Origin of the sequence: Bacillus sp. FSL W8-0645, assembly GCF_038007905.1 — a bacterium.
Taxonomy (GTDB): Bacteria; Bacillota; Bacilli; order Bacillales; family Bacillaceae; genus Bacillus; species Bacillus pumilus.
The window spans coordinates 1,786,845-1,844,221 of sequence record NZ_JBBOYC010000001.1 but is presented as its reverse complement, the minus strand read 5'-3'; the positions used below and the strand labels follow the sequence as shown (position 1 = coordinate 1,844,221).

Below are 57,377 nucleotides of genomic sequence, written 5' to 3'. Positions count from 1 at the left end.
AGATGTCCTGATGTTTATCGCTTTTTTAAAGAGGGAAAGTAAAAAAATAAGACTTTTCAAATAACAGAAAACGTGGTAAGATCATGAAAATAAACAGGAAGGGGTGAGATAAATGAAAAAAAATATGCTGCTAAAATTAGCTGTCTTATTCATAGCACTCGCAAGTTTTCATTTGTTCTCAATGCCTCATTCCGTTCAGGTATACCATCATGCAAAGGTGGTTGCCGATCAAGAATCACATGAGATGAAAATCGCTCAGACCATGGGCGATGAAAAGAAACAAAAACATGTGAGCGCAGTATTTGCCGCATTTACAGTACTGCTGATGATTGGCAGTATGACAGCTGGATTTGCACGCATCACTCATACTGATCAATATGACCGGAAAAAGAAGCATTTACTTGCAGTGTTCTATCAATCTTCTTATTTCCGACTATCTCGTGTTTAACCCAACCATCTAAATCAAAACAAAAATTGGGAGGTTTTACACGATGTTATTTTTCTTAAGAGTATTCATTCTAGGTCTATTCTCTGTCACTTCACTTTCTCTTTTCGTCTACCAAGGAATTGAAGTAGTGCACGCCATTACAAACATGTTTGGCAGCCACGAGAGCTAAATGACCCGTATATAAAAGAAACCCCCTGTTTATCGCAGGGGGTTTTCGTTTGCTTATTTATTGTCATCTGGTGCAGGTTGAGGTGTGACAAGGACATGCGTTACTTCTCCCTGCTCTTCCTCATCTACAATAAATGATCCATTGCTATAGCGGTCATTCGCCCTTAAAGTAGAGATATCAAGCGGAATCGTTGAACCCTTATCCGTATCCATTTCAAGTGTATCGTGCAGTGATGCAGCAATGACAGCCACAATACGGTGCGGGTTTTTCTTTAATTCTCTTAACATCAGAACTCCGCGTTTGGCTCTAGATGTTTTATCAAATTCAGAGAGGTTCATTCGCTTCACAGCCCCTCTTTGCGTTGTCAGCACGAGGACATTGTTTTTCGGATCAATGATCTGGCCAGAGACTACTTCGTCCCCATCCTTCAAGTTGATGCCTTTGACACCAGCCGCTCTCGGACCAACAACACTTACTTCTTCTTCATCAAACCACAATCCATAACCATTTTTCGTCGCAATAAACAATTCTTGCTGTCCTGATGTCACATGGACATCCACGAGTTCATCGTTCCCTTTTAGGTTCAAGGCGACAAGCGGTTTCGAATAGCGCTGCGCTTTATATTGCAGAAGCTCTGTTTTCTTCACCATTCCTCCTTTTGTAAAGAACAGAAGATACGACGTTTCATCAAATTCTTTAATTGGAATGGCTTTTTGGATCGATTCATCACGATCAATTGAAATGATATTCGTGATATGCTGCCCCATGTCTTTCCAGCGTATGTCTGGCAGTTGATGCACAGGACAATAAATGTAGCTCCCTTTATTCGTAAACAATAGAAGGACATCTGTTGTGTTCATTTCAAACTGATGAATCAGGCGGTCTGTATCCTTCATGCCAAAGTCCTTACCGTTAGAAGCAGCATAGGAGCGCTGGCTTGTCCGTTTGATGTACCCATCCTTCGTCACCGTGACGTAAACATCCTCTGAGGCGATCATCACTTCAAGGTTAATCTTAATTTCTTCGATTTTTTCCTCAATGACAGATCGTCTCTCATCAGCATATGTCTTTTTGAGCTTTTTCAAGCTGTTTGTTATGACCTTTAGCAGCTTTTTCTCGTTACCTAAAATGTCTTCAAGTTCTGCTATACGCACATCAAGCTCACTTGCTTCGTCTCTTAATTGCGTAATATCCGTATTCGTTAAACGATATAACTGGAGGGAAACAATCGCTTCTGATTGTGCTTCTGTAAAGTCATATTTATCCATCAAGTTATTTTTCGCATCTCTCTTATCATTAGAAGAGCGGATTGTGGCAATGACTTCATCTAAGATGGATAGCGCCTTAATTAATCCGTCTACAATATGGTGGCGTTCCTTCGCTTTTCGAAGCTCATATGCTGAGCGATTCGTCACCACTTCTTTTTGATGGGCAATATATGCATCAAGTATAGTTGTCAGCGTCATTAAGGTTGGTCTACGATTATGTATCGCCACCATATTAAAGTTATACGGGATTTGCAGATCTGAGTTTTTATATAAGAAATTCAAAACACCATTTGCATCTGCTTCTTTTTTCAGCTCTACTACGATTCGAAGCCCAGTCCGGTCAGTCTCGTCTCGAACCTCTGAAATTCCTTCCACTTTTCTTTCAATTCGGAACTCGTCCATCTTTTTGACAAGGTTGGCTTTATTCACTTCATAAGGAATCTCTGTGATCACAATTTGCTGGCGCCCGCCGCGGATGGTTTCAATCTCCGCTTTTCCGCGAATCATGATCTTTCCTTTGCCTGTTTCATAAGCCTTCTTAATGCCGTCTACCCCTTGAATGATACCGCCTGTTGGGAAATCTGGACCTTTGATGACCGTCATTAAATCCTCAACCGTACAATCCGGTTGTTCGATTCGTTTAATGACACCATCAATCACTTCTCCTAGATGATGCGGCGGGATATCAGTGGCATAACCAGCGGAAATCCCTGTTGATCCATTCACGAGAAGGTTTGGAAACATCGCTGGTAAAACAACGGGCTCCTTACTTGTATCATCAAAGTTTGCGACCAACTCGACCGTTTCCTTGTCTAAGTCCTTTAATAGCTCTGAAGCAATCGCAGAAAGCCTTGCTTCCGTATAACGCATGGCAGCAGGCGGATCACCATCGATACTCCCGTTATTTCCATGCATCTCAATGAGCACATTCCGTACTTTCCAATCCTGACTCATTCTCACCATCGCTTCATAAACAGATGAGTCACCGTGCGGATGATAGTTACCAATCACGTTACCGACTGTTTTCGCGGCTTTACGGAAGTTTTTATCTTGCGTGTTTCCTTCTGCGTACATCGCATATAAAATTCTTCGTTGTACAGGCTTTAGTCCATCTCGCGCATCTGGAAGCGCACGATCTTGGATAATATATTTACTATAGCGACCAAACCGGTCTCCGATTACTTCTTCTAATGGTAAATCATGAAATCGTTCTTGTTGTGCCATGTTTAAACCTCCTCAGCTAGCGACAAGTTTTCATTTTCAAGAATGTTACTTTCCTCATCAAGTCCAAAGGCGACATTCTTTTCAATCCATTTACGTCGTGGTTCTACTTTGTCACCCATTAATGTCGTGACGCGGCGTTCCACACGTGCAGCATCGTCGATTTTGACTCTGACAAGTGTTCTCGATTCTGGATTCATTGTCGTTTCCCATAGCTGGTCGGCGTTCATTTCACCTAAACCTTTATAGCGCTGAATCGTGTACCCTTTTCCAACTTTCTTCAGCACGTCATCCATTTCTTCATCAGACCATGCGTACTCAATAACTTCTTTTTTCCCTGAGCCTTTGCTGACTTTATATAAAGGCGGTAGTGCAATAAACACTTTGCCATGCTCAATGAGCGGCTTCATATAACGGTAGAAGAACGTGAGCAGAAGTACTTGAATATGGGCTCCATCTGTGTCAGCATCTGTCATGATCACGATTTTGTCATAATTGATGTCTTCTACATTAAAATCGACACCGACGCCTCCACCGATCGCATGAATAATGGTGTTGATTTCTTCATTTTTGAAAATATCAGCAAGCTTCGCTTTTTCTGTGTTGATGACCTTTCCACGAAGCGGCAGCACTGCTTGGAATTTACGGTCACGTCCTTGTTTTGCTGACCCGCCCGCTGAGTCGCCCTCTACTAGGTACAATTCGTTTCTTGCTGGGTTTCTAGATTGAGCAGGTGTTAATTTACCGCTCAGTGTTGCTTCGGACTTTTTCCGTTTCTTGCCGCTCCTTGCTTCTTCACGTGCTCTTCTAGCAGCTTCTCTTGCCTGCTGCGCTTTAATCGCTTTTCTCACAAGAAGAGTCGCTGTTTCACGGTTTTCTTCAAGGAAATAAGCCAGTTTTTCAGAAATAACAGCATCAACAGCTGAGCGAGCCTCACTTGTCCCAAGCTTTCCTTTTGTCTGGCCTTCAAATTGAAGCAGTTCTTCAGGAATTCTAACAGAAATAATAGCAGACAGCCCTTCGCGAATATCAGTGCCTTCTAAATTTTTGTCTTTTTCTTTTAAAAGGGCTACTTTGCGCGCATATTCATTAAAGGCTCTTGTCATCGCCGTTTTGGCACCAGACTCATGCGTACCGCCATCTTTTGTTCTAACGTTATTGACGAAAGAAAGAATATTTTCCGAGTAGCCGTCATTGAATTGAAATGCAAAGTCTACTTCGATGGATTGATGCTCTCCTTCAAATGAGACCACTTCACTCAGAACATCTTTTTCTTCATTTAAATAAGCAACGAAGGCTTCAATGCCTGTCTCATAATAAAAGGTTTCTTGTACATCATGTCGTTCATCAATCAGCTCTATTTTTAATCCTTTTAATAAAAAGGCAGATTCTCTTAAACGTTCTGATAACGTATCGAAATTATAGGCTGTAACGCTGAACATGGATCGATCTGGTTTAAAATGAATCAGTGTTCCAGTTTTTTTCGTTTTTCCGACTTTTTCAAGTGACGTCACAGGTTTTCCGCCGTTTTCAAACCGCTGATGATATATATAGCCATCACGTTCAATTGTGACAGTGAGCCATTCTGACAGCGCGTTTACAACAGATGCCCCAACTCCGTGAAGCCCACCACTTGTTTTATATCCGCCTTGACCAAATTTTCCGCCTGCGTGAAGGACCGTTAAAATGATCTCAGGTGTCGGTTTTCCAAGCTTATGCATACCAGTAGGCATCCCGCGTCCTTTATCCTGAACGGAAATGCTGTTATCTTTATGTATTTTGACAACGATATGATCTCCATGGCCAGCGAGTACTTCATCGACAGAGTTGTCTACAATCTCATAGACAAGGTGATGGAGACCGCGTGAATCCGTTGACCCAATATACATTCCTGGACGTTTACGGACCGCTTCAAGTCCCTCTAGCACCTGAATAGAATCATCGTTATAATCTACTTGCTGCTTTTTAACCAAATGCTTAATCCCCTTTCACTAACAAACATAACCGGCAAACCATCAAATGATCTCTCTAGAATTTAATGATGATCATGCTGCTCATTACTGTCCACTTTAATAAGCTGCATCATCACCATGCATGTGTGGTTCAACAAAACATGCTCCTTTGCACGGCTATGAGAATGTTCTACATTCTGCAATAAGAACTAGAAGTCCATTATAAACAAGACTGTTTGATAAGCCAAATGCAATCATATGATGATTTTTACAAAACAGAACAAATGTTCTACCTTTATCTTATCGCTCTTTTTCTTGATATGCAAGATCACCGATATGTCCCTGTCGCCTTATTTTATCGCTTTCTTCTAGAATCGCAAATATATTTCTACAACAAAAAAGCAAAAATCCTTGAAAACCAAGGATTTTTGACGATTTAATGAGTTTTTGTCATTGCATGAGCCACCTTGATACATAAATCCATGATGGCGACCTTGCCATTTTCCTCAATCAGCCTTTTCGCTTCTTCATGATAGATGCCTTGCTGCGCCCAAAAAACAGGTGCGTCTATTTCGAGAAATTCTTCAGCCACCTCGGGCAAAAACTCTGAACGTCTAAATACATTGACGATATCAACATGCTCTTTGATCTCTTTTAGTGAAGCGACTGCTTTCACACCAAGTGCTTCATCGATCGTTGGATTCACCGGAATGATCTCATAACCGGCATCCTGCATCGCTTTAGACACCATATAAGACGTTCGGTGCGGCTGATCTGATAAACCAACAACAGCAATTCGTTTACTGCTTTTTAATATACGGCCAATTTCTTGTTTCGAAGGATGATTCATCCAAACACCCCTTTTCCTCTATTTTAGCGAACTTCTGCTTAAAAACAAAGCCGAATCCATCTGCATTTGATTTTTTCAAAAAAAGATCCCCATGTTTTTCATAAGATCATGTTAAAATGTAAGACAAGAGGGAGAATATAAAGGAGTTATGCAGATGTTAATTGCTTTGATGTTTATTTTGGCTTATCTTCTCGGCAGTATTCCATCCGGTCTCATTGTCGGGAAAGCTGCAAAGGGTATTGATATCCGTGAACATGGCAGCGGAAACCTAGGTGCGACGAATGCATTTCGTACGCTTGGCGTGAAAGCAGGGTCTATTGTTATTTCTGCTGATATTTTAAAGGGGACTCTCGCTTCTGCTTTACCGTTTTTCATGCAACTGGACATTCATCCCTTATTAGCAGGGGTTGCTGCTGTTATCGGTCACAGCTTTCCTATCTTTGCAAAATTTAAAGGGGGAAAAGCAGTCGCTACATCTGGCGGCGTGTTATTATTTTATGCCCCATTCTTATTTATCACGATGATCGCTGCTTTTTTCTTATTTTTATACATTAGTAAATATGTTTCATTATCATCTATGCTGACCGGCATCTATACATTCATTTACAGCATATTCACCAAAGACGTATTCTTAATCATTGTTGTTGCCGTTCTTGCTGGTTTTGTGATCTACAGACACATCGCCAACCTCAAACGAATCCTCAACAAAACTGAACCGAAAATCAAATGGCTCTAGCCGTTTCATAAGTTTCATTCTGTGGTAAAAGTAAAGAAAAGCTGTTTTTTGCATCCTGCATTTTAAAAAACAGCATGACTTCAAAAAAGGGGCGATCACATTGAGATTAACGATTAAAGAAGATGCACTCAGTTGGTACAAGGATGAATTAGATTTAGAAAAAGGTGATCAAGTTCGCTTTTTTGTGAGATATGGCGGGTGCAGTAATGTACAAAAAGGCTTTTCTCTCGGCGTCGCAAAAGATGAACCTCAAAATGCCGGCGCAACCGCTGAAATAGAAGGTATTACTTTCTTCGTGGAAGAAAGTGATATTTGGTATTTTGACAACCATGATCTGCATATTGATTATAACGAGTCTGTAAAAGAACCAGAATTTCATTATGAATAAACAAAGAAGATACCTCCTCCCTCGGGTATCTTTTTTGTTTTATCCTTCAATATATAGCCCATATTCCTGAATGTTTCCTAAAGACCGCTCCTTTTGTAGGATTCTTTTTTGCGTTTCACCGATCAAGTCAAAGTGAGGAAACCCTGCACGGTCGTGAATCCATTCTTTTTTGAGCCCATGTTTTTCTCCCCACTCAATTAACTGCTTCATATCCTGACAGGCTGCTTTAGTGACGGTGTTGGCATGCGGGAAACGGTCATCAAGCCAATAATGGGTTAAAAAAGCCATTTCTCCTTGCTGAACAGCTGATTTCCACGCATTTAAATCGCTTCTTTTAATACCAAACGCCATGAATTAGACCTGCTTTTTCGACTGTTCATATACTTTGTGCCAGGCAGGAAATGCTTTTCTAAATTGAATCGGTCTAAATGTGTCTTTGTCTACACAAATATGCGAGGTTGTCCCTGTAATCGCTGTTTGTCCATCAGGCTTTTGAATTTCGTAGCCATACACCGTTTTGAGTCCATTGTATTCTTCAATCCAAGTATGAACTGTCGCTGTTTCACCGTACAAGAGTGGTTTTTTATATTTCACCTGCAAATCTATAACGGGTGCAAGAGCACCGTCTGCTTCTAGTTGTGCATAGGAAAATCCTAATTCTTTAATCAGTGCTGTTCTGCCGACTTCCATCCAGATTAAATAATTGGCATGATACACAATGCCCATTTGGTCTGTTTCTGCATAACGGACTTCTATTTCTTTTTTAGATACATACACGTTTTCATCGCTCTCCTATCAAAACCTAAGATCTCTGCCATTTTACCACAATCGAAATGGTTCTTCTAAAAGGAGGCAATAAAATAAACCAGGGATCCCTGGTTTATTCAGTATAGCCATTTTTTCTTGCTGCTTCTTCGTCCTTAATCTCAGAACGCATGGCATCAATGCTCATTTTTCGATTTTCATTTTTTTGCTTGATCATCTGTTTTTCTTGATCTGTCGAAAGGGCCATCGCTGCTTCAGATTCATCGATATTGTCAAGGGTGTTTTCGATCATATCTTGTAGCTTTTCAACATTATCAGAACGATCATCTGGATTGGATTGATATGACTTTTCATTCATCTTAATACCCTCCTTATTCGCCCTTCGTCTGGATCACATCAGGCTGTTCATTTGATTTATTATGCATCTTTTTACCTTTATTGCGTTTGTATGCTACAGGTTTTGTCCCTAAATGGTCTGGTGTAAACTGCGCTTGTTTATCATGCTCTCTACCCATCATTCATCCCTCCCTCTTCTTTAGGATGAACGAAAAAGGATAATTCATAACTTATTTCTGTCTAAATCGCTCTTCCAACTTTTCTTCAAGCTGGTTTAAAAATTCCTCATTGCTTAATAATTCTTTTTTATTTTCAAGTACAAGCTCTTCAAATGTACGTCGTTTTCTTCTTCTCATTGTACTCACCTCCAGTGTTGTATTTCATTTTCGCCAAAACATTTAGAAAATAAGCAAAAAAGCTGAATCATTATAGATCCAGCTCTTGCTCAATTTCTTTTTTTGTCAGCATTTGATGCTTCACAGACATGATGCGTCCTTTTTCATCTAATATGTATGTCGTGGGGTATGAAAGCACCTGATATCGTGCTTGAATGCCTTTTTGATCCAATAAAATAGGAAAGGTCAGCTTTAATTCATCTGCAAATGCTGCAACATGATCTACACTTTTTTCTGTGGTCGTCAAATTAACAGCAAGTACTTCGACCTGATCATATTCACTTCTAATCGCATCTAGATCTGGCATTTCTGTCCTACATGGCTTACACCATGTCGCCCAAAAATTAACGAGCACCTTTTTCCCTTGGTAATCAGATAACGAGGCCGTTTGACCGTCTAGGGTCTTAAGCTCAAAATCAGGGGCCTGATCCCCTTTTTCAAGACCGATTGCGGGCTCTTTTGGTTCAAGTAAATTCCACACAAGTAAACCAATCAACACAAGTAAAACAGCGCTTGCCATTCCTTTTTTCCACATGATGGATCCTCCACTATTTTAAAAAAGAAGAGAAAGCTGTCTAGGCGCCTTCTCTTCTTTGCTGTATGAGTATTAGTTGCTTGCCAATTTTTCACGAAGTACCATTTGAAGGATACCACCATGACGATAGTAGTCAATTTCGACTTCACTGTCAAAGCGAACAACCACTTCAAATGTTTTCTCATTGCCATCTGTATCAATTGCTTTCACAGTGACAAGATCACGTGGACGAACTGTTTCATCAACTTCAACTTCAAATGTTTCTGTTCCTGTTAGTCCATAAGTTTCTGCACTTTCTCCGTCTTTAAACTGTAACGGAAGTACACCCATGAAGACAAGGTTACTTCTGTGGATACGCTCAAAGCTTTCAGCTAGAACGAATTTAATTCCAAGAAGGTTTGTTCCTTTTGCAGCCCAGTCACGTGAAGAACCCATACCGTAGTCTTTACCTGCTAAGATCGCAAGACCTGTTCCATCTTCTTTATAACGCATGCATGCATCATAAATGGATGTTACTTCACCAGTTGGCCAGTACGTTGTATATCCGCCTTCTGTTCCTGGTGCGATTTGGTTCTTAATACGGATGTTTGCAAAAGTACCTCTCATCATGACATGGTGGTTACCACGGCGAGATCCGTATGAGTTAAAGTCTCTAGGCGATACGCCTCTTTCTTGCAAGTATTTACCCGCAGGTGTGTCTTTACCAATCGCTCCAGCAGGAGAAATATGGTCCGTTGTGACAGAATCACCGAACTTCGCCACTACGCGCAAGCCTTTAAGCGGTTCAACTTTACCAGGTTCAACTGATAGGTTTTCAAAGAATGGCGGGTTATCAATGTATGTGGAATTTTCATCCCATTTGTACAATGCATCGTCCGTCGTTTTAATTTCATTCCAGCGGTCATTGCTGTCAAATACAGTTTCATACTCTGAACGGAAGAGTTCAGGTGTCACTGTGCTTTTCACGACACTGTTGATTTCGTCCATTGATGGCCAAATGTCATTGAAATAAACGTTCTCACCGTTTTTATCCACACCGATAGGGTCTTTTGTTAAATCAATATTCACCGTACCAGCAAGTGCATACGCCACAACTAATGGTGGAGATGCAAGGTAGTTTCCTTTCACAAGCGGATGGATACGTCCTTCAAAGTTACGGTTACCTGATAAAACAGAAGTGATCAGCAGATCATTTTCAGAGACAGCATCCTCAATTTCTTGCGCAAGCGGTCCTGAGTTACCGATACATGTTGTACAGCCATACCCAACGATGTTAAATCCAAGGTCTCTTAAGTATGGAAGAAGTCCTGAGTTCACGAGGTATCCTGTAACAACCTTAGAACCTGGTGCTAGTGACGTTTTCACGTAGTTTGGCACCTTCATACCAAGCTCACTTGCTTTCTTCGCAACAAGACCTGCTCCAATTAAGACATATGGGTTCGATGTATTCGTACAGCTCGTAATCGCTGCAATCGCAATCGCACCTGTCTTCATCACAGCTTTTTCACCATTTGCTAGATCAAATTCAATTTGTTTATCCAGCTCTGATTTTTCTAATCCAAACCCTTGGTTACCAGCTGGGCTTTCAATGTGCTGATGGAACGTCTCTTTCATATCTGAAAGTGGAATCAAATCTTGTGGACGCTTTGGACCAGATAAGTTTGATTCAATTTTAGAAAGATCAATTTCCACAACATCCGTAAAAATTGGGTCCTCTACATCTGGCGTATAGAATAAGCCATTTGCGCGAGAATATTCTTCAACGATATTAATTTGCTCTTCATCACGTCCAGTAAGGCGAAGGTAAGCAAGAGCTTCCTCATCTACTGGGAAGAATCCGCAAGTAGCCCCGTATTCAGGCGCCATGTTCGCAATCGTTGCACGATCTGCTAACGGCAGCTGTGCAACTCCAGGTCCGAAGAATTCAACGAATTTGTTCACTACGCCTTTTTCACGCAGAACTTGTGTCACTTTTAATGCAAGGTCAGTTGCAGTCGTTCCGTTTGGAAGCTCTCCAACTAATTTAGCACCAATGACTTCTGGTACTGGGAAGTATGAAGGCTGACCGAGCATACCAGCTTCCGCTTCAATACCGCCAACGCCCCATCCAAGTACGCCGATCCCGTTGATCATGGTTGTATGAGAGTCAGTACCAACCAATGTATCTGGGTAAGTGATGATCTCGCCATCTTCTTCAATCGCATGAACAACACTTGCAAGATACTCTAAGTTTACTTGGTGAACAATTCCTGTTGCAGGCGGAACAGCTTGATAGTTATTAAACGCTTTCTTTGCCCAGCTAAGAAAGTTATAACGCTCTGCGTTACGTTCGAATTCTAAATCCATGTTAATGTTTAATGCATCTTCAGTTCCAGCTTTATCAACTTGTACTGAGTGGTCAATGACAAGGTCAACTGGAATTTCAGGGTTGATTTTATCCGGATCCCCGCCTACATCTGCCATTGCTTTTCTTAAAGAAGCAAGGTCAACGACGGCTGGTACACCCGTGAAGTCTTGTAAAATAACACGAGAAGGTTTAAATGGAACATCAATTTCTTTGACCTCGGCAGTTCCCCATTTTGCCAAGTTTTCAACGTGTTCCTTTTTGATCACTCTACCGTCTACTTGGCGAAGCACTGATTCTAAAAGTACCTTAATGGAATAAGGCAGCTTAGAAACATTTCCGATTCCTTGTTTCTCTAGTGCTTCTAACGAATAATAGTGATACGTTTTCCCATTTGTCGAAAACGTTTTTCTAGATTGAAAAGCGTCTTGTTTAGCGACTTGCTGCTGTTTCGACATATCCAAAATCCCCCTTTTGATGATCAAGATCAATTTCAATTCTCAGAAAAATCGTCGTATTTCACCACAATTTTCTCACAATTTCATCTTAAAACAAATTCATACATAAGTAAATAACAATGCTTTTATTAAATTCAATAAGTTTATCTTATCACTAGGAAATGATTACTCTTCATAATCCAAGCAGGGCAGGTTCATACTACAATTGAGGTGATAGAACATGACAAAACGTAAAGCAAATCATGTGATTGACGGCATGAACGCAGCCAAAAGCCAAGGGAATGGTGCAGGCTACATTGAAGATGACCAACTCGTTTTAACAGAAGAACAAAGACAAAACAATAAAAAACGTAAAAAAAACCAATAAGAAAGGAGCAAGCATCATGACGAATAAAAACTCAGGGAAAGACACCCGTCAAAACTCGCCTAAGGAGCATCAAGGCGGACAGCCTGAGCCATTATCAGGCAGTAAAAAAGTGAAAAACCGCAACCATACAAGACAAAAGCACAATTCTCATCACGATATGTAAACATTCTCCTCTCATTCCGTGGCAAAGCGGGATGTTTTAGGTCTTTCACACATTTCAGTTCTCAACATATCATTTATTATGAGATGTGATGGAGGAGTGTTTATGGAGAATGAAAAGCAATCGAATTCCTCTGATTTTCTAGAAATAGATGATTGGCTTAATGTTTTAATGGATGATCCATTTGCCTGGTATGATGAACACCTCCCAATTGACCTTTATGAAACAAGCCGTGATTATATTATTGAGATTGATGTCTCCACCCTGTCGATCGCTGATGTAAAGCTGACCTTCGCTGGACATGAACTCACTCTCGCTTACACAGTACAAAAGCCAAATGATAAAGGCGAACAGCCAATTGAAAAAAGTGTCATGCTCCCTTTTTACTTGAACGACAAAGAGATTGAAACAGAATACGAAAACCGAATCATTTCGATAAGAATTAAAAAAAGTTCCGACCATCCAAGCGGAGCATTTTCCTTTCAAATCCCGCACTTCAAACATTAAGAGCCCACCTTCATTTGGTGGGCTCTCTTCCGTTCGTGTCAAGTCAATACCTTTTGCGAACCACCATGGCCAAATAGTAGAGTCGCTATATGATAAGGTATTCTTTTTCTACTAGATGGTTTGGGTCTTTCTAGTAAATGGGCAGTTATGAATGAAAAAAGGCGTTCATAGAGAAAAGAGACATACATTTTTGTTATTTTCTTCTATCATGTCTTCATGTAAAATAAGATAGAGAGACGAGAGGTATAAGGAGTGAGAACATGTTAAGCGGCTGGTTTTTGTGGTTCATTTTATTTTGGGGCACGGTGATGATCGGATTACTCGCAATCGGTGGCTTTTTTATGTTTCGCAAATTTTTAAAACGATTGCCGAAGGAAGATGGGAAATCAGAGCTTGATTGGCAGGATGAATATATTCAAAAGAGCCTCCACCTATGGCGGGAAGAAGACAAACAGCTTTTAAATGATCTTGTATTACCTGTTCCAGAGCTGTTTAGAGATGTCGCCAAAGAAAAAATCGCAGGAAAAATTGGCGAGCTGGCTTTAAAAGAACAAGCTGCCAGCATTAATTTAGACTTAATCATTCGCGGCTATATTATCGCTACACCAAAGCGTGATCATAAGTTTTTATTGAAGCGCCTTCAAGAAAAAAACATCGATCATACGCCATATGAAGCATTATTAAAATAACCTCCTTATAAAAAGGAGGTTTCAGCATGTAGACAAACCCTCGCATTCGTTGTCAGTCCTGCGTGCTGGTGCTCACGAATGTTCAATTCGCTCCGCAAAAGTAGCTGCCCTTCCTAGACTTCAAAGGTTTTCTATCACGCTGAAAAGAAGACAAAGTGCTAAAATAAACATCATTTTAGCACTTTGTCAACAATCTATAACCTCCTTATAAAAAGGAGGTTTAATTCATTTGAACCTGTTGTGGATCTAATTGCTTAGATATCTTTCTAAACGACAAATACATAGCAACGCGCCAAGGTACAATCATGCCAAAAGCAAGTATCCAAAACATTCCGCTTAGAGAGCCATAATCAATAGAAGAACTCAGGATCGTCTTCATCCCGATACGAAGAACAAGAAGTCCAATGAGAATAAACACAAATGCTTTTGACCGCTTTAAGTAAATCTCGTTCCCTCTAATTTCAAACTTTGATGTTTTGATTAAAAAGATGGAGAAAAACATCCCCACTGTGATCGCTTCAAGAAATTCAGCTCCAGTTACCTGAAACATTGGAACAAAAAACATCAGTGCACCAGTGCTCATAAAAATAGGAGGTAATATAATTTTTTTTGCGGTTGCCGGTTTCGCAGATGACTTAATGCGAATAAACATGACGGCTACCGCCATACATATTGCAATTATAGAAGAGATTAAGACCATCATATCAAATCATTCCTTTATTCTTTAAGGTCAGCCTATGTATAATATACTCCAATTGACGAAAAAAAACCATTCGCCGCGACTGTAGAAAACGATTTCAAAAGCCTGTAAATCCGCCAAACAATGATGAGAACATGATGATAATCCATGTGAGAAGATCAAAGAACAGCAATAGCCCTACCACAATCATAATGATCCCGCCTATTTTCATGATAAGCTGCTGACGCTTTCTGATCCACGCCATTTTCGTAATGAAAAAGGAGAGAACAAAAAATGGAACGCCAAATCCAAATACATACGCAATCATATAAGGCACAGCCGACTCTGGATTGTTACTAGCAAGTGCGATAACGGCAGATAAAATAGGTCCTGTACAAGGTGTCCAACCAGCGGCAAAGCCCATTCCAATGAGAATCGATCCAAAAAAACCAGCAGGACGATTTTTAAACTGCATTCTCTTTTCGCCCATGAGGAAAGAAGGCTGAAATACACCAAGAGTCATAAAACCAAAGAAAATAATGAGGATAGCTCCAACCTGGCGAATCGCTTGATGGTAATCATCAAAAAACTTCCCAACAAACGATGTCCCAAAGCCTATCGCAATAAAGATAATAGAGAAACCAATTAAAAAGAATAAGGTATGAAGCAGACTTCTTCTTCTCAGCATCACCTTCTCAGATTTCACTTCATCCATACTAACGCCCGTAATATAAGATAAAAACGCTGGATAAAGCGGCAGACAGCACGGTGAGATAAAAGAAAGAAACCCTGCTCCAAAGGCTAAAAAGTAATTCAAATCTGTCAAAAGAACACCCCCTTCTTACAATATACAATAAGAGATGACAAAATCATTTCATTTTTTTACATCCTCTCAATAAAGATGGTCTATTCTCTTAAAACCTTATATAATTTAATTTGACATCGAGATAACGAATCCTTTAAATTTGAAAATAAACCTGAAAATGGATATAATAGAACCGATTCTTTTTATCAAGATTTGCATGAAAGGAACATGACTTTGGTAAAAACATCATTATTAACTCAAATCGAAGAAAAAAGAGAAGAGCTGATGAAAGTTGTGATGCACAATGGGATGACATCAACAGTGACCATCGAACATAGCCAGCAGCTAGATCATCTCCTCTTACAATATCAACGACACTTACACTCAAACTCAGCCAACTAATCATATCTCATGATATTTATCATGCTGCACGATTTTTAGAACAGTTGATATGTGTGACCATAAACGAAACAAAAACCTCTGATAACAGGGGTTTTTGTTTTTTAGCAGGAAGCTGAAGCCAAAATAAAAACCACCTTCCCTGCTTCATTTAGGCAAGTACAGTGGTTTTAAAGCGTCTGATGAAGGTGAATTCATAAAGAAAGGACAACGCTTGTCCACTCTTTATAACCATGTTCCATCTATGATCATAATATCGTACGTATTATTTCGCTTGGTTGTTCATGGCTTTCATCATTTGATTGATTTTCTTCTGGGACGGTTTCATGCCCATTTGCATCATCATCATTCGAAGCATTTGTTCATTAATTGGTGGATTCTTTTTCAAGTAGCTCATCATATACTTACGAGCAATAAAGAATCCGAGTGCAACTCCTGCAAGCAGTGCAACAACGCCTACAAGGATGACAACCCATAAATCCATAATTCTTCCTCCTTCATGTTGTCTCGTATAAAGTGTACTAAACAAAAGGCTATTATACAACATTTCACGTTCAATTTTATTTTTTTAAACAAAATTCCTCACTTTTACCGGATTGAGCCACCCGTGCTTCTTTGAACCGAAGTCCATTGCAAGGAAGCAAGGACTAATTTTTCTCAGCACTTCAAAAAACACTGCTTCTGCTTCATAACTGCCGGTAGCAGACATTTGGATATAACGATCTTTTATGATAAATGCAGCCGTTCCTTTTCCATCAGGTAAGGAAGCGCTGTATATCGAGCCAATTTGTGTATAGTGAACGTTCGTTAAGTTGTTCATTAATCGCTGATGCATATGAAAAGCAGGGATTCGTTTTGTCACGTAATCCACTTGTTTCACAAGCATCACCAATTCATCTTCCGTGCGGTTCGTCCAGTGTAACGACTCAAACAAATGAAACAAAATTGATTCTCTGCCAAAATAATGATGCGCAAATTCATCCTCAATCCAATAAATATAATAATGGCGTTCCATGTCTATCCCTTCCTTTCACATTTCGTCAATCTCGTATATTGCTTGTATTATACAAAAATGTGAAAGAAAGAATTGTCTATATATGAAGCAAGAAGAAACTAGTTTTGTCAAAAAAACGAGAAAAAAGAAAAAAGTTTGCAGAGCGGATGAAAATGCTCTGCAAACAGATGAAAAAAAGCATGATGCTTGGAGACTGGTTATTTGTTCAGCTTCGCTTTCACGCGGCTGACGACATTGCTGACCGTAAAGCCGTATTTCTCAATAATGGTTTCACCAGGTGCAGAAGCGCCAAATTTATCAATGGCAATTACATCACCATCAAGACCAGTGTAACGCTCCCAGCCAAGTGAAGCCCCCATTTCAATCGCAATACGAGCCCGCACTGCTGTAGGAAGGACTGATTCTTTGTATTCGTCTGACTGCTGATCGAAACGATCCCATGCAGGAAGACTGACAACAGACGCGCGAATCCCTTCTTTCTCAAGTGCTTTTTGCGCTTCAATCGCTAAACCGACTTCAGATCCAGATGCGAGTAGAAGTGCTTCTGGCTGTGCATCAGCAGCTTCAACGACGACGTATCCACCCTTTTCTACTCCCTCATATGCCTTCTCAGGTGCTTGGTCAATCGTTGGAAGGTTTTGACGAGTCAGAACTAGTGCTGTCGGTTTATCCGTTGAAGATACAGCAAGTTTCCACGCTGCAGCTGTTTCGTTTCCATCCGCAGGGCGAATGACAGAAAGGTTCGGCATCGCACGTAATGAAGCAAGCTGTTCAACCGGCTCATGCGTCGGACCATCTTCACCAACAGCGATACTGTCATGAGTAAAGACATAAGTGACCGGAAGTCCCATTAAGGCAGCAAGACGAATCGCTGGTCTTAAATAATCTGAGAAAACAAAGAACGTTCCGCCGAATACACGAAGGCCGCCGTGAAGCGCCATACCGTTTAATGCGGCACCCATTGCAAATTCTCTGACGCCGAACCAAATGTTCTTGCCGGCATAATGATCTTTACCAAAATCGTCTGTGTTTTTAATCGTTGTTTTGTTTGAACCTGCAAGGTCAGCAGATCCGCCAATGAAGAAAGGTACTTGCTTCGCAATGCCATTTAATACTTCGCCTGAAGAAGCGCGGGAGGCAAGACTTGAACCTGCTTCATAAACAGGAACCTCTTGATCCCAATTCTCAGGAAGCTTTCCTTCAATCGCAAGCTTCAATTGAGCTGCAAGCTCAGGGTATTCTTTTTCATATTGCGCAAATTGTTCATTCCAAGCTGCTTCTTTTTTCTGACCAGCGTCTTTTACAGCTTCTTTGAAATGATCGTACACTTCAGAAGGTACATGGAAATCTTCTTCAAACGTCCAAGAGTAAGCTTCCTTCGTCAGCTTGGCTTCATCGCTGCCAAGTGGTGCACCATGCACACCAGACGTTCCTGCACGGTTTGGCGATCCGAAACCGATTGTTGTTTTCACTTCAATCAGTGTAGGTCTGTCTGTGCTTTGTTTTGCCTTTTCGATAGCAGCCGTCACTTCTTCAATGTTATTGCCGTCTTTCACATAAAGAACTTCCCAGTTCATCGCTTCAAAACGATTCTTCACATTTTCAGAGAATGAACGATCTAGGTCGCCATCTAAAGAAATATCATTTGAATCATAAAGAACAATTAAACGGCCTAAGCCTAAATGACCAGCAAGTGAAGCAGCTTCAGAGGAAATTCCCTCCATTAAGTCTCCATCTCCGCAAATGCTGTATGTATAGTGATCTACAACATTAAAGTTGTCTTTGTTATACGTTTCCGCAAGATGTCTTTCTGCAAGTGCCATACCAACTGCCATGGCAATCCCCTGCCCTAAAGGACCTGTTGTAGCATCTACACCCTCTGTATGTCCAAATTCAGGATGTCCAGGTGTTTTGCTACCCCATTGGCGGAATTGTTTTAGATCATCGATGCTCAGGTTGTATCCGCTTAAATGAAGCATGCTATATAGAAGCATAGAACCATGTCCCGCAGATAATACAAAACGGTCTCTGTTAAACCAATTTGGGTTTTGCGGACTTACGTTTAAGTGATTCGTCCATAAAGCGTATGCCATTGGTGCAGCACCCATCGGCATTCCAGGGTGACCGGAATTCGCTTTTTCAATTGCGTCTATGGAGAGAGTACGTATTGTTGCAATAGATTTCAATTCAATCGTTTCCATATAAATCCCCTTCCGTATCTTGTGTACACCATTATCATAAATCTACTGTCCTTTTTTCACAACTATTTCACGCTGAAAAAGAAGGATTTTGTCACATTTAGTTTATCGATCACTTAAAAAGTTATGCAAATATGAAAAAAGATGAGAATATTCTTCCCATCTTTTCAAAATTCAAGAAATCATAAGCTTAATGAAGGTTTTGATCTCTTTCTCTTTTTAATTTTTCTGGTGTGACATCGTTTCCTTCAGGGTCAACGATTTTCACGGTTTTAAGTGTATTTTTCATAGAAGAACGAAAAGCTTTTAAATACTCTTCTCTTAATTGCTTTTGTTCTGTTTTTTCAGCGTCTGACAAACCGGTCTCTTTCGACTTTTTTGAAAGCTCATTGATTCTTGCAAGCTGTTCTTTAGAAATCATGACAAACTCCTTTAAAGCATTTTCTCTACATACTACTAAATATCAATCATTTTGACAACAAATCAAGCTTTAGATAGTCAGACCTTTTTCATATTCTTGATACCTTCTATGGACCGTTGCTTTTGAAATGTCAAAACCTAGTGCCTGAAGAGTTGCTGCGATTTCTGCGAAGGTCATGTTATTTTTTCTTAATCGAACAATTTCTGAAATCGGCACTTCAATACGCTCACGGCCAGGCGCATGATCCTGCTGTTTTAAATTCAGTTCGGGCTGATACCCGCGTTCTACGGCTCTTCTCATTCCCCGCTTAATTTTCAGGTTATGAATTTTTCGTTGATACTCTTCAACGACTCCTACGATCTCAATCACCATTTCATCTGCTTCTGAAAGCTCAAGCTCGCCTCTATGAAACGTACTGTACACCTTCACATTCTCTTTAAAAAGACAATGAAGAAGCGCAATTTTTGCTTGTCCTCTTCCGAGACGTGTTTCATCCTGGATAAGAACAGCATCAATTGACTCTTCTTTTAGTGTAGCTAGCATATCAAACACACCATCGCGATCTAGATCATACCCGCTTGCTTTTTCTTTAATGACTTTAACCACATTCATCTTGTGCATAGCAGCTAAAGCTAGTAATTCTTCTTCTTGTCTCTTCAGCGAGGTTTCCTGCTCTTCTTTGACAGTGCTTACTCTCGCATAGATGATTGCATTCATGTCTTCAATCGACCTTTCTACTGTACTGTTGCAAGTTGATATACGACTGGATGCTCTTTTTTGACTGGTATGACAAGGATGTCACCAGGCTGGATTTCTGTTGAAGCAAGATCATTGTGCTGAGTGACCCAGTCAATAAACGCATTTTTATCGATTGATTTGCTGTCGTTTACTTGATCAGCTAACCCCCAAAGAGTATCACCTGATTGAACTTCTATTTTAACATATTGATTTGGTTCATTATGACTTGTGAATGCAATAAGTGAGAGAAATATGCCAACGATGAATGAGAATACCCCAATAAAAATAATAGATTCTTTTAACCTCATAATGTCATCTCTCCTAATAGAATGTGTGTTCGTTCTTTCTGTCACTTATTATAAATACGAACAAACGTTTCTGTCAAACGTTTTTTTCGAACCTATGTTTGTACTGTTAGGAAAAACATGCTATAATTTCTTTAAAATTGACGTTTTGAGGTGCAAAAGATGACGAAGCTATCAAAAAGACAACTCGATATCCTGACATTCATCAAAGAAGAAGTAAAAAGTAAGGGCTATCCCCCATCCGTTCGTGAAATTGGAGAAGCTGTCGGTCTAGCATCCAGTTCAACAGTTCATGGACATTTAGCTAGACTAGAAACGAAGGGCTTAATTAGAAGAGACCCGACAAAACCTAGAGCGATCGAAGTACTAGATGAAGAGGAAATGAATATTCCAAAGAGTGCTGTAATGAACGTACCAGTCATCGGAAAAGTAACAGCAGGCCTGCCTATTACGGCTGTTGAGAATGTTGAAGAATACTTCCCTCTTCCAGAGACTTTTGCAGCACCAGATGAACAAGTATTTATGCTTGAAATTATGGGAGAAAGTATGATTGACGCAGGAATTTTGGACAATGACTATGTCATTGTGCGTCAGCAAAGCACTGCTAACAATGGAGATATTGTCGTCGCCATGACAGAGGAAGATGAAGCGACAGTGAAACGTTTCTATAAAGAAGATACACACTTTAGATTACAGCCAGAAAACCCATCTATGGAACCGATTATTTTACAGAATGTAAGTATACTAGGTAAAGTGATTGGCGTATTTAGAAATATTCACTAAAAAAAGCCGGTATTTCATCAGTTAATGATGAGAACCGGCTTTTTTTTATGAACAAGAATAGGCAAGAATACTCGAGCTTGGGAAGGAACCAAAGGTAAAGTTCGGCCAAATAAAGCCAGTTGTTCTCCCGAAAGGCTGTGAGGATAGGACATACATTAAAAATACTTGACCGTTTCTCATAAACACAATCGTCCACCTTCTATTACATCCCGCGGCAAATTGAACCGATTGCTGACCTCCACCTGTTTGCCCTGAAATAAGTGACTGCATGCTTTGAGGCTGTGATAATGCTTGCTGATATTGCGAAATGATATGCTGTGGTGGGGCTGGCGGGGCTGATCCACTAGATCCGGGCCCAGTGCCTCCTCCTCCGATTGGAAACCCTGGAAATCCTCCACCTTGAGAAGGGAGCGACGGCCAACCTTGCATCTGCCTATCATATGAGTACCCATTCCACATACCTTCATACGGATAATACATATTCAACACCACTTTCTTAGACATTCATCACGATAGTATATGTCATAAATGAAAAAGCGTGTTGAACGTCCAAACAGAAACTTTTCCAAAAAACGTTTTGTTCTTCTTTAGAACGGTTAAATAGTAGATATAAAGAAAAAATAAAAAAATGAAAACTTTTTGCCACCCTCAAACGTTATATATATAGAAAGAAAAGAAATAAAAAACATTTAGATTTAACACTTGTAATATCGATGTAATTATTGTAACATTTGTAACATAAGAAGTTTTCATTGAGAAAAGGAGGCAATCGCCTTGAAAAAATTATTCGTTTTATTAACTGCTATTATGCTTATGATCTCATTACAATCTACAACATTGGCCGCTTCTAAAAAACCAGCCGCTTTGACAAATAAAGAAGCGTTACATATTGCCCTTGATGCACGGGAACACTTTTGGAGTGCGATGTCAGGCTACAAAATTAATGAACATTCTGATTACAAATTAAAATCATTTAGCTATAAAGACATGACTTACAACTATCTTTCTAAAACATTTGATACAAAGAAAAAACTAAACAGCTACCTATCTCAAGTTTTCACAAAAGAAGCCATCAATCAAGGTTTAAAAGACTACCAGTTCATTGTTCATAAAGGCAAAATGGCTGTTCCAGTCGGCGACGGAGACAATATGCTTAATTGGGATAAAGCGACATCTAAACTTGTCTCTAAAAAACAAACAGTCCGCACATATGAATTCACTGTCCCAACACTTGATGGACGCAAAGTACAAAGAACGGTTACGTTCGAAAAAGGACAAAAAGATTGGAAAATCACAAAAATTGACGCTGTTATCTAAATAAAAAACCAGGCCATTCAATCGGCCTGGTTTTTATATTGAAGTAAATTCAGTCATGCGGTCTAGGGCGTGAGCAAGTGATGATGCCGTGCGAAATTCATTAAAAGGAAGCCCGAGCTGCACAGCGGTTTGGGCAATTTCTGGTCTGATCCCTGAAATGGTCGTCTCTACTCCAATTAACCGAAGTGATGTGACAAGATCAAAGATTTGATGAGCCACCATTGTATCAATAATGACAACGCCCGATAAATCAATACATAAATGCTGTACACCTTTTTGTGAGCACTGTTTCAACGTATTTTCTAAAATAATCTTCGCTCTCGCTGTATCAATATCACCTACTAACGGCAATAACGCAATATGACTTTTTAAAACAATGACAGGTGAGCTCAGCTCGTAAATCATGTCTCTTTGTGCCACGAGCTTCCTCGTTGTATTTTTCACATATTGTTGGATGAACATATGAATTGAAATATTAAACGCCTCTGAAATTAAATCATACCAATAAAAGATGCGGTCAATATCAATTTCATCTTGACGCTGCTTAATAAATTCTTTTAAGTAATGAAGGACTACTCTTTGATTGGACATGTATTCTCTCACAACGTAATCTAATGGTGTGTTTAAGTGCTTCGGGTCACTGGCTAAGTCTTCAGACCACTTTTTAAACTCAGTATGTAAATACGTCTTGTCTTCAATAAGAGCACGTATAAAATGCTGGTAATAATCCTGATTTTGCCGTTTTAGCTCTGATATGATGCTTGAATCTGTTGAACGATAGATTGATTCTGGATCATCATCTTCAATTGAATCATACCAAGTTTCAGTCAGTTTCTCTGCATGTTGCATGAAATAATCGTATAATGCACGGTTCTTATCCATAAGCATATGTCCCTTCACATTTTTCTTCTTGTCTGTCTTTGTACCTTATAGGATCCATTGTACCACTGGATCTTTTGTCCCTGCTAGCTCCAATACGCTCTGATCATCATCAAAAAAGGCACCTACTCACAGGCGCCTCTCTTTTAGTTTTATTTCACAATAAATAAAATTCTTTTCCCATCAGGATACCCGCTCATCTGGTGTCCGGTCCATGAGCCCGCTCCCCTATTATCAGACGGGCTGACATATTGAACACTCGCCCCTTTTCCTCCTTCAAGACAAACTGCCATCGGCCACTCATCTCGGTCGAATCCGGGTTTAGTCGGAATGTCTTTTAATGATTCTTGCCTGCGGGCATCTGCTCCATTTCGGTCTATCGTACACACATCGGAATGCCCTTTTCGAATGGCTTCTTGAATATGACTGCCTGTTTCAGGGTATCGTTCCTTTGGAAATTGAATGACATGATCATATCGATCCGCACCTTTTGCCGCATGTTCCTCCCCAAATCCACCTAACAGCGTGACCATCCATATCACAAAGCATAAGGCGACAGTAGTAATCCAGCCTCTTCTCATCTTCAAAAGTGTGAGACCTCCTCATTTTTCTCAAGCAAAATCTTGACTTAAAGGAAATGTGTCATTTTAATGTATGAGTCGTTCACGAATGACATGTGAAAAAAATGAAGAGGCTGAGAAGTCAATGGATCTTTCAAGCATAGACAGATAGACACTTAAAAAGCTTGTCCCCTATGAAGGAAACAAGCTTTATGATCTAGCTTTTATTGCGCTTTTGCATAGTTGATAAATTCAACAAAGGCAGCTGTCGCTTTTGGACCGCCATTAATCGTTCCATTTGAATACCCTGCGTTATGAACCCCAACGATTTGCTGATTTTGATCTAGCATCGCTGAGCCTGAATTTCCGCTAAATGTATCAATCGTATAGTATGCGAGATTCGTATCTTCTCTTGTCACAGGACCTGACATCTCCCACTGCGACACCTTGCCAGTCGATCTCATTTTATCACCTGGATATCCAGAAATTTTAATCGTTGTTCCAGTTAAGTTTGTCACCTGACGGATGGAACGGTAACCGACTGTATTGCCAATGTTCGTATCTGTTTTGATCACGGCAAAATCATATTGGCTCGCACCTGTATTGATATATCCGCTTGGTACATAGAACTCTGTCATATTTGCTGACCCATTTACCGCAGTGCTATCATTCATCCCTGGATACACCGATCCTTTTGCACTATAACTTCTTGATGCTGTATTGTACACGCAGTGTCCGTTTGTCAAAATTTTGTTAGGGGCAATGAGTGTCCCCGTACAGCTTGAGCCGCCAAATGTAATATAAGCAATTGAATTATATGGTGCTACTCTTGTGTTTGCTACTTTTGTTCTACCATCGTTTCCAATGACGACTTTAGTTTGAAAGTCTTTTAAATATTTTGATAGTGGTTTTACTTTTTCGCCAACAGTTGAAGATAGATCATCCACTTTGTCAAAGGATGAGGGGGATTTCGTATCATTGTGGAAATCACTTGAAGAGATCACCTTTCCATCAGAAGTCACCATGTCATAATCAGACGTTAGTACTGAATCCGATGCGGCGTGGGCAAAACTAGGCACACTTAAAGCACCAAAAACGAGTAGAGAAGGGAGTAACATTTTCACCTTTTTCATCATATTCCTCCTTTATGTCCTATATCAAAAATGATACGATTGTTTCATATTGGAGTAAATGAGAGAATATTCTTATTTTTTCAAAATATTTCATTTTTAAATTAGGTGTTTTGTATCTTTCCAACTTTCATTCTATCGATCTCACCTCTCTTGATGAAACAGAAAAAACCGCCTAATTGGCGGTCTCAGCGTGTAGACAAACCTTCGCATTCGTTGTCAGGTCTGCGCTCCGGTGCTCACGAATGTCAAATTCGCTCCGCTCCGATGCTCGTCCTTCCTAGACTTCAAAGGTTTTCTATCACGCTGAAAAGAAGACAAAGGGCTAAAATAAAGATCATTTTAGCCCTTTGTCAACAATCTGAAACCGCCTAATTGGCGGTCTTTCCTTTTGTTAGCTCCACACATCTTTTACATATCTATTGTCATTTGCAAGAGTGGTTAGCCAATTTTCAGCTGCTTCCTTCGTGCATTGTTTCTCGTGTTGATAGAGGTCGATCAGTGTAGCCTCTACATCAGGTGCCATGACTTTTCCGTCCCCGCACACGTAAAGATACGCACCTTCATCGAGTAATTTGATTAGCATACCGCCGTCTTCTTTTAACAAATGCTGGACATATATTTTTTGGTCTTTGTGACGAGAATAAGCCCGGTGGATGTGAACGACTCCTTTTTGCGCTGCAAGCTGCATTTCTTCAAAATACAGATCATCTTCATGAGGGTGACGGCAGCCAAAATACAGGTGAGCTTCCCCTAGTGGTTTGCCTTCCTTCTGCCATACTTCTCTTGCCTGAACAAACCCTCTAAATGGAGCGATTCCTGTACCCGGTCCGATCATGATAATCGGTACTTCAGATGAAGGCGGCAGCTGGAATCCTGCCTGCGCTTCGTGGAGGAAGCAGGCGACTTCTTCACCTTCCTTCAGACCACATAAATAGTTTGATGCGACTCCGGCATATTCTCCGCGGCCGCTCCACGCTTTCCCTTTCACAACCGCCACTGTGATACTGACTCTTTTTTCATCGACCTTTGGTGAGCTAGAAATAGAATAATAGCGCGGCTTCAAACCTGGTAAAAGTGCTAAAAAGTGCACAAATGGCAGCTCACATGCTTCATATTGATCTAGTAAGTCAAGCATGGTTACTCGTTTCTTTAAAATAGCTTCTTGATACGCTTCACCAGCCATTTCCTCAAGCTCCACGCGGTGAGGCGGACAAACTGTATATGCGGCGAGCTCTCTTAGCTGCGTACGTGTTGCAGGCTCTTGAAGCTCAACATGTGACGCAAGTAATTCTCTCATTTGAATCGGCTGATCTAAAGGTAAATGATTTGCTTCTTTCTCAGAAGAAAGCTTGATGTGCTGCTTAGGATCTAGATTGAAGCGATTGATCACCCGCTGCACGAGTGCATCACAATTTTTCGGAACAATTCCGATATGATCCCCTTCTTTGTATTTTTTCCCTTCAGGCAATTGCAGTTCAATATGTCTTGTTTGCCGCTCACTTTTCTCAGATTGTAATTCCTCATTTTTCAGTACAACAGCTGAAAAGGCACCATATGTTTTCGCCACAGGACGTTCTACTAGCTCATTTGTATAAGCAACTGATAGTTTTGAGTTTTCCTTACCTTTTTCTTGGAAGGTGAGCTTAAATTCTTTTGCGAGCTGCTTGAAGACCGTTTTCTGGAATGTTTCTTTATCCTCATCCATATCTCCGCCTGCATCACCTTCTCCTAAATCAGCTACACGCTTCGCACCTTTTCTTTCAAGTGCTTCATCAATGAGACGAGGAATACGCTGGTACGTACTCGCCCAATTTCGATCTCCGCATCCAAACACAGCAAATGTCACGTTTGTTAAATCCTGCTCTTTCTCCTGCGTGACCCAATCCACAAATTTTTTCGCATGGTCAGGCGGATGTCCATTATATGAAGCGGTCACGATGAAGACTACACCCTTATCTGGTAATTGGCGTGTATAGTCATCAAGCGGAGCAGTGGTCACATCAAACCCTTTTGCTTTTCCTTCTTCAGCCAATTCGTTTGCGATTTGCTGCGCCGTGCCAAGATTTGATCCATATAAAACAAGCAGTGGTGTACCATGACTCTTCACTTTAGACTCATCAGTTGTGGTGCTTTTTTTCGTCTCTTCTTTCGGTGGTACCATAAAGAGTTGCTGCTTCCTTGGCCGCACTTTGATTTTAAAATCGTTTGGCTTAATCGTTAAAGATTCTTTTAAATCAAGTTCGTATGATGTGTGATCAATCAATTCCAGGTTGTGCAAGACCATTGCTAGCACCATTGTGGCTTCATGAAGAGCAAATTGCATACCAATACATGCACGCTGTCCATTCCCAAAAGGCTTGTAGGCATGCTGCGGGATCTTTTCAGGGTGTAGAAACCGCTCTGGTTTAAATTCTTCCGCATCCTCTCCCCATACCGCTTGATCACGATGTAACTTAGGTAGCAGCACGGAGACACTTTGGTTCTTTTCAATCGAATATTTCCCTCCGATGACGGTGTCCTCTTTCGCATAAAGAGAAAACGTAGGCGCTGTTGGCCAGAGGCGAAGAGATTCATTTAAAACCATACGAGTGTAATTTAGTTTTTGTACCTGCTTAAATGTTGGCAGTCCGCCTTGCAGCACATCATCTGCTTCTTGGACGGCTTTCTTTAATTTTTCTGGATTCTTTAATAAGAAATAAATCGCAAAGGATAGCAGCCCGCTTGTTGTTTCGTGCCCAGCTATCAAGAAGGTAATGATTTGATAGCGAATATTTTCATCTGCCAGGCGCTCTCCTGTTTCAGGGTCCTTTGCATGCAGCATGAGGGACAGTAAATCATTGCCCGTTTTATCTTGTTTTTTCCGTTCTTGAATAATGTCATCTACTAATTGCTTCATAAAATCGACATTTTCTTCAAATTTTTTTCTTCTTTTGATCATTAGCTTATCTGCAACCGGCAACCGGCTCGCCTGATCCATCGCTTCGTTTAAACCATTCAGCATACTTTCGATGAATGGATGCTGATTTTCTTTATAAAAACTGTTAAACCTGAAATCAAAACCACAAAGTCCGATCGTATCTAAAGTAAGCTTTGTCATATCCTCTGCTACTTCAATTTCTTCATCACGGCCTGTTCTTTGCCATTTTTGTACAAGCTGTGTGGCAATATCGAGCATCATCTCATGATAGCCCTTCATGGCCTGCTGACTAAACGCCGGCATCAAGATGTGGTGAGCCTTTCTCCAGTTCGGTTCTTCTGTCCAGCTCGTAAATAACCCATCCCCTGCAAATGCTCTTACTTTATTGAGACTAGTCCCAATGTATTTATCAAAACGGCTCTCATCACATATTTCTTGGACAAGTTCATGATTAGAAACAAAAATACTTGTTGCTTTTGAAAATTCAAACTGAAAGATCGGTCCTAATTCATCTGCTAGCCTCCAAAAGGTTTGAGAAAGCTCCCCCTTTTTGATATGGGGAATATTTTTAAAAGGTCCGTATGTTTTTGGTTTTGGAATGATTGATGTTTGTTGCATGTGCCCACTCCCTTTATATCATTAAGAAGCAACGCTAATGGCGCGCCATAAACATTGCTCAATGTCCTCTAGAAATTCAATCGTTGGCTCTATTTCTTCTGCAAGAATTTGTTTATGCAGCTGTACAAAGGCACCAAATACAATCGATAGAATGGTTCTACCTGAAAGATTTGGATGAATCCCATCCTTTTTCCCTTCTTCAAAGATAAGGAATAGTTCATGTAACAAATGCTGCATTTTCTCTTTGCTCGTCTCGTCTAAGTAATGGGATCGCTTATCAATTTCTAAAAAATATAGCCCGCTTGGATTCTCCTTTGTAAATAAAACCAAGCAATAAAATACATGCTTAAAGTACGCCCGAATACTCGCCTTTGGATCTGGACTGTTTGTGTTCATTTTTTCGATAAATGAAGAAAGGCTGCGCTGGTACAAAATATTGACGAGTGCCTCTTTACTGTCGAAATAACGGTAAATGGTTCCCGCTCCGACGTTTGCTCTTTTTGAAATCATCGGCATCGTGGTCCCATCAAAGCCCCGTTCAATAAATAAGTCCAGCGAAGCCTTCATAATCTGTTCTTGTTTATCAGTCACTGCTGGCACTTCATCCCCTCCTCACCATAGGAATGAACATTCATTCCGCAAACGGTATATTATATTAATATTTTAATTTCTTCTATATACACTTAAACACATTTATTTTTTTCCGTCATCACATTTTCTGAAAATAATAATAATTGAGAAATGATGCCTAGTCAGACAGAAGCCAAAGGACTTATAAATATTGTCAGATATGTGTCAGGCGGGTGACATCAGCACTACATCTTCATTCTTGATCAATCGGAGAGTGAATGTGGTCGTCATATGTATCAATATATAAACTGCCATTACTTGAACGGACTGCGTATACAATGTCCTTTAAGGAGAGCTGCCTTTTCTTAAGCTCTTCATCTATCCACTCCACAGTTAATTGATTTTCTTGAATGTTTTTCAAAATGAGCTTTCCGTCCATGATCACTTCGATAGGCATGTAGCCCTCTGCCTTCATATACAATTGAAGATCCTTCCGAGTGACATTTTCAAACGAAGGATATTTTTTCACTGACATATGTCCATCTGTTTCAATCATGGCAAATTCAACTTCGCTAATATCAAAAATGTCTTTTTCTCTCAGCTGCTGATTTAAATAATCAAGTGTATACCTCATTCCCTTCATATTCTCTTCAAGAATTTTGCCATTTTGTATGACAAGGGTTGGTTTACCGGCCATAAATCCTCTCAATTTTCGGCTCCTTAAAGCTATCAGCGCGAAATCACATAAATGATCATGACAAGCGTGACAAAGGAAATCGTCGTGTGATGAAACGGAAGCGTTGTATTAAACGCGAGACTCGCCGCAATTGAACCTAAGCTAATAGCTGCTATAAAATCAAAAATATTCATTTGCGCTATGGTTTGCTTTCCAAGAAGACGTGCTCCGCCAAATAAAATCGCAAAAGCAAACATCGTCCGTAAAATGACTTCAATATAGTCAGGCATGTAAGGGTCCACCTTTCAATTGCATCAAAAAAAGCCTTTTCTTTAGAAAAGACTCCTTTTTAGACTATGCATTTATTCCATCATTATTCAACTCGGCAGCATCGCTTTGCTCAAATTGTGAGCGCAGCTCAATAATGGAGCTATTTCTGACAGCATTGGCATCTTGCTCAAGAAGCCACGTATAAAATCTAGCTTGCTCCGCTGTTTGTAATGCCTGCATATATTTTTGCGTGGAATGCTTCTCTGCAACGCGCTGTTTGATCGCGCGCATCTGCTTCCAGAATTGATAATAAGGAAGCTTGAGCTTAGTCATAAAGCCGCGATCATCCTCAATGACATATCCCTCTTCTTTGATCGAGTCGTCATGAGAAACGGCCTGATACCATTTATAAAAAGACGTCCAATTATGGAACACAGCCACTTCCTGCTTGCTGGATATTCCAAGCTGTTCGCTTACTCTTTTCACTTCAGTAAATGGTGCCTTTTCATAGCTTAGCTGACGCTTCACTATATCGAGCAAAATGAGTTGATCATGATCATATGTGATAATATGCGGGTCTTTCTCTGGCAAAATGACTTCAAACACAAGAGATGCATTGTGGTCACGTACGTATGATTTGATGTAGTCGACCTGCACGTCTCCGAAGGTCTGATAGAATAACTCTTCGACCCAGGAAGCATGCTGATTTTGCTTCACATGAGATGTATACGATTTGGACGTAAACACCAATTCATCTTCCATTTCGTTATACCCAACCGTCCCTAAATATCCATTTGCTTTATCATAGACGGTGACAGGAAATTGAAGGTGGTTCACTAAATGATGCATTTTTGTCTCCGGACGCTCATCAATGTTAAAAAATTTGTTGTAGCTTCTTGAAACAATCTGCTTTGACACCATATTGACAAACAAACCTCTTGCCTTCACATTCACATCATCCCACTGCCGTTCACTAAACGCTTTTTTCGTAAAATTAAAAGATGAAATGTGGTGCGGAAGCTTTAATTCCTGTACATATTCATGTTGATCTAAGTGAGCTAAAAAGTCATCTAGTGAGATATCTGGTTGAATAGCGGCTGATGGTTTTTTCTCAGAAGCTCTATAGATTGGGTTGTCAATTTCATGAGTCTCAATCCCGTCAGCTGTGATTTTCATCACCCTCAGCTGTCCCCCGAATTCAACCTGGCCTTCTAGATTATAAGACCTTTCCGCTGCTTGAGTAGGCAGCCTGTATAAATTGCGATGCCCGTGAATTTGAATGACATCTAATCCAGCAGTATTTTGAACAAACAAGTGATCAATGTCATCTGAATATTCACCTACACCGTGAATGAGCTGCTGTGTTGAGACATGCAGAAGCTCTTCTGGCAAATGAGCAAGCCCCCCGTGGGTAACAAGAAATGTCTTGTCATGGTACGTAAAATAAGTAAGCTGATGAAATGTTCTGACAAACTTCCGTACTTCTTTTAAATCAAAGTCTGCTGCTTCGATTTCAGGTGCAGTATGCCGGTTAAACATATTGCTTCTTACTTTTTCACCATGTGCAAACCGGTATAAATGCTGATCATGATTACCCTCAATCACGATGACATTCCGGCATTCTCTATGTGCGAGCATCCATTCTAATACTTCCTTGTTTTCTATACCTCTATCAAGTAAATCACCTGCAAAGATATAAAGTTCATTTTCTTTAATATCTCCTTGCAAATAGGTGGTCAGAGCGGTATGACAGCCGTGAATATCTCCAAAAACATGAATGGCCTCATATTGATCGAAGGATCGAGGCTGATAGGTCATCACTTGTGGATATTCCTCAGGCTGCAAGACAGTCACCCATGACGGGACCTTTTCTGTTTTTAGCCGCTCATTCATTTGATATAAAACAGACTCCCGCACAACTTTGTGAGCTTCCCGTGAGCGATTTTGCAATAGAGCTGTTTCAAGCGGCACCTGCGTGAAATCGACGACATACACCCTATAACGATACGATGTGGCCAGCGATTTATATTGAGATATCGATTTGCTTGAAATATGTGTCGCATCAATCACAGTAAAGTCTCCGCGTTCCATACGTGCTGTAAGCAATTCAAATAATAAAGACCAGACTTTGTGGTCATGTTTGCTTGAAATTTCTGGTTTCCCATTGACAGATAACTGCGGAGGCTGGGTCAAAAGACGAATCTGATCCGCTGATAACGTGTAAGGCTCTAAGCCTTGGGCTTTGATCCAAGTTGATTTCCCTACCCCTGGGAGACCTCGTAAAAGGACTAAAGTTCTCATATTGGTTCTCCTTTAATAAGTGATATTTTACCTATTATAGATAAATGATGGATAAATCTCAATCTTTTATCGATTATGGTAATATATAGATAGAAAGGGAGGTTTTACGTATGCCTAATGGGGAGAATATGGCATTTAACATGGGTGATCTTCTATTTCAGGTGTTCTCTCTTCTATTCATTGCTGCTATCGTGACGATCATTGTCATTGCTTTTCGAATGATCAGAAGAAAACGAATGGAATTGAAGAAGGTTGAGGAAAGATTGAACAAAGTGATTGAAAAAAACGATTTAAAAGAGTAAAAATCCGGAATTTAACCGGATTTTTTTTGTTTCATCACAATCCCTTGCCGCTGCTGCATCAAAAAGAAAAAGACGCCTAAAAGGACAAGAAAACCGCCACACATTTGGAGCAGCGTGACTTTTTCTCCAAGCAGCCATACAGCAAGAATCGTGGCTCCAACAGGTTCGCCAAGGATACTCATTGAAATGGTTGTGGCATTGACATAGGTTAAAAGCCAATTATTAATGACATGAGACATGGTGGGGATGATCGCAAGCAATAAAAAGATTCCCCACTCTTTACCTGGATAGCCTGTAAAAGGAGTTTGCTGAATCCAATTGAATAAAATTAAAAAAAGACTGGCAAAACCAAACACACAAAAACTATAAATCCAATGAGATATCTTTCTGACAGCCTGTTGACCTATTAATAAATAACAAACAACCGCGATTACACTTAAAAAGGATAAAATATCTCCTAGGATGGCTTCCTGGCTATGACCTATGTCTCCCCACCCAATCATAAGTGCACCAACAATTGCGGCACACATCGTTAAAAGTGCAGGCAGCGTCGTTCGTTCACGGAAAATGAGAAAGCCACCTAATAAGGAGACCATCGGCTGAAGAGCGATGATAATAGTAGAGCTTGCCACAGTCGTCAGCTTTAGTGAGCCAAACCACAACACAAAATGGAGTCCTAAAAAGAAACCTGACATACATAAGAAAAACCAGTCTCTTCGCTGAATCGAGAGAAATTCTTTTTTTCGAGGCAGCATAAAAACCGCGGCAAAGATCATTCGATACATGCTTAAAATAGCAGCAGGTGCATTTGACCATTTCACAATAATAGCAGAAAACGAAATGGCAATAATTGAAATCACAAGAGGTAGTGCAATTGATTTCTTTTGAGCAGTTGACTTCATGTCCATAAGCAGCTTCCTTTACATCAGCAGTAGATGAGAAGTTCATCTTGTATGTCGTCATCTTACTATGTCCAATCCGCTAGAGGCAAGATGATTTTAAAACTTGTGTGAGCTTTTTTGCATGAAAAAAAGGCTTTCATCTCGAAAGCCCTACTCATCATCTATCAATAGATAAACGGCCCGAACTGGACCATGAACACCTACCACTAAATTCATCTCAATATCCGCAGAGTTACTCGGACCTGATATGAAATGAATCGCACCTTTCGCCTGCTCTCCCTCTTCTACCGAGCGATTAAGAGCCGAAACAGCCTGAATCATCCGCGGAACCACCGTGCTTTTTTCGATACACACGATATACATCATCGGTAAAAAATGGAGCGCTCTTCCTTGGCCCTGATGGGATGAAAGGACAACTGTCCCTGATTCTGCTAAAGTGTAATCACTGAATACAACCGAATACGCTGCTTGTTCTGCCAGCCTGATATTTTCTTCCCTTGAAGCCTCAGCATTCCAGCTGGTGACTGCGAATCCTTCGTGCTGCAAGCTGTCAAACATCGGATAAAATCCATATTGTTCAAAACGATGATCGCCCGATGTCATCACAGAACCCTCTCCATACTCTGTCATCAATGATCGTAATACAGAGGGCGCTTCCTGTGGTGTTGTTTCGACCACTCTTGTGTGAATTCGTTGACATTGCTTCTTCAGTTGCTCGACTAGCTCTTCTTTAGACAAAAGTCCGTTTGTTTCCCACTGAACTTGATGCTTCCAAGCTGGACGCTGAATAGATGCAGACGGGGAGGAATCCTTCCCTAATTGCTTACGGATATGAGCTAAAAACGACTCTCGGTGAGAAATGGTTCCCTTCATCACTGCTCCTCCTTCTGTCTCTTTTTAAACCAATCCCTGAATCTTTCTTTACTTGGAGCTGGCAGGTCACGAATATCTGTCCAATTCTTTAAAGGACCTATTCCTTTTGAAATCTGTCCGTTTGAAGCCATACGATTCATCAATACAGGAGCTGCTTTTGTTCCGAATTGATACATCCCGGGAGTCGATGCGCCCATTCCGAACATTTTCATCGCCATCATTTCAGCTTTAGGCGCTCGCCCCTCTTTTTCAACGATGACTTGTCGATGTTTTATTAATAACTCGTGAAGCGGGATCTTTACTGGACAAGCATCTGTGCAGGCCGCGCAAAGACTAGATGCAAAGGGGAGCTCTTGGTAGTCATCATAGCCGCCGAGAAGCGGCGAAAGAACAGCGCCAATTGGCCCCGGGTAAATCGATCCGTATGAATGTCCGCCCACATGCCGGTAAACTGGGCACACATTGATGCAGGCTGCGCACCGGATACATTGGAGAACAGGCTGAAAGGCAGTACCTAATATATTGGACCGCCCGTTGTCCACAATGACCAAGTGAAATTCTTCTGGTCCATCCACTTCTTCTTCTCCTTTTGGTCCGACGACAGAAATGTAACTCGTTAATTTCTGACCGACTGCACTTCTGCACAAAAGACCAACAAGGACATCCAGCTCCTCCATCGTTGGAACAATCCGTTCCATGCCCATAACGGCGATATGTGTCTTCGGTATAGCCGTAACAAGATCGGCATTCCCTTCATTTGTCACAAGGCAAATGGAACCTGTATTGGCGACAGCAAAATTACAGCCGGTGACACCAATATCTGCTTCGAGGAACTTTTCACGTAAGATGGCTCTCACAAAACTCGTCATATCTTCAGGTGTCTCTGACATCTCATATCCGAGCTTTTCGTGAAAGACTTCTCGTATTTGTTCTTTCGTCATATGAAGAGCAGGTGCCACAATATGTGAAGGAGGTTCATGATCATTTACTTGCAGAATATACTCACCAAGATCGCTTTCCACCACGTCACAGCCGATCTCTTCAAGCGCTTGATTCATTTCAATTTCTTCTGTGACCATTGATTTTGATTTAACGATCTTTTTGGCCGCCTTTTTCTGTGCCACATGTTGAATATACGCCGATGCTTCTTCCTTTGTTTTTGCAAAAAAGACATGTCCCCCGCGTGCACTAACGCTTTCACTTAGTTGGTATAAGTAGTCATCGAGATGCTTCAGCGTATGCTGCCTGATTTCCTCGCCAAGTTCTCGCCACTTTTCCCAGTTGCCAAGCTCTTCGCTCGCAGATAGCCGCCTTTCATACAGGCGTTCCTGCGCTGAGGAAACAGCCCCTCTCATGACCGTATCTTCTAATCCTTCCCCGATTCGTTCTTTAAAGGCCTTCTCTCCAATTTTCATACTCATGTGCCGTTCCCCCTCTTAAAGTCAGCGGCTATTTAATACCTCTGCGATATGCATCACTTGAATGGGTTTATCAAGACGATTCAGTCTCCCGCCAATATTGAGCAGGCAGCCGCAGTCAGCACCAATGATGTATTCGGCGTCTGTCTCCTCTATGCTTTGGACTTTCTCATCGACCATTTGTTCAGAAATAGGTGTCATTTTTATTGAAAAGGTTCCTCCAAATCCGCAGCAATTTTCTGCGCGCGGCAATGGTGTCATCGTCAAATCTTTGACATTTGACAACAGTGTGAAAGGGGCTTCCTTAATTCGCAGCAGTCTCGTCATATGACAGGATGTGTGATAGGTTACGTTTCCTTTCAGGCTCGCCCCTACATCTGTGACGTGTAATATATCAACAATAAACTCTGTTAATTCATATGTTTTCTCAGCAAGTGCCTCAGCTTTTGCTGACCACACTGGATCTTCTTTTAAAAGTTGAGGATATTCTAAAAACATCGCCTTACAAGAACCTGACGGCGTCACGACATATTCAGCTGATTCAAAGGCTTTGATCATGTTTTTTGCTGCTTTAATGGTTTCTTTTGCATAGCCGCTGTTAAAGGCTGGCTGTCCGCAGCACACTTGTGCCTCTGGAAATTCCACTTCTACACCGAGCCTTTCTAATACTTCCACTGTGGCCTTTCCTACATTTGGCTGGATGGTGTCAATTAAACAGGTAACGAATAAATGGACTTTCATCGGCGAACTTCCTTTCTTTGCTGCAATTTGATTCATCAATTTGGTCATCTGATGACGAAATAACAGACCTTATTTTCATTTTAATCCCAAATTTCTGAAATTTCAACGAAGTGATTTGTCTAAATTTGGACATTATGGCTCGTGTGGATGAATGAAAAAAACGCCCTTTTGATAGGACGTTTGAGAAAATTTATTTTGAAATCATTTCATGAATTCTTTCTTTGATAGGTGTTAAGGGGCGGCCTAATAAGGTTTCGAAATCATCGCTTTCAATGGCTAAGGCACCATCGCGAATTCCGCTTTGAATGGCTTTGACAAATGGCACAGCTTCTTTTGGTACACCATTAGAAGCTAAAAATTCCCCAAATGTGTCGACATCAATTTGCTCCACTTTGATCTCTTTTCCGCTCACTTCACTGACAATGCGAGCAAGTTCAGTATGCGTCCGAAGAGGTCCTGACAGTTCATATTTCTCCTTGTCATGTTTAGAAAGTGTTAACGCATTTGCGGCCGCTTCTGCGTAGTCATTTCTTGTTGCCCAGCCAACCTTGCCATCACCAATTGGACTTAAATATGGTGCGCCGCTAACGGCTGCTAGTATCGTATCTTTTTCATTTTCTACATACCAATTGTTTCTTAGAAACACATGAGGAATGCCAGAGGCCACAATGGCTTCTTCAGTTTTTGCGTGGTCATGTGCAAGGACAAGCTGACTCTCTCTTGCATTCACAACGCTAGTATAAGCAATAAAAGATACACCAGCTGCTTTCGCCACTTGGATGGCAGCCGTATGTTGCTGCACGCGGTCACCATCCGCAGTTGAAATGATCAAAAGGCGGTCAATGCCTTGAAAGGCTGCCTTAAGGGTGTCTGGCTGAGTAAAGTCTCCGTGGCGTACATCCACCCCAGCTTCCTTCAAATGTGCTGCCTTTTGCGGATTTCGAACACTCACCGCAATTTGTTCAGCTGGTACCTTTTTAAGTAAATGCTGGACGATGAGCGATCCAAGCTGTCCTGTTGCGCCTGTTACTAATAACTTCATAATGTTTGACCTCCTCATTTTGTGATTCACGGTGATGTTTTGGTACACCTTTACGTATCCGTTTATTCGTTATAACCATTTCGATTACAACAATTGGTGTAAAAAAAGCACAAGTTCAGCCTGAGCTTCTTTTATTCTGACTCTGTCAACAATTGCTGGATGGTCACTTGTTTGAGGTGATTTTCAAGCGCCGCTTGAGCTTCTTTTAGTTCACTTCTCAGTCTTGTATCCATCGCTTGACCAATCGGACATGCGATGACTGGCTGATGGAAGTTAAACAATTCTTCATCCTCGCTTACATCGACAGCGCGGTACACATCTAACAGCGTGATGTCCTCTGCCGGTATTTTTAAATAAGCACCGCCTACTCCGCGGCGTATCTCAATGAGACCCGCCCGTTTGAGCATTGCCATCATTTTTCGAACAATGGCTGGATTTGAATTCACACTTTCTGCAATAAAATCCCCTGTACACTCTTTTTGAACACCTGCAATAAATGACAAAATATGAACAGCAATCGGATACCTGCTGCTAATTTGTTTCACAATCTTTCACCACCGTTGTAATCAATATAGTTACAATGAGTGGTTTTGTCAATCAATAAACGGATTTTTCTTTCGATCCCAGTCCTCATATGTCATGATATCGTAGTCTTCTCCTGTATCAAGCTCTAGCGGTGCAATGCATTCAAGCAGATTTCCATCTGGGTCAAGAAAATAGATCGCTGCATGAAATTGCGGCGGGTTATCTAGAACTAAAGGCTGCTTCTCTTCTGAAAAGCCGAACATTGGGTGAATGCCGATGCCTTTTTCAACCAGCCAATCCTTGATTTGTTCGATACTAGACGTTGTAATTTGAAAAGCAACGTGCCGGGTCGAAGGATGGTACGGGAAGTCATTGATATCTACTTTCCACAAGCCAAGCCAGCTCTTACCTTTCTCAATCCATAAAAAAGCAACTCGTTCATTTTCGTGAGCAAGTGTCAATTCCAATTTTTCATAAAACGCAATAGACGCCTTCAAGTCACTCACAGGTAAATGGGCTTCATACAAACCTTTTATCATCATCAAAATCACTCCTTTTCTACCTTCTATTCTGCGGGATTTAATGAAATTACACCTCAGCAAAATGATGTATTTTCTCCCCTTCATTGGTTTGAGAAGAATGAGATGTTTGATCCATTGCAGATGGGGGAAGGTGTTCAAATAAAAGAAAGGAGCGTTTCATATGCCTTGGACGATGAATGATTATCCGGCTTCATTTCAATCGTTAGATCACATCATTCGAAAAAAAGCGCTTGAGATTGCGAACAAAATGATACAGGAAGGCTATGACGAAAGTAGAGCCATACCAATTGCGATCAGTCAAGCGAAAGAATGGAAAAAGAACGCAACGGAGAAAGAGATCGAGAATTTCTCAGCTCATGGTTCTGTCACGCCATCTAAAGACAGCAGCTCCGCAAGACCAGAGCTCATGGATCATGCGCAGCATGTCGTCAAACATGAAGAAGGCTGGGCGGTTCAAACAGAGAAAGCAAAACGAGTAAGTGAGATCAAAGAAACGAAACAAGAAGCAATTGACCGGGCAAAGGAGATTGCATCTAATAAAGGGACTTCTGTTGTTATCCATAGAAAAGATGGGAACATTCAGGACGTGTTAAAACCGCAATAAGATCGCCCGTAAGCAGTCTCAGCGTGTAGGCAAACCCTCGCATTCGTTGTCAGGTCTGCGCTCCGGTGCTCGTTCTTCCTAGACTTCAAAGGTTTTCTATCACGCTGAAAAGAAGAAAGAGCCCGCTCGAAAGCGGTCTTTTCTTATGCATTCTTTTCTTTTTTAGCTGGTGCTTTTCTTTTTTTAGGTGCTGCCTTTTTCGCTTTGGCTGGTTTTGATCGGTCGATTGAAGCCTGAAGAGCCGCCATTAAATCGGTCACATTGGATGCAGGATCTTTTTTACCTGTCGTTTCTGGCTGAACTGTATGTTCTCCAGATATTTTATCTCCAATTAAATTCATCAGCTGTTCTCTGTATTCATCCTGATAGGCAGCTGGATCAAAAGTTGTGGTTAATTGCTCGATTAAAAGAAGCGCTGTATCTAACTCCTTTTTCACAATGTTTTCCTCTTGGGGGATATTCGGTACATCTGATACCTGTCTAATTTCATCAGGGAAATGAATGGTTTCCATCAGCAAAATATGTTCATAGCACCTAACAATTGCTAATTGCTCCTTTGAGCGAATCATAATCTTTGCCACACCAATTTTCCCCGATTCCTCTAAAGCTTTTCTTAATAATGAATAAGCCTTCGCTCCGCCGGTATCTGGTGATAAAAAGTAACTTCTTTCATAATAGATTGGATCAATCTCTTCTATTTTCACAAAATCAATGATTTCCACGGCTTTTTCTTCATTTTCTTTTCGCAGTTTTTCAAGCTCTTCCTCGTCTAATTCAATGAATTTATTTTTCGCATACTCGTACGCTTTTACAATTTGTTCTGGTGCCACCTCTTCCCCGCAGTTGGTACAAACCTTTTTATAGTTAATGGGCGTGTGACACTCTTTATGCAGCTGCCTTAATTTAATGTCTTTGTTCTCTGTAGCGGTAAACAGCTTCACTGGAATATTGACTAGTCCAAAGCTAATGCCGCCTTTCCAAACTGTATGCATCGCGTCGCCTCCGTTCTTTTCTCCTTACTATGCAATGTTTTCGTTAGACTTATGTATGTGAATGAAAATTTCATCCCACTCTAAGAACACATCATATGAGGAAGTGACAGCACAAATGAAACCTATGCGATTAACGGCTGCACATGATGTTCCTACCGGTGCAGACTGGGTGTATGAATTAAAATATGACGGCTTTCGAGTCATTCTGACGTGGGATCAAAACAAAATTCATTTAGAAAGCAGAGCCGGAAAACGATTAAACGAACAGTTTCCTGAGGTGATTGAACAGTGCGAACAATTAAGGGATCAGTTTGCTCTTTTTTTACCTCTGACGTTTGACGGGGAATTGGTCTTTTTACTGGATGAACAGCAAAGCGATTTTGCGAGGGTTCAGCAAAGAGGCAGGCTGAAAAACAAAGAGGCTATAAAGCTGCAGGCTGAGCGGTTTCCATGTCATTTGATCGCATTTGATCTATTAAGATGCAAAGGGCAATCTCTAATTGATTTACCGTTGATGGAAAGGAAAAAACAGTTACAGCAAGTTTTCCAAGCAGCAAAACTTCCGCCATCTGTACAGCTTGAGCACCCTTCCCTTCTTCAACTCATTCATACAGACACAAATCCTGAACATATGAAAAAGCTGATGACGACGTATTTAGCAGAAGGACTCGTTGCGAAAAAAGGGTCGAGTAAATGGCACGACAATACCCGGTCAAAAGAATGGTTGAAAATCAAAAACTGGCGATATGTCTCTGTCATAGTGACTCATTTTGATAAAGAAAATGGCTACTTTCAAGGCTGTATTTATCAAGATCGTCAACTCACCGAGGTTGTCCAATTCAAGCATGGATTTTCTAAAGAAGAAGAACAAACGCTTCGTAGGCTCTTTCAAACAAAAGGCAAGAAGGCAGGGGCATCAAGATATGAAATCCCTCCTTCTATCGTCGCGAGCATTGCTTGTATCTCCTTTGATGGGTCCGCCTTAAGAGAGCCGCGTTTTTCTTCCTTTTTACTAGATACTGATCCAGCGACGTGTACGTTTCAGCAAATGCTCAAACAGCTATATCCGCTCCCTGCTGTGATTGACATCACTCATCCTGAAAAACCGATTGTGCCAGCTCTTCATCTGAACAAGGCAGATTACTTACTTTATTTGAGACAAGCAGCTCCCTATCTCTTGCCCTTTTTACGTGAAAGACGGCTGACTTTAATTCGGTTTCCTCATGGCGCCGGGGATGAATTCTTTTATCAAAAGTCGACACCTGATTATGCGCCAGATTATGTGTTGACCGATCAAGCTGATGATATTGCTTACACGGTCTGTAATGACCCTCAGACGCTTCTTTGGCTTGGCAACCAGCTTGCAATGGAATTTCATATTCCCTTTGAAACAAGGGATACGAACCGGCCGGTCGAAATCGTCTTTGATTTAGACCCGCCGTCTGTTAACGAGTTTCATCTAGCGATAGAAGCTGCCAAGCGAATCAAAACGCTTTTAGACGGCCTCTTTCTCACAGCCTTTATTAAAACAAGCGGTGGTAAAGGACTACAAGTGTATATTCCATTAAAGAAAAATGCCTTCACATACGAAGAAACGAGAACATTTACCGCGTTTATATGCCAATTTTTATGTGAACAAGCACCTGAGCTATTTACTCTGGAACGTCTTAAGAAAAAACGCGGCAATCGCTTGTATTTAGACTATATTCAGCACGATGCTGGAAAAACAATCATTGCGCCCTATTCACCAAGAGGAAATGAGCTTGGACTTGTAGCGACACCGCTTGAATGGGACGAACTTCATCAAGATGGACTTCACCCTTCTTTGTTTACCATGCCAACTGTGATAGAGCGTCTAAAGGAAAAAGGCGATCCATTCCGCCGCATGAGGCACCTTGTAAATGATGACACTTTCAGACAAATTTTGCACCGGCTTGAGGACATTATCCCGGCACATAAGATGGACATACGCGGTCATTAAGCGTTACACTTATTCATTAGAGAGTAAGAAAGGGATGACCATTTTGACCGCACATTCATTTCGAAATATAGCACTTATTTTCTTGTGCCTTGCAGCAGGTATTGTGGATGTGATTGGCTATTTGAGCTTAGGCCATGTATTTACAGCCAATATGACAGGTAATATTGTGCTGCTTGGCATTGCAGCAGGAAGCTCCTTACAGCTTACTGCCCTTCATTCCATCACCGCACTGAGTGGATTTGTTTTAGGGGTTTTACTTGCTGTTGTGATAGGCGGAAAGAATGAGAAAACGTTTTGGCCAAAAGCCGTTACACGTATCTTTATCATAGAAGTCCTGATACTGCTTCTATTTGCTCTCATGACCATTTTTCCTTATACACAAGGTGCTTATTTTATGCTGATTATCCTTTTAAGTATGGCCATGGGCCTACAGACAGCGGCCGCCCGCAAATTAAATGTGGCTGGCATTTCCACAACGGTTCTAACGAATACACTCGCCAACCTATTTGAGGATTTGGCTCAGCGCATTTCACATCGGGAAAAAAGAACAGCTCCCATTCAGCATGTCAGTTTCATGCGAATAGGCTCTATTGTCTTTTACTGCCTAGGTGCTGCTTTAGCGGCATACACTGATGCATACGATCCGTTTATCATCATTTGGCTGCCTATCTCTATCCTGGGAGTCATTGTGATAACTGCTGCATTTAAGCACTTTCATCAATTGAAATAGCCAATCGTTAGATGGCTATTTCAATCACTGTAATGAAACACTAATAACTTCTTACATAAAAACCAGGAGGACGCCCCATAATGAACGTGGAGCCATACGGATATCCAGAAAAAGTCCCGAATCCACCGTATCCAGGGAAACCGCCTAAACCAGAGAACACACCAGGGCTCACATAATACCCGCCAAAGCCGATATGAGGGCCCACTGCTCCTCCACTAAAACCGCCGCCGTGAAAGCCTCCATACACCCGTGGATCCATACAATCACCTACCTTCTAGATACACTTCATCTCATCATATGCATGACAAACGGAGCGGTGTTCACACTTTTTCTTTCAATTCTATGTACAATAGACCAATCTGATAAAATTTGAATGAAAAGTCCTGCAAAAAATTAAATTAAGCAAAGAAAGGTGACCTTTTTAACTTGTTGCTCTGCCCTATGTTTATTTAGAATAATGGGGCAGGTAACAAATTTGCACACCCCCTTTGTTGCGAATTCTTCTTATTAAACGCTCTTGTAGCGTTTAATAAGAAGAGCCTATTTAAACAAAAAACCCTTGCTGACGATCATCAACAAGGGCGAGATATGGATTAGTGATTAACCACCAATGATTTTTTCTGCTACTTCGAATGAACCCGCAACGTTTTGAGTTAGAACAGACGCAGCGATAGCTAAACCTACAACGAATAATACTTTTAATCCTGTTTTCATCTTAAATCAACCCCATTCTTTTCATATGTAAATCCGCTTCTAAACTTTTGTTCAAGTAAAAAACAGACTTCTCAAAAAGTGCTTGCTTTTCACAATATTTTGCCGCAAAATGTGAAAGCTCTTTTACTTCATGATATTCATTCTTCTCTTCTAACTTTCTTAATTTCTCATCAATTTGCTGAAATCTTTGTGGCGCATTTGTTAAGTAAAGATCATGTACGATGCCTATTTTGAGCTGAAACACTTCATGAGAAGCATCTTTTATTTTGGCATATGCAGCCTCTATATATTGGCTTGCACGCTGCTTTTCACCAATCACACAGAGTTCCCGGCTGATCAGATACGTAGAATGGAAAAAGAAATCTGAATCATAATACTCTTGATGGGACAGCGCTTTTTCAAGATGACGTATTGATTCTTTCGGTTTGTTCCAAAATGAATATAAAATAGCCACATTGTGGTGATGCTGAGCCAGCATAAAGTCATCCTGCTCGCTTGTCAAAACCTCTTCCGCCAGACGATAATTCTCAAGTGCCTCTTCGTACCGGCCGATCTCTGTTAGATTCGCTGCAACGAGAGAGTATGAAAGTGCCGTTCTTCTTTCATACTGTTTGTGACGTTTATAGACGTGGAGGGCTCTGCGAATATAGCTTAATGAGAGCATAATATGACTAAGACGATAGTAAAGCCAAGCCACCTTAAAATCAAAATCAGCTCGTTCTATCTCACTTGGAATTTTATCTAAGAGCTTTTCAGCACTTTGATACATTTGCAATGCTACCTCATAATTTCCTTGGTGCTGCTCATACACACCCTCATAAAAATCGAAATAATAGGCAAGGCGGTTAGATAAGTCATCCTCTTTTTTCCCGTGAAGACCTTCTATACTTTTCGTTGAAACACTGCCCTTTTGACCTCTTAAATTGTACATGAGAATGTGATGCCTCTTTTCAAGAAGAGAATAGTACATAAGGATGTCCGCATCGTCAATTTCCTCTACTGCTTGTTTCGCTTTAGCAAATAGCCGTTCTGCCTCATCTGCATGATCTTTTTTGATTTCCATGTTCCAGTCATTTAATAGTGATGCCAATTCCGCAACAGGAACTTTGCTCATTCTACACCCCCAATCACCTTCAGCTACATGACATGATTTCACTAAATATGGAACTTCTATTAGCAATTGCTAATTAGTCCATTTGAGATCATTTTAATATGAATCACTTGAATCTTCAATAACCGTTTCCTTTGAAAAAATGAAAAAAGCCCTTTTTGGGGGCTTTTTTCATTATTCTAATCGTATGATGGTAAGTGCCGCTCCAACAGACCCTCCCCCAAGTAACACCACTGTTGCGACTAAACCGAAAATTTGGAGAGAAATTTGGTTACCTGCTGCAAGTGTTGTAATGAGTGATACGTTGTAGGTAGATGCCGATAAAGCGGGTGTTAATATAGAACCAGGAATGGCAGATCCGCTGTTAACCAGCCTTGTTCCAGCAAGCAGCGCTACACTTGTGTTCACTTGATATGTGATGAAATAGCGACCCGAGACTGGCACTGTAAAAATCGTATTTCCACTACTAGCTGTAAAACCATCTAAACTCTGATTATTAGGCAAAGAAACCGCTGCCCCGCCTAAGACAACAAGCACTGTACTTCCCGACGTATTAGACGCGTACATTGAGTTAGCGGTTACAATTGGGCCGGTTGGGCCGGTTGATCCGGTCAGGCCGGTTACTCCCGTTGGACCTGTTACTCCGGTCGGGCCTGTTACACCCGTTGGGCCCGTTGATCCGGTTGCGCCGGTTACTCCAGTTGGGCCTGATGAACCTGTTACTCCGGTCGGGCCTGTTACACCCGTTGGACCCGTTGACCCGGTCAGGCCGGTTACGCCCGTTGGACCCGTTGACCCGGTTACTCCAGTTGAGCCCGTTGGACCTGTTGATCCGGTCAGGCCGGTTACGCCCGTTGGACCCGTTGACCCGGTTGCGCCGGTTACTCCAGTTGAGCCCGTTGATCCGGTCGGGCCGGTTACGCCCGTTGGACCCGTTGACCCGGTTGCGCCGGTTACTCCAGTTGAGCCCGTTGGACCTGTTGATCCGGTCAGGCCGGTTACACCTGTTGGGCCCGTTGACCCGGTTGCGCCGGTTACTCCAGTTGAGCCCGTTGGACCTGTTGATCCGGTTACGCCCGTTGGACCCGTTGACCCGGTTGCGCCGGTTACTCCAGTTGAGCCCGTTGGACCTGTTGATCCGGTTGCGCCGGTTACTCCAGTTGAGCCCGTTGATCCGGTCGGGCCGGTCGGACCCATTATTCCTCCACACATATTAAGCTGGGCACACATGCCTCTCACTTCTTTCAAACTGTGGAATCTTCAAGACATACACACTAATACTGATAATTGAGAGAAAAAGAAACGACAATACTTCCAGTCGAGGTCCCACCAGTAGCTACAATCCCAATGGAGTTAAGATCACTTAGCGTAATGGATCGACTCTCTCCTGGGGGTACAGTGAAATCTGGAACAGCCGCACCGTTGACCTCTAATGTCACAGTTGGAGCTACAGCCACGATTCCGTTGTTTTCCACCATAATGGTCCCGTTTATGACAAATGGTGTTCCATCCGTCCAGACGATAACTGGATCCGCTGCTGCTGCTAAATCGACTGTGAAGCATACCGCATCATTCACAAAACCTGTTTGCTCATTACTACACCCGCCTAAAATAGCCATTTTAACCCTCCTTTAACCTATTCTTGATAGACTATGATCTAGTGATCTACGAAGATTGTGCGATTACCCCAGACTCAAAGCCTTATTTTTTTCCTTTGTACCATGTTCAATTGAATATCTAAGCGTGCTTGCACCTTTTCAGCGGTTTGATGATTTAAAATCAACATCATATCTTTTACAGTAATCGATCGACTTTCTCCTTTTTGAACACATATATCATGACATGCTTTTTTCGTTTGAATCGTGATAGAAACTGGCACATCTTGATCATCACGATGATGCAAAACCACTGTTGCTGCATTTGGTAATTTTGTTCCATTCCGCCAGATTTCAACCGCACTGGGCGATGTTGAAAAATCAAGAAGGAGGTGGTGAGGCTCTATGTTCTTTAAAATGAACGCATCATAGACTGGCAATTCTGTTTCAATCATTCCGCATAAAAAAGAAAGATCAACAAGGATCTTTGAACTGGATCGATATAAAACTTTCTGACAGCACGTCGATCGCATGCAGCACGGAACAAGAAGCTCTAACACCACACAATTCTGTTCTTCATTGATGGAAATCAAAGAAAAATAGCAAGTCTTAAACACACTTCTTTCAAAGAACACCCATGAGTAGAAAGGTTCCCCATCTTCCATGATGAGCAAAAAAGGAGAACTTATTGAACGTTTGTGAGTAAAGCCTTCATTTTTTGTTTGATTATTGATCTCTTTCAGTTTACTCATCAACAGGTTTGTCACTTTCCATCAGCCCAATTCAATGCTGTATACAAATCCATATGGTCTTTTATCATATGTGTCTTTGACTATTTTGTGCAATTCGCCTAAAGATTAGGGACTGGAAAAGTCACCAGGGAACTAACCGCAAAATGTACTGAACGAAAAGTTACTTAGAAGTTGTCATTTTCCTATTGAATCTTGGGATATTACGCCGGTTTTCTGTCATGCTCCGCCAAAAACGATGCCAGCTATTCCTAAATAAAAAGCCAAATTAATACGCCTATAAAGGAGTTAAAAGGTTATTCATAAATTGTGAAAATGATCACCTTATAAAAATAGGTAAATTTAAGGTATTTTTACAAATTTCGACACAAAATACTCTTTCTCTTTGATACTATTGAATCAACCTATTTACAAATAATAGGTAAATTACTATTAAGGAGTTGTTTTGTTTGAAAAAATCAACATTAAAAAAAGCTGTATTATCTATCGCCTTTTCAGCAACCATGTTATTTTCTATGAATACTGCAAGTGCTGCTCCGTTAGAGTGGGTCAGAGATGCTTATCCTGATCAGTGGGACTACGTATTAATTAAACAAAATGGGGTCAGTTACACTCAAGTTTGGACAAGTAGCAACAGTTATTTCCTTGTGAAATGCGAAGTATTATCTAACGGAAAATGCTTTGTTTCAAAATAAAACTTTCACAAAACGACTTCCAATTTCGGGGTCGTTTTTTACTATAAACGGGAGCTTTATATAAAACCTCATTGAGAGCGTAAGATAGGTTTAGGTAAGGCTTTTTTAAACATGTATACAATCTTTCACTCATACTGATTTCATTTTTTATCTTTTAATGGTTAGTTTGAAGATCATCTCTTCCTTTTTATTTTTCTTTACAATACCCCTATTAGCATTTTACTATATATCATATGATCAATTAACTTCCGCGCCTCAGTAGCTCTAGAAGGGAAGAGCGCCGTAAAACAAATTGTAGCTGGCGGGTCGCAAGGCAAGGGTTTCAGAAGCACCGAAAAGCACACTAGCTGAGACAGGCGAAATTCCTGTTGGTGAAATTCCGTAGGGAAGCGTGTTGCCCCTAGCCTATGCTTACGAAAGGAGTGCGGGTTCGAATCCCGTCTGAGGCTTATGAGGTCGATGAAATTGGAGGATAAAACATCATGCATGTGTTTGAAGAATATGTTGGCAATATCGGTAATCCAGAGCTGAAGCAGCGCACGCAAGACATTTTACAATGGATATTAGACACATTCCCTCAATTAGAGCCAAAAATTGCTTGGAATCAGCCCATGTTCACAGACCATGGCACATTTATTATTGGGTTTAGCGTGGCAAAACATCACATTTCTGTCGCACCAGAAGGTAAAGGAATTGATCACTTTTCAGCTGACATTGTACAAGCGGGTTACGATCATGGAAAAAAGATGTTTCGCATGAAGGAAAGCTTGCCAGTTGATTATCCTCTCCTAAAGAAAATCATCGAATTTAATATCGAAGACAAGGCGGATTGTTCAACGTTTTGGCGAAAATAAAAAGTACCCCGATCTGAGCCATTAACAGATCGGGGCATTTTGCTGCAACATGTTATTTTGTTCTCTTCCTTACAATTTTCTGCTCAAGCCACTCATAACATGACAAAATGGTATTCACGCTCCTTTGGCATATCGGCAAATAGACAACAGCGACCGCTGTTAAACTCGCTATGACAGCCCCTGCTAAGACATCAAATGGATAATGGACACCTACCCAAATCCTTGAAAAACCAACAGCGCACGCTATGATCAGCCAATAAACATGGCGTTTGTGAAAAAGCCAAAAGATCAGACATACAGAAAAAATAAAGATGGTATGATCACTCGGAAAAGAGTTATTCACTTCCTTTTGAATCAAAAGATTGACATGACTCATTTCGGCAAAGGGCTGCTGGTTGTAATAAAAAATTCCTGCGATTTTCCCCATTAACTCTGCCAATATGAAAGTAAGTCCGGCAGATACAACCATCCCCCTATTGGTTCTACTTCGATTTTGAAACCATATGAACAGACACGTGAGCGCTGCTAACAGCACAGTATATTCAGCTAGTCCAATGAATATCGGATTCAAATAACCATGATCGATACTGAGCTGATTCACCCACCTAAATAAATCTTCATTATATCCCTGCATCTCATTTCATTCCTTTTCCTCGATTTATGACAAGGATAATTGAAATAAGATGACTCTTCCATCGATTGAACGAACAAACCATGGAACCATATGACATGTTTGTCACTTTGCTGTCACTGACATCATTTACTTACTGCTCTATAGAGAATGACGCTGCTCCCATTCCTTTTTTAGTAAAGCATATTGGTACGTGTTTTCATATTTAGGGGTGCCATCCTCATATGTAGTAAATGAAATAAACTCAAGAAAAAGGCCTTCTCTCCGCATGCCTAATCGCTCACATAATGCCTGCGAACGGACATTATCATCTTCTACATAGGCATAAAGCCGCCTTGCTCCCTTTTCTACAAATAAATAGGACAAAAATGCTTCAGCACTCTCTCGTGCATACCCCTTCCCTTCATATGCAGCATTGAAATTCCAGCCGATTGAATACGTATCAGGCTCCTCTTTTAAATGAAACAACTCACCGATAATCTGTTGGTTTTCTTTCAAACAAACCGCTACATATGAATGGTCTTTTTTTCTCTTTTGCACTATAGCCAAAGCTTCTTCTAATGAAGAAATTCGATCAGCGAGAAAACAATTTACTCTTGGATTAGACAAGTACTCAAGCATCCCTGCCGCATCTTCATTGCAAAACGGTCTAAGAATTAAACGATTCGTTTCTAATTGATTCATAAATAACTCCTCTTTGCATCATTTCGTATTTTCTAGTCTCTCCATATTTTAGATGACATGAGCAAGTTTTGACAATCAAGTTGTTGTAAACTGTCTTCAATAAATGAAACTCATAAAAAGCATTTTGCTATTAAATCATTTGATTAAAACTGATAAAATAGAACATAAGTTTCTATTTTATGAAAAAGGGGTTACACGATATGATCAAAACAGTGGATGGCAACATTTTAGAGGCAAGTGAAGACATCATCTGTCACCAGGTGAACTGTAAAGGGGTCATGGGTGCTGGATTAGCCAAACAAATCAAAAGCAAATATCCCAATGTGCACAAAGAGTATAAACAATTATGTACAGAACATGGAGATGACTTGTTAAGCTCCGTTCAACTCATCAAAACAACTGACGGAAAAACTATTGCCAACTTATTTGCCCACGCTGGGTATGGAAGAAAAAGAATGCAAACGGATTACGATGCTTTACGCAGCTGCTTACAAAGCCTAAAAGACACTTTGACCCATTCAAATGAAAAGAAAAACCAAACTTCCATCGCCATTCCTTACGGGATCGGCTGCGGACTGGCGGGCGGCGATTGGGCGATTGTTGAAGAGATGATGGAAGAAGTAATGGGTGATTGTGAAGTGACGGTTTATCGGTTTAAATAATGGAAATGAGGTTTTTATGAAACATATATGACAAAAACCCTCCTTAATTTGGAGGGTTTTGTGCGTTAGTTGTTGTCTTTATTTTTTAAATAATTTAATACAGCTTCTTTATCTTCCTCATCTTCAGGGAGATATCCCAAATTTTCATATTCCCAAATAGCCATTCGTTGATAGGTATTGTAATGAGAGTTCAATACATCATCATAATTAAAATCAATGGCAAATTGATTCCTATTCTTGATTTTCAGCGTTAAATTTGTCCAAGCTTTTTGCTCGTTAATTTTAAATTCATCTCTGAGTTTCTTAAAAGAATCCTGTAAATTAATTAATAAGTCATCATATATATTTTCACTGACCTCAAATATATCAGGAATATCATGAGAATAAATATATTCTTGTTGTTTGTTTGTATTAAAGAAAAAATAAACTTCACGAGAGTCATCCAGAATTTCCGCATATAGCAAAACATTCTCCCAATCAACAGGTATTATTTCATTTATTGTATTCAAAATTTCTTGATAAACTTCATTCGATGGTTCCATATCCATTGAATTAACCTCCTGACTTATTTTCAATCGATACCTTTTTAACTCTCCGATCTCCAATTTTATACTTAATTTTAAATAAAGTTGGTCGCATAGAATCTCCTTCATATCTAATGCTTTCTATAGAAACTGACACTGTCTCAGGTGGATCTTTCCTCAAGGCTGCCAACCATTCCTGCTCCATCTGATACCATTTCCCACCACTACGATTAATCTGTGAATTCATCGGAAGCAGGTTATCAATATCACCTGAACCTTTAAAAATTGACGCAATTAAATGCCCACCATCATCATCCAATAATCGATCTGGCTTACCTGAATTAGATTGAGCGTATTGGTTTCTTTTGACCTCTCCGTATTTTAAATCACTTGCTTCGACTTTGACAATCCTTCCGTAGTGGTCGGTTGTGTAGGTGTACCCTTGCTTTGTTGAATAAACGACATTTGGTTTTAATACTTTTTTACGTTTCCATCTTACATAGTGATCTCCGTAACTGACAACAGCCGGTGGTGATTTAGGTGCTGGTAATCGTCTGCCTGTCTGAGAGATTCCGTATCCTGAGTTGTTGTCTAGACGCTTTGCCATGGAGAGGAGTTTATTTTTGAGATTTTCGCCGTCAAAAACGTTATATGGTAGCTTCGGTCCACCAGCCATTTGAAACTTTGGTGAGTACGGCAATAGATTCGGAATAAAGACTCTGTCTAATGATTTTGCTCCTTGTTCAAGCCCTTTCTTCACTGTTGTTTTCGCCGCTGTTGTTCCTGTTTTTGTAATGGCTCCTGCCCCTTTAGAACCAAAGACGATTTCGGCTAGAGAACCAGTCGCATAGGCGAACCAGTGTGAACGAGAATACGCATCACCATCTATGACTTCTTTTTGGAATGAGTCTGAAATCGATTTTCCAATCGCTTTCGATGTTTCAATTGGATGAGAAACAGCCGTAACGACCGATTCAACGGCACCCCCAGGGTCTGTTACAAGATCGTAAATGCCAACTACTGTATCTTTGGCCACATCATATAGACCAACAGCAGCACCTTTTACACTATCAACGAATACCTCTGATGCTTCTTCCTGCGCTTTGATTTGGAGCAGCTGGCTGTAATACATTTTTTGATCGTAAGAAAGATTTTCATATCCAATTTCATCTACAATCTCAAAGTATTTCGCTTCTGATATACACGAAGGATCATTGAGCTTTTCTTTCAATTCTTTGATTCTTCGTTTCTCTTTTTCTTCTTTTTTCACTTTTAAATATGCTTTCACCTGTGCATCGATTTTATCATGATTCTTGTACACATCTGTCTCATGAAATGCCTTTGCATCATAATACATGGGCTGAGCGTTCTTACCTTGTCCTGTAGCAGCCATCATTTTTGAATAAAAAGTTGCAAGATGTTTTTCAATCGCTTCTGACTTTGCGTATTCTGTTTTTAGATCATGGTCTATTTTATGTAATGCCTCAATCGCATCTTTTCTTTCTTCGTTCGCATCATCTAAATGCTCATCTACCTCTTTGCTGGAAAACGTCTGCAATTCAATTAGATCACTGACATCGTCAAAAATAGCCGTAAGGGCTTCTTTTTGTTCCTTAACCATATCTTTATTGTTCTGAATGCCTTGCTTCAATTGAGCGTCTAAGAAGTGCTCATCAATAAATGTACTCCCGCCTAATGATTCATCATCCAGCTTTCCTTTCACTCCATCTAAAAAAGCCTTTTGCATATCGATAAAATCAAGATAAGTGTCTGCGTATAGTGCAAGATCATTATAAAAAGCTTTGATATTATCTGCACCTTTTCCAGTAAACTCATCACCTAATCCCGATACACCTTTTAATGCTTTTTTCACAAGTTTCATCTCTTCTTGAAGCTTATGATAGGCCTTTGACCTCTGTTCGACAGCTGATAGTAAAGATGGAGCATCTAATATTTTCATATAAAAAAGACTCCTTTTATGGAATATTCTTTTACTAGAATACCATAAGGATCCTGACACTTTAATCCACTTTATTGTTTTTTAACCAATTACAACAGTAGGGAAAACATAATTAATGTTAAACCATGTACCGACAACACATTTTTGTATATCCTTGAATCATTCAATAAAGCAACGGGGAAAAGAAAAAGGATTGTAGATTCAAGGATTTTAGAAAAATAATGTTCAAATAAAAAAGAAGCCCCCTAGGGACTGACCCCCGTTTTTGAGACAGGGATCAAAACACCTTTATACAGCCAATTGCCGATAGTTTATCGGTGATTGGTTGTTTAGTTTCGTTTGAATACGAATGTTGTTATAATAATAAATGTATTCTTTGACAGTGCGTTCTACGATGCTGGTCGTAGTGCGGTCAATCCTGTTAAGATAGAACGTTTCAGACTTTAGTGAGGAATGAAACGATTCGATGGAGGCATTATCAGCGGGCGTCCCTTTACGGGACATGCTCATGGTAATGCCTTTTATATGAACAGCTTTCTGATACTCGTAAGATGTATACACAGAACCTTGATCGCTATGTAACACGCAATTCTCAGGCAGTGCTGGGAGCTGATTAAGTGTGTTTAAGATAAAGTCTGTGTCCTGCTTATCACCAATCGTAAAAGCAATCACTTCTCCATTATATAAATCCAATATACTGGAAAGGTACAATTGTTTCTGTCCATAAGGCAAATACGTGATGTCCGTTACTAGTTTTTCAAGAGGGCGATCAGACTGAAAGTTCCGATCCAGTATATTACCGGCCACGGCATAGGGCTGCCCATTCTTCTTACGCTTTTTCATTTTAACCCGGCATTGCCACTGGTTTTTCTGCATGATACGTTGAACAGTTTTATGGTTAATACGCATTCTCCTTTTTAGTATGGCTGTGATTTTTCGGTATCCATATCGATACTTGTTCTCTCGGCACAACGTGCCGATCTGTTTCTCTAGTTGTCTTTTAGAATGATTCTGAGTCAGATTCTTTTTCCATCTATAATACGAAGCGCGTGAGACGCCTAAATGGACACAGATGTCCTGTACCGTCATCGTTTTGTGAAATTCTTCTACCAGTTTGATTGACGTTTCCTTATCAACTTCCTTTCCAATTCGTTGTACTTTTTTAACACTTCATTCTGTTGACTCAAATAGCGATTTTCTGCCTGCAGTCTCTCTAATTCGGAAGAGTACTCGGGACCCTTTCCGTAGGTATATTGTTTTCCAACAGGCTGTTCGAACCGGTGTGTATCCCCAGCCTTATGCCACCTCACCCATGTCTGAACCTGCGTCTTATTCTTGATATTCAATTTCTGCATGATCTCTTTCATAGGTACGCCTGCCAATCTCATTTCTACAGCCTTCTGTTTGACTTCAACCGGATAACTCACTCTTGTCCCCATAGAAAAAACACCTCCATGTTTTATTTCGGATCACAACGATCCATTTTCAAACTTGAAGGTGTTTTTTATTTGTCTCATCTTATGGGGTCAGTTCCCTAAAAAGGGCTTTTTTCTAATGGAATTTATCATAACCGATACTTGATGTGTGTCCTCTGATAGCTTCTTCATGGTTTTGTGAAAAGACGAAATAACCAAGCGTGCTCAAAGTGCCAATAATGATGAGGGTTGCAACTACTGACTTAAATTTCATAAAGGCAATCGCTCCTTTTTATTAATTGTTGGAAGTAAAGAACCTTCTCATAGAAGTTCGACGCCTTGTCTTTATCTCCTACTGTTTTATACCTTCTAGCTGCATCTTTCGATAATTCTTCAAGAATTGCATACATTCCTCTTTCGGTTAAATATTCGGTATCACTCAACACTTTATCATAATCTTTCTTCACATAAAGCGCCTTGTAAAAAGTGAATACTTTAAGCATCACGTCATCATTTAATTTTTCAGCCAATTCTATGCCCTGGTTGAGAGCGTATATGCCTAGATCGTTTTCATGAGATTGAAAATATGACCTTACAAGCATACTTAAAGGATCAAGTATTCTGTTAAAATGCTCATATCCTCGTTCTTTAAAAGCGTTGATCGAGTCATTTATATATTTTATTGCAGCAGCTATTTCATCATTGTGGAAATAGCTTAATCCTAAGTTATACAGCGCTGATCCTTCTAATCTTTTGGTGTCGCTATCCGTTGCTTTTTCTAGTGCGTGTTCAAAATGAGGCTTTGCTTTTTCGGGGCAGCCCATATCTATATAGTTTAATCCAATGACAAAGGAACACTGTATCTGTCTAACAGTATAAGTATCTTTTTCACGATAACATTCTATTGCTTGGGCTATATGGTGCATGGACATGTGGTTTTGTTTCATGTGGTAATAGATTTCAGCCATCTTGTAATTAAATTCGGCACGTTCAATATCATCACTTACAAGAGATAGCTTTTTTTCTGCTCGTTTGTAGAATGTAATGGCGTTGAGGTATTCATAGTTTTCAAATTCGTACATGCCGTAGAAAAAGTTAAAATAATAATCAAGCAAGCCTGTTAATTTCTCTTGATCCTTTTTAATCTTCATTGCTAAATCCCTAAAATTGGCACGCTCTTTTCCATTTTCCAATGGATTCAAATAATCCAACATTAATTTATGTCGGAATTCCATAAGAGAGTAATATAATAATAAATCCTGGTTTTCCTCCATATTATCGAGCAAAGATTTTATTTCTTCCTTATACGCTTCGGCATCCGGCACGTTAAATCTTTGAATATGGTAATACCATTCATTGATTTTCAACCCGACATGAGAAGAAAGCACTTTCTCCATAAGACCCTACCCCTTCCTTACTATTCCCTATAATGACATATATTATCATTTTAGAAATAATTCCACACCGAAAAGAAACCGCAAAAGTTAGGGCGTTTTGATATAGTAAAGCCTTATTGGGGAGCAATTTTGAATAGCTAATATAAAAAAGAGCCGAATTAATATGAACGGCTCTTTTAAAGTAATCAACTATTAGATGTTTTGGTGTTCTTTCTTTTAATAAAGTAAACTACTGCTGTGATAATGACTACAGGTATCACAACAAATAGACCGGCAGTGATAATTGTATTCCAAGGCATATTTACTATCTCCTTTCATTAAGGATTAATGCCATCTAGTCCAAGTTTTAGAAGCTACATCATAGGCATTTCCTGACTTTGTTTTCACAGCTGCCTTTGTCCACATAGTAGTGTAGACAGGCAAAACGGAATTGTAACGATGCGTTTTATCCATTGCATATGTTTTGGCATTGGCAACTTTTTTATTACTGACTTTTCCACCATATACTTTACCAACAGATGGCCACCCTCCGTTCCATCCTACGACACCGAATGAATCATGGTAAGTAAGTAGGGTGATCTGCTTGAGCTTCCCACTGTTTCGTGTTGCTTTAATATTTCCACGAAACGATGATGTTCCTGCAACGAACGCAATATTTTGATACATTGTGCCTTTTAAAGTTACTTTTGTTCCATATTTCTTTCTTGAGGTACTAAAACTTCTTGATGATTTACCAGCTAGAGTTGAAAGCTCTCCGTTTTGATCTTGACGTTCAACAATTGATTCAGTTAGTAAAAATAAGGTATCTTCTTTTGATAAAACATCACCTTCAGCATAACCCTCACTAATCGCTGTCTTTCGATCAATGATCTCTTCTTCACTTAAAGCCTTGTAGTTTTCTATGTCTTCATTTGTTACAATATCCGTTGCTTTTTCAAACGTTAAATCCTGATCGTTAGTTTCTTCTGCGGTTGCTACAATGGGTGTGATCGCAAACAATAATAAGACAGCAACAAAGACTTTCAATCTTGTTATAAATCTCTTCATTTTGTTTCCCCTTTGAATTGTATTATTAAAAAATTACGACCCGGACTCGTAATTTGATAATCAACACTTTAACGATCTTGTAGGTCTATATTCTACATTTATATATTATTATAGAATATTATGGTATAAAAGACAATATATTCATTAGGTCGAATTAATCAAAAGGGATTTAAACAAATGAATTTTCAACTTTTTCCGGCAAACATACACCCCCTATCACTATTCATTTTATTTGATTATCTCAGGCAAAGAGAACATTTTAAATATTTTTGTTAAAAAAAGTAATTACACTAGGATATTCCTTATTAAACCTTATTTTAACAATAAAAATCTTGAATTTATATAGGTATATGTATGTTTTTAATTGGTGAAAATGCTTTAGATATTTAACAATATTTTAGAAAGTTTACTTGTTCGATGTTACTAATCAACAAACAAAAAAATTCCCCATCTTAAAAAGGACAGTGGTTTTACTTATTTCAATGCTTTTTGAAGACCTGCTTTTGTCTTCGGTC

Annotated in this window: 63 protein-coding genes and 2 pseudogenes (1 of these 65 only partly in view); 18 read left to right on the top strand and 47 right to left on the bottom strand. The window is 40.3% G+C overall.

The genetic code is table 11. From position 1 onward, the window contains the following. The first annotated feature begins 112 nt into the window (after window positions 1–112). Window positions 113–448, top strand: coding sequence for a hypothetical protein (locus NST39_RS09275; protein WP_003210975.1), 336 nt, complete (start codon window positions 113–115; stop codon window positions 446–448). A 43-nt stretch (window positions 449–491) separates the two neighbouring features. Then, window positions 492–617, top strand: coding sequence for a hypothetical protein (locus NST39_RS09270; protein ID WP_003210976.1), 126 nt, complete (start codon window positions 492–494; stop codon window positions 615–617). Between the two features lie 53 nt (window positions 618–670). Here the strand turns inward: NST39_RS09270 and parC are convergent, their stop codons facing one another. The 3 genes from parC to NST39_RS09255 form a co-directional block, all read right to left on the bottom strand. Next, window positions 671–3,109 carry a DNA topoisomerase IV subunit A gene (gene parC, locus NST39_RS09265; protein WP_341028045.1) on the bottom strand — a complete coding sequence of 813 codons (2,439 nt, stop codon included), beginning with the start codon at window positions 3,107–3,109 and terminating at the stop codon, window positions 671–673. Between the two features lie 2 nt (window positions 3,110–3,111). Beyond that, a complete protein-coding gene (gene parE, locus NST39_RS09260) occupies window positions 3,112–5,079 on the bottom strand; it encodes a DNA topoisomerase IV subunit B (protein ID WP_044141396.1) in 1,968 nt (655 codons plus the stop codon). Between the two features lie 415 nt (window positions 5,080–5,494). Then, window positions 5,495–5,908 carry a CoA-binding protein gene (locus tag NST39_RS09255; RefSeq protein ID WP_065097374.1) on the bottom strand — a complete coding sequence of 138 codons (414 nt, stop codon included), beginning with the start codon at window positions 5,906–5,908 and terminating at the stop codon, window positions 5,495–5,497. 154 nt (window positions 5,909–6,062) lie between these two features. Between NST39_RS09255 and plsY the strand changes: the two genes are divergently transcribed. Both plsY and NST39_RS09245 read left to right on the top strand, forming a co-directional pair. Beyond that, complete coding sequence (gene plsY, locus NST39_RS09250) at window positions 6,063–6,644, top strand: glycerol-3-phosphate 1-O-acyltransferase PlsY (protein WP_058015656.1); 582 nt, start codon at window positions 6,063–6,065, stop codon at window positions 6,642–6,644. Window positions 6,645–6,744: 100 nt separating this feature from the next. After that, a complete protein-coding gene (locus tag NST39_RS09245; protein ID WP_341028043.1) occupies window positions 6,745–7,032 on the top strand; it encodes a HesB/YadR/YfhF family protein in 288 nt (95 codons plus the stop codon). Window positions 7,033–7,071: 39 nt separating this feature from the next. On the opposite strand, the gene NST39_RS09240 is transcribed toward NST39_RS09245, so the two are convergent. The 7 genes from NST39_RS09240 to acnA form a co-directional block, all read right to left on the bottom strand. Beyond that, window positions 7,072–7,383, bottom strand: coding sequence for a hypothetical protein (locus tag NST39_RS09240; protein WP_065097372.1), 312 nt, complete (start codon window positions 7,381–7,383; stop codon window positions 7,072–7,074). Window positions 7,384–7,386: 3 nt separating this feature from the next. Next, complete coding sequence (locus NST39_RS09235) at window positions 7,387–7,809, bottom strand: acyl-CoA thioesterase (protein WP_003211985.1); 423 nt, start codon at window positions 7,807–7,809, stop codon at window positions 7,387–7,389. A gap of 103 nt (window positions 7,810–7,912) precedes the next feature. Next, complete coding sequence (tlp, locus tag NST39_RS09230) at window positions 7,913–8,155, bottom strand: small acid-soluble spore protein Tlp (protein WP_012010110.1); 243 nt, start codon at window positions 8,153–8,155, stop codon at window positions 7,913–7,915. Window positions 8,156–8,168: 13 nt separating this feature from the next. After that, a complete protein-coding gene (locus NST39_RS09225) occupies window positions 8,169–8,312 on the bottom strand; it encodes an acid-soluble spore protein N (protein WP_008357830.1) in 144 nt (47 codons plus the stop codon). Window positions 8,313–8,363: 51 nt separating this feature from the next. Next, window positions 8,364–8,489, bottom strand: a complete 126-nt coding sequence (locus tag NST39_RS09220) for an FbpB family small basic protein (RefSeq protein WP_003211002.1) — start codon at window positions 8,487–8,489, stop codon at window positions 8,364–8,366. 70 nt (window positions 8,490–8,559) lie between these two features. Further along, window positions 8,560–9,063 carry a TlpA family protein disulfide reductase gene (locus NST39_RS09215; RefSeq protein WP_185108830.1) on the bottom strand — a complete coding sequence of 168 codons (504 nt, stop codon included), beginning with the start codon at window positions 9,061–9,063 and terminating at the stop codon, window positions 8,560–8,562. Window positions 9,064–9,135: 72 nt separating this feature from the next. After that, on the bottom strand, window positions 9,136–11,865 hold the full coding sequence (gene acnA / locus NST39_RS09210) for an aconitate hydratase AcnA (protein WP_065097370.1): 2,730 nt from the start codon (window positions 11,863–11,865) through the stop codon (window positions 9,136–9,138). A gap of 220 nt (window positions 11,866–12,085) precedes the next feature. On the opposite strand from acnA, the gene sspO reads away from it, so the two are divergent. From sspO to NST39_RS09190, 4 genes are all read left to right on the top strand, one after another. Next, a complete protein-coding gene (sspO, locus tag NST39_RS09205) occupies window positions 12,086–12,232 on the top strand; it encodes a small acid-soluble spore protein O (protein ID WP_034660777.1) in 147 nt (48 codons plus the stop codon). Between the two features lie 16 nt (window positions 12,233–12,248). Next, a complete protein-coding gene (locus NST39_RS09200; protein ID WP_065097369.1) occupies window positions 12,249–12,395 on the top strand; it encodes a small acid-soluble spore protein P in 147 nt (48 codons plus the stop codon). A gap of 102 nt (window positions 12,396–12,497) precedes the next feature. Further along, window positions 12,498–12,899, top strand: a complete 402-nt coding sequence (locus tag NST39_RS09195; RefSeq protein WP_106067592.1) for an Hsp20/alpha crystallin family protein — start codon at window positions 12,498–12,500, stop codon at window positions 12,897–12,899. Between the two features lie 260 nt (window positions 12,900–13,159). Beyond that, window positions 13,160–13,588, top strand: coding sequence for a DUF2621 domain-containing protein (locus NST39_RS09190; protein ID WP_065097367.1), 429 nt, complete (start codon window positions 13,160–13,162; stop codon window positions 13,586–13,588). Between the two features lie 220 nt (window positions 13,589–13,808). On the opposite strand, the gene NST39_RS09185 is transcribed toward NST39_RS09190, so the two are convergent. Further along, window positions 13,809–14,291 (bottom strand): CcdC family protein, encoded by a 483-nt coding sequence (locus tag NST39_RS09185; protein ID WP_044141406.1) that lies wholly within the window; start codon window positions 14,289–14,291, stop codon window positions 13,809–13,811. 94 nt (window positions 14,292–14,385) lie between these two features. Next, on the bottom strand, window positions 14,386–15,093 hold the full coding sequence (locus NST39_RS09180) for a cytochrome c biogenesis CcdA family protein (protein WP_065097365.1): 708 nt from the start codon (window positions 15,091–15,093) through the stop codon (window positions 14,386–14,388). A 207-nt stretch (window positions 15,094–15,300) separates the two neighbouring features. Here NST39_RS09180 and NST39_RS09175 point away from each other — a divergent pair, with 207 nt between their 5' ends. Next, window positions 15,301–15,474: an aspartyl-phosphate phosphatase Spo0E family protein gene (locus NST39_RS09175; protein ID WP_371475009.1), complete on the top strand. Its 174-nt coding sequence runs from the start codon at window positions 15,301–15,303 to the stop codon at window positions 15,472–15,474. A 262-nt stretch (window positions 15,475–15,736) separates the two neighbouring features. Here NST39_RS09175 and NST39_RS09170 read toward each other — a convergent pair whose 3' ends face one another. The 6 genes from NST39_RS09170 to yneA form a co-directional block, all read right to left on the bottom strand. Next, window positions 15,737–15,955 carry a YneF family protein gene (locus NST39_RS09170; protein WP_003212379.1) on the bottom strand — a complete coding sequence of 73 codons (219 nt, stop codon included), beginning with the start codon at window positions 15,953–15,955 and terminating at the stop codon, window positions 15,737–15,739. Between the two features lie 84 nt (window positions 15,956–16,039). Beyond that, complete coding sequence (gene sirA / locus NST39_RS09165) at window positions 16,040–16,486, bottom strand: sporulation inhibitor of replication protein SirA (protein ID WP_003212113.1); 447 nt, start codon at window positions 16,484–16,486, stop codon at window positions 16,040–16,042. Between the two features lie 197 nt (window positions 16,487–16,683). Further along, window positions 16,684–18,687: a transketolase gene (gene tkt, locus NST39_RS09160; protein ID WP_185108832.1), complete on the bottom strand. Its 2,004-nt coding sequence runs from the start codon at window positions 18,685–18,687 to the stop codon at window positions 16,684–16,686. A 187-nt stretch (window positions 18,688–18,874) separates the two neighbouring features. Beyond that, window positions 18,875–19,105, bottom strand: a complete 231-nt coding sequence (locus tag NST39_RS09155) for a DUF896 domain-containing protein (protein ID WP_039167715.1) — start codon at window positions 19,103–19,105, stop codon at window positions 18,875–18,877. Between the two features lie 69 nt (window positions 19,106–19,174). Beyond that, window positions 19,175–19,822 carry a YneB family resolvase-like protein gene (locus tag NST39_RS09150; protein WP_341028035.1) on the bottom strand — a complete coding sequence of 216 codons (648 nt, stop codon included), beginning with the start codon at window positions 19,820–19,822 and terminating at the stop codon, window positions 19,175–19,177. Between the two features lie 17 nt (window positions 19,823–19,839). Then, entirely contained in the window at window positions 19,840–20,151 is a 312-nt protein-coding gene (yneA, locus tag NST39_RS09145) for a cell division suppressor protein YneA (protein WP_278179304.1), read from the bottom strand. 159 nt (window positions 20,152–20,310) lie between these two features. Between yneA and lexA the strand changes: the two genes are divergently transcribed. Continuing rightward, entirely contained in the window at window positions 20,311–20,931 is a 621-nt protein-coding gene (gene lexA / locus NST39_RS09140; protein ID WP_265209070.1) for a transcriptional repressor LexA, read from the top strand. A gap of 45 nt (window positions 20,932–20,976) precedes the next feature. On the opposite strand, the gene NST39_RS09135 is transcribed toward lexA, so the two are convergent. Beyond that, the gene (locus tag NST39_RS09135; RefSeq protein ID WP_044141410.1) at window positions 20,977–21,411 is read right to left on the bottom strand and encodes a hypothetical protein; all 435 of its coding nucleotides are present in this window, start codon (window positions 21,409–21,411) and stop codon (window positions 20,977–20,979) included. 294 nt (window positions 21,412–21,705) lie between these two features. Between NST39_RS09135 and NST39_RS09130 the strand changes: the two genes are divergently transcribed. Beyond that, entirely contained in the window at window positions 21,706–22,248 is a 543-nt protein-coding gene (locus tag NST39_RS09130) for an IseA DL-endopeptidase inhibitor family protein (RefSeq protein WP_113767724.1), read from the top strand. 33 nt (window positions 22,249–22,281) lie between these two features. Here the strand turns inward: NST39_RS09130 and NST39_RS09125 are convergent, their stop codons facing one another. The 7 genes and pseudogenes from NST39_RS09125 to NST39_RS09095 all read right to left on the bottom strand — a co-directional run bounded on the left by NST39_RS09125 (window position 22,282) and on the right by NST39_RS09095 (window position 32,172). Beyond that, window positions 22,282–23,130, bottom strand: coding sequence for an STAS domain-containing protein (locus tag NST39_RS09125; protein ID WP_044141412.1), 849 nt, complete (start codon window positions 23,128–23,130; stop codon window positions 22,282–22,284). A 149-nt stretch (window positions 23,131–23,279) separates the two neighbouring features. Next, window positions 23,280–23,660 (bottom strand): NucA/NucB deoxyribonuclease domain-containing protein, encoded by a 381-nt coding sequence (locus NST39_RS09120; protein WP_223252879.1) that lies wholly within the window; start codon window positions 23,658–23,660, stop codon window positions 23,280–23,282. 251 nt (window positions 23,661–23,911) lie between these two features. After that, complete coding sequence (locus NST39_RS09115; RefSeq protein ID WP_341028029.1) at window positions 23,912–24,820, bottom strand: trypsin-like serine peptidase; 909 nt, start codon at window positions 24,818–24,820, stop codon at window positions 23,912–23,914. Between the two features lie 391 nt (window positions 24,821–25,211). Further along, the gene (locus NST39_RS09110; protein ID WP_341028026.1) at window positions 25,212–28,355 is read right to left on the bottom strand and encodes a bifunctional cytochrome P450/NADPH--P450 reductase; all 3,144 of its coding nucleotides are present in this window, start codon (window positions 28,353–28,355) and stop codon (window positions 25,212–25,214) included. Between the two features lie 21 nt (window positions 28,356–28,376). Beyond that, window positions 28,377–28,922, bottom strand: a complete 546-nt coding sequence (locus tag NST39_RS09105) for a TetR/AcrR family transcriptional regulator (protein ID WP_221450804.1) — start codon at window positions 28,920–28,922, stop codon at window positions 28,377–28,379. A 256-nt stretch (window positions 28,923–29,178) separates the two neighbouring features. Continuing rightward, a pseudogene (locus NST39_RS09100) lies at window positions 29,179–29,891 on the bottom strand (DUF421 domain-containing protein). 64 nt (window positions 29,892–29,955) lie between these two features. Then, window positions 29,956–32,172 (bottom strand): RNA ligase, encoded by a 2,217-nt coding sequence (locus NST39_RS09095; RefSeq protein ID WP_265209066.1) that lies wholly within the window; start codon window positions 32,170–32,172, stop codon window positions 29,956–29,958. Between the two features lie 110 nt (window positions 32,173–32,282). Between NST39_RS09095 and NST39_RS09090 the strand changes: the two genes are divergently transcribed. After that, window positions 32,283–32,474, top strand: coding sequence for a hypothetical protein (locus NST39_RS09090; RefSeq protein ID WP_217012490.1), 192 nt, complete (start codon window positions 32,283–32,285; stop codon window positions 32,472–32,474). An 11-nt stretch (window positions 32,475–32,485) separates the two neighbouring features. Here NST39_RS09090 and NST39_RS09085 read toward each other — a convergent pair whose 3' ends face one another. The 7 genes from NST39_RS09085 to NST39_RS09055 form a co-directional block, all read right to left on the bottom strand. Then, the gene (locus NST39_RS09085) at window positions 32,486–33,382 is read right to left on the bottom strand and encodes a DMT family transporter (protein ID WP_341028021.1); all 897 of its coding nucleotides are present in this window, start codon (window positions 33,380–33,382) and stop codon (window positions 32,486–32,488) included. A 144-nt stretch (window positions 33,383–33,526) separates the two neighbouring features. Next, window positions 33,527–34,249 (bottom strand): LutC/YkgG family protein, encoded by a 723-nt coding sequence (locus tag NST39_RS09080; protein ID WP_065097353.1) that lies wholly within the window; start codon window positions 34,247–34,249, stop codon window positions 33,527–33,529. Next, entirely contained in the window at window positions 34,249–35,670 is a 1,422-nt protein-coding gene (locus NST39_RS09075; protein WP_341028018.1) for a LutB/LldF family L-lactate oxidation iron-sulfur protein, read from the bottom strand. Before NST39_RS09075 ends, NST39_RS09080 begins: the two co-directional genes overlap by 1 nt. A 21-nt stretch (window positions 35,671–35,691) precedes the next feature. After that, on the bottom strand, window positions 35,692–36,408 hold the full coding sequence (locus NST39_RS09070) for a (Fe-S)-binding protein (RefSeq protein ID WP_065097351.1): 717 nt from the start codon (window positions 36,406–36,408) through the stop codon (window positions 35,692–35,694). 190 nt (window positions 36,409–36,598) lie between these two features. Next, on the bottom strand, window positions 36,599–37,450 hold the full coding sequence (locus tag NST39_RS09065; protein ID WP_341028017.1) for an SDR family oxidoreductase: 852 nt from the start codon (window positions 37,448–37,450) through the stop codon (window positions 36,599–36,601). 131 nt (window positions 37,451–37,581) lie between these two features. Beyond that, window positions 37,582–37,995 (bottom strand): Rrf2 family transcriptional regulator, encoded by a 414-nt coding sequence (locus tag NST39_RS09060; protein ID WP_065097348.1) that lies wholly within the window; start codon window positions 37,993–37,995, stop codon window positions 37,582–37,584. Window positions 37,996–38,043: 48 nt separating this feature from the next. Next, window positions 38,044–38,517 (bottom strand): VOC family protein, encoded by a 474-nt coding sequence (locus NST39_RS09055; protein ID WP_081277103.1) that lies wholly within the window; start codon window positions 38,515–38,517, stop codon window positions 38,044–38,046. 160 nt (window positions 38,518–38,677) lie between these two features. Between NST39_RS09055 and NST39_RS09050 the strand changes: the two genes are divergently transcribed. Beyond that, window positions 38,678–39,121 carry a DUF2188 domain-containing protein gene (locus NST39_RS09050; RefSeq protein WP_268486140.1) on the top strand — a complete coding sequence of 148 codons (444 nt, stop codon included), beginning with the start codon at window positions 38,678–38,680 and terminating at the stop codon, window positions 39,119–39,121. 143 nt (window positions 39,122–39,264) lie between these two features. On the opposite strand, the gene ku is transcribed toward NST39_RS09050, so the two are convergent. Continuing rightward, entirely contained in the window at window positions 39,265–40,113 is an 849-nt protein-coding gene (gene ku, locus NST39_RS09045) for a non-homologous end joining protein Ku (RefSeq protein ID WP_341028013.1), read from the bottom strand. A gap of 115 nt (window positions 40,114–40,228) precedes the next feature. Between ku and NST39_RS09040 the strand changes: the two genes are divergently transcribed. After that, on the top strand, window positions 40,229–42,094 hold the full coding sequence (locus tag NST39_RS09040) for a DNA ligase D (protein WP_341028011.1): 1,866 nt from the start codon (window positions 40,229–40,231) through the stop codon (window positions 42,092–42,094). A gap of 34 nt (window positions 42,095–42,128) precedes the next feature. Then, a complete protein-coding gene (locus NST39_RS09035) occupies window positions 42,129–42,824 on the top strand; it encodes a YoaK family protein (RefSeq protein ID WP_341028008.1) in 696 nt (231 codons plus the stop codon). Between the two features lie 40 nt (window positions 42,825–42,864). Here the strand turns inward: NST39_RS09035 and NST39_RS09030 are convergent, their stop codons facing one another. The 5 genes from NST39_RS09030 to NST39_RS09010 form a co-directional block, all read right to left on the bottom strand. Further along, a complete protein-coding gene (locus NST39_RS09030; RefSeq protein WP_044141425.1) occupies window positions 42,865–43,083 on the bottom strand; it encodes a hypothetical protein in 219 nt (72 codons plus the stop codon). A 456-nt stretch (window positions 43,084–43,539) separates the two neighbouring features. After that, the gene (locus tag NST39_RS09025; protein ID WP_341028005.1) at window positions 43,540–44,652 is read right to left on the bottom strand and encodes a response regulator aspartate phosphatase; all 1,113 of its coding nucleotides are present in this window, start codon (window positions 44,650–44,652) and stop codon (window positions 43,540–43,542) included. 171 nt (window positions 44,653–44,823) lie between these two features. After that, the gene (locus NST39_RS09020; RefSeq protein ID WP_341028002.1) at window positions 44,824–45,846 is read right to left on the bottom strand and encodes a BclA C-terminal domain-containing protein; all 1,023 of its coding nucleotides are present in this window, start codon (window positions 45,844–45,846) and stop codon (window positions 44,824–44,826) included. 77 nt (window positions 45,847–45,923) lie between these two features. Continuing rightward, window positions 45,924–46,268 carry a DUF3992 domain-containing protein gene (locus NST39_RS09015; RefSeq protein ID WP_044141644.1) on the bottom strand — a complete coding sequence of 115 codons (345 nt, stop codon included), beginning with the start codon at window positions 46,266–46,268 and terminating at the stop codon, window positions 45,924–45,926. A gap of 74 nt (window positions 46,269–46,342) precedes the next feature. Beyond that, the gene (locus NST39_RS09010) at window positions 46,343–46,996 is read right to left on the bottom strand and encodes a CotZ-related putative spore coat protein (RefSeq protein ID WP_065097342.1); all 654 of its coding nucleotides are present in this window, start codon (window positions 46,994–46,996) and stop codon (window positions 46,343–46,345) included. 446 nt (window positions 46,997–47,442) lie between these two features. On the opposite strand from NST39_RS09010, the gene NST39_RS09005 reads away from it, so the two are divergent. Together NST39_RS09005 and NST39_RS09000 are read left to right on the top strand one after the other, a co-directional pair. Beyond that, a complete protein-coding gene (locus tag NST39_RS09005) occupies window positions 47,443–47,688 on the top strand; it encodes a hypothetical protein (protein ID WP_034660753.1) in 246 nt (81 codons plus the stop codon). Between the two features lie 482 nt (window positions 47,689–48,170). Next, complete coding sequence (locus NST39_RS09000) at window positions 48,171–48,542, top strand: iron chaperone (RefSeq protein ID WP_003212353.1); 372 nt, start codon at window positions 48,171–48,173, stop codon at window positions 48,540–48,542. Window positions 48,543–48,594: 52 nt separating this feature from the next. Here the strand turns inward: NST39_RS09000 and NST39_RS08995 are convergent, their stop codons facing one another. Then, the gene (locus NST39_RS08995; RefSeq protein ID WP_341027997.1) at window positions 48,595–49,176 is read right to left on the bottom strand and encodes an undecaprenyl-diphosphatase; all 582 of its coding nucleotides are present in this window, start codon (window positions 49,174–49,176) and stop codon (window positions 48,595–48,597) included. A 138-nt stretch (window positions 49,177–49,314) separates the two neighbouring features. Next, on the bottom strand, window positions 49,315–49,857 hold the full coding sequence (locus tag NST39_RS08990) for a GNAT family N-acetyltransferase (RefSeq protein ID WP_341027994.1): 543 nt from the start codon (window positions 49,855–49,857) through the stop codon (window positions 49,315–49,317). Between the two features lie 200 nt (window positions 49,858–50,057). Here NST39_RS08990 and NST39_RS08985 point away from each other — a divergent pair, with 200 nt between their 5' ends. Further along, on the top strand, window positions 50,058–50,519 hold the full coding sequence (locus NST39_RS08985) for a macro domain-containing protein (RefSeq protein WP_341027992.1): 462 nt from the start codon (window positions 50,058–50,060) through the stop codon (window positions 50,517–50,519). A 65-nt stretch (window positions 50,520–50,584) separates the two neighbouring features. Here NST39_RS08985 and NST39_RS08980 read toward each other — a convergent pair whose 3' ends face one another. The 6 genes and pseudogenes from NST39_RS08980 to NST39_RS08955 form a co-directional block, all read right to left on the bottom strand. Continuing rightward, entirely contained in the window at window positions 50,585–51,067 is a 483-nt protein-coding gene (locus tag NST39_RS08980) for an antitoxin YezG family protein (RefSeq protein ID WP_341027990.1), read from the bottom strand. 4 nt (window positions 51,068–51,071) lie between these two features. Beyond that, on the bottom strand, window positions 51,072–53,003 hold the full coding sequence (locus NST39_RS08975; protein WP_341027988.1) for a T7SS effector LXG polymorphic toxin: 1,932 nt from the start codon (window positions 53,001–53,003) through the stop codon (window positions 51,072–51,074). Between the two features lie 288 nt (window positions 53,004–53,291). After that, window positions 53,292–54,442 (bottom strand): IS3 family transposase gene (locus tag NST39_RS08970; RefSeq protein ID WP_341027986.1). Its coding sequence is split into 2 segments (ribosomal slippage): window positions 53,292–54,169 and window positions 54,169–54,442, totalling 1,152 coding nucleotides; the frame shifts between segments, so codons are not numbered across the junction. A 239-nt stretch (window positions 54,443–54,681) separates the two neighbouring features. After that, window positions 54,682–55,815 (bottom strand): Rap family tetratricopeptide repeat protein, encoded by a 1,134-nt coding sequence (locus NST39_RS08965; RefSeq protein WP_341027984.1) that lies wholly within the window; start codon window positions 55,813–55,815, stop codon window positions 54,682–54,684. 324 nt (window positions 55,816–56,139) lie between these two features. Beyond that, window positions 56,140–56,862 (bottom strand): hypothetical protein, encoded by a 723-nt coding sequence (locus NST39_RS08960; RefSeq protein WP_341027982.1) that lies wholly within the window; start codon window positions 56,860–56,862, stop codon window positions 56,140–56,142. A 474-nt stretch (window positions 56,863–57,336) separates the two neighbouring features. Continuing rightward, window positions 57,337–57,377: pseudogene (locus NST39_RS08955) on the bottom strand (peptidoglycan-binding domain-containing protein); its annotated part runs 136 nt beyond the window's last position; the annotation flags it as partial.

Coding starts and splice junctions, on each gene's coding strand:
- NST39_RS09275 (WP_003210975.1), top strand. CDS start 113: ATGAAAAAAAATATGCTGCTAAAATTAGCTGTCTTATTCATAGCACTC.
- NST39_RS09270 (WP_003210976.1), top strand. CDS start 492: ATGTTATTTTTCTTAAGAGTATTCATTCTAGGTCTATTCTCTGTCACT.
- parC (WP_341028045.1), bottom strand. CDS start 3,109: ATGGCACAACAAGAACGATTTCATGATTTACCATTAGAAGAAGTAATC.
- NST39_RS09255 (WP_065097374.1), bottom strand. CDS start 5,908: ATGAATCATCCTTCGAAACAAGAAATTGGCCGTATATTAAAAAGCAGT.
- plsY (WP_058015656.1), top strand. CDS start 6,063: ATGTTAATTGCTTTGATGTTTATTTTGGCTTATCTTCTCGGCAGTATT.
- NST39_RS09240 (WP_065097372.1), bottom strand. CDS start 7,383: ATGGCGTTTGGTATTAAAAGAAGCGATTTAAATGCGTGGAAATCAGCT.
- tlp (WP_012010110.1), bottom strand. CDS start 8,155: ATGAATGAAAAGTCATATCAATCCAATCCAGATGATCGTTCTGATAAT.
- NST39_RS09225 (WP_008357830.1), bottom strand. CDS start 8,312: ATGGGTAGAGAGCATGATAAACAAGCGCAGTTTACACCAGACCATTTA.
- NST39_RS09220 (WP_003211002.1), bottom strand. CDS start 8,489: ATGAGAAGAAGAAAACGACGTACATTTGAAGAGCTTGTACTTGAAAAT.
- NST39_RS09215 (WP_185108830.1), bottom strand. CDS start 9,063: ATGTGGAAAAAAGGAATGGCAAGCGCTGTTTTACTTGTGTTGATTGGT.
- acnA (WP_065097370.1), bottom strand. CDS start 11,865: ATGTCGAAACAGCAGCAAGTCGCTAAACAAGACGCTTTTCAATCTAGA.
- sspO (WP_034660777.1), top strand. CDS start 12,086: ATGACAAAACGTAAAGCAAATCATGTGATTGACGGCATGAACGCAGCC.
- NST39_RS09200 (WP_065097369.1), top strand. CDS start 12,249: ATGACGAATAAAAACTCAGGGAAAGACACCCGTCAAAACTCGCCTAAG.
- NST39_RS09195 (WP_106067592.1), top strand. CDS start 12,498: ATGGAGAATGAAAAGCAATCGAATTCCTCTGATTTTCTAGAAATAGAT.
- NST39_RS09190 (WP_065097367.1), top strand. CDS start 13,160: ATGTTAAGCGGCTGGTTTTTGTGGTTCATTTTATTTTGGGGCACGGTG.
- NST39_RS09185 (WP_044141406.1), bottom strand. CDS start 14,291: ATGATGGTCTTAATCTCTTCTATAATTGCAATATGTATGGCGGTAGCC.
- NST39_RS09175 (WP_371475009.1), top strand. CDS start 15,301: ATGACTTTGGTAAAAACATCATTATTAACTCAAATCGAAGAAAAAAGA.
- NST39_RS09170 (WP_003212379.1), bottom strand. CDS start 15,955: ATGGATTTATGGGTTGTCATCCTTGTAGGCGTTGTTGCACTGCTTGCA.
- sirA (WP_003212113.1), bottom strand. CDS start 16,486: ATGGAACGCCATTATTATATTTATTGGATTGAGGATGAATTTGCGCAT.
- tkt (WP_185108832.1), bottom strand. CDS start 18,687: ATGGAAACGATTGAATTGAAATCTATTGCAACAATACGTACTCTCTCC.
- NST39_RS09155 (WP_039167715.1), bottom strand. CDS start 19,105: ATGATTTCTAAAGAACAGCTTGCAAGAATCAATGAGCTTTCAAAAAAG.
- NST39_RS09150 (WP_341028035.1), bottom strand. CDS start 19,822: ATGAATGCAATCATCTATGCGAGAGTAAGCACTGTCAAAGAAGAGCAG.
- yneA (WP_278179304.1), bottom strand. CDS start 20,151: ATGAGGTTAAAAGAATCTATTATTTTTATTGGGGTATTCTCATTCATC.
- lexA (WP_265209070.1), top strand. CDS start 20,311: ATGACGAAGCTATCAAAAAGACAACTCGATATCCTGACATTCATCAAA.
- NST39_RS09135 (WP_044141410.1), bottom strand. CDS start 21,411: ATGTATTATCCGTATGAAGGTATGTGGAATGGGTACTCATATGATAGG.
- NST39_RS09125 (WP_044141412.1), bottom strand. CDS start 23,130: ATGGATAAGAACCGTGCATTATACGATTATTTCATGCAACATGCAGAG.
- NST39_RS09120 (WP_223252879.1), bottom strand. CDS start 23,660: ATGGTCACGCTGTTAGGTGGATTTGGGGAGGAACATGCGGCAAAAGGT.
- NST39_RS09115 (WP_341028029.1), bottom strand. CDS start 24,820: ATGAAAAAGGTGAAAATGTTACTCCCTTCTCTACTCGTTTTTGGTGCT.
- NST39_RS09110 (WP_341028026.1), bottom strand. CDS start 28,355: ATGCAACAAACATCAATCATTCCAAAACCAAAAACATACGGACCTTTT.
- NST39_RS09105 (WP_221450804.1), bottom strand. CDS start 28,922: ATGAAGGCTTCGCTGGACTTATTTATTGAACGGGGCTTTGATGGGACC.
- NST39_RS09095 (WP_265209066.1), bottom strand. CDS start 32,172: ATGAGAACTTTAGTCCTTTTACGAGGTCTCCCAGGGGTAGGGAAATCA.
- NST39_RS09090 (WP_217012490.1), top strand. CDS start 32,283: ATGCCTAATGGGGAGAATATGGCATTTAACATGGGTGATCTTCTATTT.
- NST39_RS09085 (WP_341028021.1), bottom strand. CDS start 33,382: ATGGACATGAAGTCAACTGCTCAAAAGAAATCAATTGCACTACCTCTT.
- NST39_RS09080 (WP_065097353.1), bottom strand. CDS start 34,249: ATGAAGGGAACCATTTCTCACCGAGAGTCGTTTTTAGCTCATATCCGT.
- NST39_RS09075 (WP_341028018.1), bottom strand. CDS start 35,670: ATGAGTATGAAAATTGGAGAGAAGGCCTTTAAAGAACGAATCGGGGAA.
- NST39_RS09070 (WP_065097351.1), bottom strand. CDS start 36,408: ATGAAAGTCCATTTATTCGTTACCTGTTTAATTGACACCATCCAGCCA.
- NST39_RS09065 (WP_341028017.1), bottom strand. CDS start 37,450: ATGAAGTTATTAGTAACAGGCGCAACAGGACAGCTTGGATCGCTCATC.
- NST39_RS09055 (WP_081277103.1), bottom strand. CDS start 38,517: ATGATGATAAAAGGTTTGTATGAAGCCCATTTACCTGTGAGTGACTTG.
- NST39_RS09050 (WP_268486140.1), top strand. CDS start 38,678: ATGCCTTGGACGATGAATGATTATCCGGCTTCATTTCAATCGTTAGAT.
- ku (WP_341028013.1), bottom strand. CDS start 40,113: ATGCATACAGTTTGGAAAGGCGGCATTAGCTTTGGACTAGTCAATATT.
- NST39_RS09040 (WP_341028011.1), top strand. CDS start 40,229: ATGAAACCTATGCGATTAACGGCTGCACATGATGTTCCTACCGGTGCA.
- NST39_RS09035 (WP_341028008.1), top strand. CDS start 42,129: ATGACCATTTTGACCGCACATTCATTTCGAAATATAGCACTTATTTTC.
- NST39_RS09030 (WP_044141425.1), bottom strand. CDS start 43,083: ATGGATCCACGGGTGTATGGAGGCTTTCACGGCGGCGGTTTTAGTGGA.
- NST39_RS09025 (WP_341028005.1), bottom strand. CDS start 44,652: ATGAGCAAAGTTCCTGTTGCGGAATTGGCATCACTATTAAATGACTGG.
- NST39_RS09020 (WP_341028002.1), bottom strand. CDS start 45,846: ATGGGTCCGACCGGCCCGACCGGATCAACGGGCTCAACTGGAGTAACC.
- NST39_RS09015 (WP_044141644.1), bottom strand. CDS start 46,268: ATGGCTATTTTAGGCGGGTGTAGTAATGAGCAAACAGGTTTTGTGAAT.
- NST39_RS09010 (WP_065097342.1), bottom strand. CDS start 46,996: ATGAGTAAACTGAAAGAGATCAATAATCAAACAAAAAATGAAGGCTTT.
- NST39_RS09000 (WP_003212353.1), top strand. CDS start 48,171: ATGCATGTGTTTGAAGAATATGTTGGCAATATCGGTAATCCAGAGCTG.
- NST39_RS08995 (WP_341027997.1), bottom strand. CDS start 49,176: ATGCAGGGATATAATGAAGATTTATTTAGGTGGGTGAATCAGCTCAGT.
- NST39_RS08990 (WP_341027994.1), bottom strand. CDS start 49,857: ATGAATCAATTAGAAACGAATCGTTTAATTCTTAGACCGTTTTGCAAT.
- NST39_RS08985 (WP_341027992.1), top strand. CDS start 50,058: ATGATCAAAACAGTGGATGGCAACATTTTAGAGGCAAGTGAAGACATC.
- NST39_RS08980 (WP_341027990.1), bottom strand. CDS start 51,067: ATGGATATGGAACCATCGAATGAAGTTTATCAAGAAATTTTGAATACA.
- NST39_RS08975 (WP_341027988.1), bottom strand. CDS start 53,003: ATGAAAATATTAGATGCTCCATCTTTACTATCAGCTGTCGAACAGAGG.
- NST39_RS08965 (WP_341027984.1), bottom strand. CDS start 55,815: ATGGAGAAAGTGCTTTCTTCTCATGTCGGGTTGAAAATCAATGAATGG.
- NST39_RS08960 (WP_341027982.1), bottom strand. CDS start 56,862: ATGAAGAGATTTATAACAAGATTGAAAGTCTTTGTTGCTGTCTTATTA.